The following is a 57,228-nucleotide window of genomic DNA, read 5'->3' as shown; positions in this document are numbered from 1 at the left end:
GCGGACAGCGCTGGTTCCATCTCCTCGCCGGGGAAAGGATCGGCCACAAGGATCCGCTGCACTGGACCGGGCGCTACCAGAACTGGAACCTGCAATGCGCCGAATGCCACTCGACCGGACTGCGCAAGGGCTACGATGCGGCGACCGACAGCTACCGCACGAACTGGCGCGAACTGAACGTGTCCTGCGAGGCTTGCCATGGCCCGGGATCGCGCCATGCCGAATGGGCGAAGACCGCCGGCAAGCCCTACCGGGCCGACGACGACAAGGGCTTCGCCTTTCCCACGGCCAGCCGCTGGCGCGAGGCCTGGCGCTTTCCGGAGCCCGGCGCGCGCTACGCGCGGCGTGATCGCCCGGCCGACCCGGCGGTCAACAACACCTGCGCCGCGTGCCATGCGCGCCGCGGCACCCTCGCCGAACGCGATCAGCCCGGCGCGCCGCTGGCCGACACCCATCGCCTGGCGCTGCTGAGCCCGCCGAGCTACTACGCCGACGGCCAGCAGCGCGAAGAGGTCTACGTCTGGGGTTCCTACCTGCAAAGCAGGATGTTTCAGCAGGGTGTCACCTGCATGGACTGCCACGAACCACACACCGCGAAGCCGCGGGCGGCAGGCAATGCGCTCTGCACGCGCTGCCACGATGCGGCCGCGTTCGACAGCCCACAGCACCATTTCCACAAGGCGGAGACGGCGGGCGCCCAGTGCGTGGCCTGCCACATGCCGACGACGAACTACATGGTGATCGATGCGCGGCACGACCACAGCCTGCGCGTGCCGCGCCCCGACCTGGCGCGGGAACTCGGCAGCCCCGATGCCTGCACGCAGTGCCATGCCGGCAAGAAGCCCGCTTGGGCGGCCGTCGCGCTCGACGGCTGGTACGGCAAAGGCTGGCGCCAGCGGCCGAGCATCGGCCCGGCGCTGCATGCCGGGATGACGCAGGGCGCCATGGCGGTGCCCGGCCTGCTAGCCCTCGCGCAGAGCGGCGCGCAGCCGCCGCTGGTGCGTGCGACCGCCGCCCGGATGCTGGTGCCGCACATGCGTGCGCCGCTGCTGACGACCGCGCGTGAATTGCTGCACGATGCCGACCCCGAGGTGCGCATCGCCGCGCTGGAGATGATCGAGCCGGCAGATCCCGCCAACCGCGTACGGGCCGCCGGGCCGCTGCTGGGCGATCCGGTACGGGGCGTGCGCATCGAGGCTGCGCGCGTCCTGGCGGGCATAGCCGAAGCGCAGATGCCGGAGGCTCAACGCGAGGCCTATCGCCGCGCCCTGGGCGAATACATCGAGGTGCAGCGCCAGGATGCCGACTGGCCGAACGCCAACACGAACCTCGGCAACCTCTACCTGCGCCAGGGACGCTTCGACGAGGCGGTGGCCGCGTACCGGCGGGCGCTGAAGCTCGACCCGCTGTTCGCGTCCGCCTGGGTCAATCTCGCCGACGCCTGGCGCACTCAGGGGCATGAGAAGGAAGTCGAGGCGACCTTGCGTGAAGGACTCGCCAAACTGCCGCGTTCGGCCGACCTGCTGCATGCGCTGGGCCTGGCCCAGGTGCGCAGGGGCGACAAGGCCGCGGCCTTGAAATCGCTGGCCGAGGCGGCGCGGCTTGCCCCGGAGCGGTCCCGCTATGCCTACGTCTGGGCCGTCGCGCTCCATTCGGCCGGGCGCCCGGGCGAGGCGCTGGCGGCGTTGCGCGAGGCCGACCGCCGCCACCCCTACGATGTCACCCTTCTCGGCACACTGATATCAATGGAACGCGAGACGGGGGATGCGCGCGCGGCACTCGGCCATGCACGCCAACTGGCCGAGGCCCTGCCGGACGATCCGCGGGTGCAAGCCCTGGTCGCCGAGCTATCGCGCGGGCGATGACGCAAACCCGGATCGCTTCACGTCGAGGTGCCTGGGTGCCTGCGTGCCAAGGCTCATCAGTCGAACATCTGGGTGCCGCGTTTGACGCAGATCAGAGATGGCTTCATACGGCGGGCCTAGACTTTTGCTCGGGTGCGGCGTCGAGCCGCCCGCAGGCGATGTGTCCGATCAGAGTCATCATGACGCGAATACGCTGGAAAGGGAGATGAAATGGCCCCGCAGAAAAAGAATAACGTGCCCCGGCCCCGGGAAGCCAAGGTGCTATCCGCCGACGAGCGCCGCGCACAGGGCAAGGCCTTGCGCGATGCCGTGCCGCGCGAAACGCAGGGTGGCTGGAAGCCGCCCAGGAAGCGGCGCGATCCGGTTGAAATCCTCACCGAATCGAACAAGGGACGGCTGCCCGATCTGGTGCCGATTCGTTTCGGGCGAATGTCGCAGTCGCCGTTCGCCTTCTATCGCGGCGCCGCTGCGATCATGGCGGCCGACCTGGCGGGCACGCCGAGTTCCGGGCTCAGGGTGCAGGCCTGCGGCGACGCCCATCTGATGAACTTCGGGGGCTTCGCCACGCCGGAGCGCCAGGTGATCTTCGACATCAACGACCTCGACGAGACGCTGCCCGCGCCCTGGGAGTGGGATCTCAAGCGCCTCACCGCAAGCCTGGTCATCGCCGCACGTCACCTGGAACTCAGCGAAACCGAGGCGGCACGGGTTGCGACGGCGACGGCACGGGCCTACCGCGAGCACATGGCCGACTACTCCTCGATGCGCGCCCTCGACGTCTGGTACGACCGGATCACCGCCGAACAGGTGCTTGCCGCATTTCCCAGCGAGAAAGGCCGGACGGTTGCCGCCAAGCGCCTGCAGAAGGCCCGCGAGAGCAGCGCTTCCGAAGCGATTTTTCCGAAGCTCGCCGAATACGACGGGGCCACGCCGAGGATCAAGGACAACCCGCCGCTGATCTTCCATCCGTCGGCGGAAGATGCCCCCGGGGCCGCCTCCCAGTACAGCGAGGCGTTGGCCGCCTATCGCGAGTCGCTGCCCGAGCATATCCGGGTGCTGTTCGACCGCTTCCACTTCTGCGATCTGGCGGTCAAGGTCGTCGGGGTGGGCAGCGTCGGCACCCTGTGCCTCGTCGGGCTGTTCATGGCGGCCGACAACGACCCGCTCTTCCTGCAGATAAAGGAAGCGCGGGCTTCGGTGCTCGAGCCCTATGCCGGCCGCAGCCTGCACAAGAACCATGGCCAGCGCGTCGTCGCCGGACAGCGTCTGATGCAGTCGGCGAGCGACATGTTCCTCGGCTGGACGGAGGGAAGGAACGGCCGCCATTTCTATATTCGGCAACTGCGCGATGTCAAGATCAGCGCGGTCATCGAAGGTTGGGACGTCGAACTGTTGCAGGGCTACGGCAGGCAGTGCGCCCGGGCGCTGGCCCGGGCCCATGCACGCTCCGGCGATGCGGCGCTGATGGCCGGCTACATGGGCTCGAATCCGATCTTCGACGAGGCGATCTGCGAGTTCGCCGTCGAGTATGCCGACCAGAACAAGCGGGACTACCGGGATTTCGTCAACGCCATCCGGGAAGGACGCATCGAGGCGACCATCGAGAATGCGTAGCCTTGCGGCGACTACGCGGCGCGACATCTAACCGACTATTGTTCGGAAATGTTGGCCAACGTTCGGGTGGAATCCGCGGCGGATTTCATCGGAATATTCGGCACTGGCGACCCCTGACAGGCCACGGCCGCCTGCTATGCGGCAACCCAGACGTAGGCATCCATCGCCAGTCCGCGATAGGCGAAGTTCGGCCGAAGACGGCGCGGCACGTCGTTGCCCGCCGCGCCGACGGCTGCGAATAGCGGCAGGAAATGCTCCTCGCTCGGATGCGAAGCGGCACCGTGGGGCGCCGCGCGGTAGTCGAGCAGCGCGGCCGAGTCGTGCGTGGCCAGGCGTTCCCCGACCCAGTCGGCGAAGCGTACGGCCTCGGGCCGCGGTGCGGCGTCCGGCCTGGCCGCGCGGTCGATCCAGTCGAAGTTGTGGGTGATCGCGCCGGAGGCGACGATGAGCACGCGTTCGTCGCGAAGAGGCGCCAGCGCGCGGCCGACGGCGAGGTGCGCCGCGGGCCCGCCGTCGTGGTGCAGCGACAGCTGCGTCACCGGCACGTCGGCCTCGGGAAACATCGCCGACAGCGGCACCCAGGCGCCGTGATCGAGCCCGCGGTCGGGATGCAGGCCGGCCGCGATGCCGGCACCGGCGAGGAGCGCGACGGCGCGCTCGGCCAGCGCGGGCGCGCCGGGTGCCGGATAGCGCATGCGGTAGAGGGCCGGCGGGAAGCCGTAGAAGTCGTGGATGGTCGCCGGCGCGCCCGCCAGGCTCGCCGTCGGCGTGCGCGCTTCCCAGTGGGCCGAGACGGCGAGTATCGCCGCGGGCTCGGGCAGCGAGCGGCCGATCTCGCCCCAGCATGCCACCGCGTCGTGCGCGTGCAGCAGCGCATCGGGGGAGCCGTGCGAGACAAAGATCACGGGCATGCGGGCGGCCATGGCGCGTTTCCTTACTGCCTGACGGCTTCGACGGCGATGCTCAGCGTGACTTCGTCGGAGACGTAGGGCGCGTTCTTTCCCATGTTGAAGTCGGAGCGCTTGATCTTCGTCACCGCGTTGGCGCCGATGGCGTCCTTCTTGAGCATCGGGTGCGGCATGGCCTGGAAGGAGGTCACCGTCAGCGTCACCGGCTTCGTCACGCCCTTGATCGTCAGGTCGCCGTCGATGGCGGCGGGCCTGTCACCGTCGAAACGCACGACCGTCGACTTGAAGGTGATGGTCGGATACTTGGCGGTGGCGAAATAGTCGTCGCCTTGGATGTGCTCGTTGAACAGCGCGAAACCGGTGTTGACCGACCTGGCGTCGATAGTCACGTCCACCGAGCCGGTCTTCGCCGCGCGGTCCATGACGATCTGGCCGCTGGTCTTGTCGAAACGGTGCATCTGCATCGAGTAGCCGAGGTGGCTGTACTCGAAGCGCGGCGCCGTGTGCGAGACGTCGATGGCATAGGTCTCGGGCGCGGCGGCTGCGGCGGCGGCGAGGGAGGAAAGGGAAAGGGCGAGGATCAGTTTTTTCATGGAGGCCTCCTGGTCTGTCGGGGTGGGGGTACGGCGGGGAACTACTTTCTGGCGGCCGCGGTGGCGACCAGCCGGAACTTGACTTGCACTTCGTTGGCGACGGTGCCGAAATCGGCCCACATGCCTTCGCCGATCGCGTAGTCGGCGCGCTTGAGGATGAAGCTGCCCTCGAACACGCCGTTGGCGCCGTCCTGGCGGAAGGTCGCGGGCATGACGGCGTCGAGGGCCTTGCCCTTGATGGTCATCTTTCCGGCCACCTCGTAGCGGTTGCCGCCGAGCGCCTTGACCGATGTCGAGACGAAGCGGGCAGTCGGGAAGGACTTGGTGTTGAACCAGAGCTTGCCGGCGGCCTCCTCGTTGGCCTCGCTCGACCCGGCGTCGAGGCTGGCGAGGTCGATCTCGATCTCCGCCTTGCCCGCGGCGGGCCTGGCGGGGTCGAAGCTCAGGGTTCCCTTGAAGCGCTTGAAGCTGCCGTCGATGGGCACGTTCATCTGCTTGAAGACGAAGGCGACGGCGCTCTTCTCGGGAGCGACCTGGTTGAATTCGGCTGCGTGGGCGGCCGGCGCCGCGATGGCGGCGGCAGCGGCAAGGCCGAACAATTGGTGCAGTTTGTTCATGGCGGTTCTCCGGGTGGTGGCTCAGGGCTTCCTGAGGAATGGCAGCATGCGCGACAGCACGTCGTCGCGGTCGATCAGATGGTGCTTGACGGCGGCACCGGCGTGGCCGGCGACCAGCGCGGCCATGGTGAAGTTGAGCAGCATGTGGATGCGCTGCAGCGTCTCGCCGAGCGCCGCGTCCTTCTGCAGCAGGTCGGGCAGGGGCAGCACGCCGAAGTAAACCGTCTGGAAGCCCTTGGCGGAACTCATCAGCCAGCCCGAGAGCGGAATCGCGACCATCAGGGCATAGAGCAGGAGATGCACGGCCTGGGCCGCCTTGTCCTGCCAGGCCGGCATGCCGGCCGGCGCGGCGGGCGGCCGGTGTGTCGCGCGCCAGGCCAGGCGCGCCAGAACCAGCAGGAAGATGGTGACGCCGGCCCACTTGTGCCAGGAGTAGATCTTCAGCTTCCACGGGCTCAGCGGCAGTTCGTGCATGTAGAGGCCGACCGAGAATGCCCCGACGAGCGCGATCGCCACCAGCCAGTGCAGCAGGATGGCGGTGCGGGTGTATGAGGAAGCAGGCTGGTTCATGGCGGTGCTCGCAGAAGGTCGTGCCGACCGGATGACCGAACTGTACGCAGACGCAGGAGTCTCATCTAGGAGACAATCTGGAATATATTGTTGCAATATAGGCAACAATATAGGGAGGGCAGGCGATGGACCGACTTGATGCCATGCGGATTTTCGTGCGCGTCGCCGAGATGGGCAGCTTCTCGGCCGTCGCGCAGCAGCTCGACGTCGCGCGCTCGGTGGTAACGCGGCAGGTGGCGGGACTGGAGGCACACCTCGGCACCAAGCTGATCGCGCGCAGCACGCGACGCCTCTCCCTGACCTCGGCCGGCGCAACCTATCTCGAGCAGTGCCGCGAGATTCTCAATCTGGTCGAGGCGGCCGAAGGCGGCCTGACCGACGAGGGCCAGGCGCCGCGCGGCCACATCCGCCTGACGCTGCCGTTCTCCTTCGGCATCCGCCAGCTGATGCCGTTGTTCTGCGACTTCATGGAGGCCAATCCGCAGGTTGCGCTCGAGCTGGATTTCAACGACCGCCGTGCCAACCTGATCGAGGGCGGCTACGACCTGGCGATCCGTGTTTCGGGGCGCCTCGACCCCGGCGACGTCGCGCGCAAGATCGGCGGCAGCCGCGGCGTCATCGCCGCCGCGCCCGACTACCTGCGCCGTCGCGGCCGGCCACGACATCCGCGCGAACTCGCCGGCCACGAGTGCTTCGGCTACCTGCTGGCGCCGCGCTCGAGCTGGTCCTTCGTCATCGACGGCGAGGTGCAGTCATTCCCGGTGGGCGGCAGGCTCGAAGCCAACAACGGCGATGCCCTGCTCGACGCCGCGGTGCGCGGGCTGGGCATCACCCGCGCGCCGACCTTCATCGTCGAGCAGGCGGTGCGCGCGGGCTGGCTGGAGATCCTGCTGCCGGAATTCCCGCTGCCGGAACTGGGCATCCATGCCGTTTTCCCCGGCAACCGCTACGTGCCGCACCGCGTGCGCGCGCTGGTCGATTTCCTCGCCACACGCATCGGACAGCGCCCGACCTGGGATGAAATCGCCCCGGTCGCGATGGGCAAGGGGCGAAGGCCCGGCGCCGCGGTCAGGAGCAGGCGGCCCTGATGTCCTCGGGTATCGGCACGGCCTTGATGCGCAGCGGGTCGGCCGGATCGCGGACGGCGAAGACGCGCACCTCGCGGCCCTCGACCAGGGCGGTGTCGCCGCGCCGCGCGACGTGGCGCATGACGAAGCTCTTGTTGCCCCAGCGTTCCACCGTGGACTCGATCTCGATGTCCTCGCCGTAGGTGGCCGAGGCGAGGAACCTGGCCTGCACGTCGACCACCGGGGTGCCGATGATGCCGCTTTTCCGCTCGGTATCGCGCCAGCCCGGCACGCCGCAGGCCGTGAAGAACTCGCGGCTGGCGGTGTCGAACCACCTGAAGTAGTTGGCGAAATGGACGATCTGCGCCGGGTCGCAGTCCGAGAAGGCGATGCGGTAGTGGATGGTGTGGCTGCGTGTCATGCGGATCTCCGGGCGTGCCAGCGAACGGGAATGGGAGGAACGGGTCGCGGCGGCGCACCGGCCGCGGTCAATGCCTTGTCGAATGCGACACCGCCTTCGTCGGCGAGCGCGGCATCGCGCGCCGCGCGGATCGTCTCCGGCTTGGCCGCGGCCAGGTGCTCGAGGATGTGGCGCAGGTTGTTCCTGGCACGCTCGTTGGTCGCGCCGTAGCCCTTGATCAGCCGTGCGCACAGTGCGAGTTCCAAGGCGGCCTGCCAGTCGCGCGCAGCGGCGCTTTCGACGGTGGCGAGCCATCGCTCGATCAGTGCCTGCTCCGCGGCGTATCTGCGGCCGAGGCGGCGCAGCGGCCGCAGGGCGGCGAGCAGGCGCAAGCCGAAAAAGCCGGCAAGACCGTCGGCACGCAGCTTCAACGGAATGGCCAGAGGCGCCTTGCCGTCCCGCTGGCGCCGAGTTTCCAGGGTGAGCAGGTGGTTCGCTATGGCCGGCGGCAGCAGGCCGGCCAGTTCGGCGAGGCCGGGCTTCAGGTGGTCGGCGATGCGCAGCAGGTCGCCGGGCCGGGCGCCGGCATCGGCACGCACGCGCGCGAAGCGCGCCGCGCGGCTCTTGAGGTCGGCGACGCGGATGACGTCGTCGAAGGCCATCCACAACGCGAGGAAGCGCGCGCCTTCGCGCACCAGCGCGCCGCCATGCCGTCCCTGCGGATCGCATTGTCGTTCTGCCGCGCGCAGCCGCTCGACGCGCTGCCGATAGAGTTCGCCGTAGGCGGCGTCCTGGAATTCGACGACGCGCGCGTAGCCGATTTCGACGAGGTCCGGCTCCGCCGGGAATCCAGGTGCTGGCGGGGCGCCGAGCGCCGCTGCGCAACGCTCGAAGGCCAGCGCGAAGCCCCTGAGGCTCGCCTCGACGCCACGGCCCGAGGCGCGGATCACCGCCTCGAAGGCGGCGCGCTCGAAAGGCAGCACGCTGCTGGCGGCGATGGCGCCTAACAACACCGCGCTCGGCGCGGTGCCGGCCTCGCGCGCCGTGGCATCGACGTCGAAGGCCGCGAGCTGGCGGCAGTTGGCGGCGGCGACCTCGAGGAGCCGTTCATCGTCGAAGCGGCCGTCGCCGAGCGCCATCTTCTCGAAGGTGGTCAGCGTGCGATGGGTCGAGGTCAGCAGCCGCGTGCGCTCGGTCGAGACGAAGCCGCTCTGGATCGCGCGCACCGCCTCGAGCAGCTCCGAGGCCACCATGAGGTCCACGCAGCCCGGAACGGGCGCGAGGCTCAGCACCGGCGTGCGGCCGCCGAGTTCGGCGAAGGATTGCGGATGGATCTCGACGTAATAGGTGGTGGCCCCCGTGCGCTGGGCGACGCCGGGGATCGACGTGGCCTGCGCCGGGTGGCCCGCGCGCGTGGCGAGATCGACCAGCCACTCGGCCAGCACGCCGCCGCCTTCGCCGCCGAGCGCCGCTATCAGGAGGGTGACGGGTTGCCTGGCATTCATGGCTTCTGGAACAGGCCGATCACGCCGCGCCGCAATGCGTCGAGCGCACGTTCGCCGACGCCCGGGTTCGTCACGATTTCGGCCCGGTAGAAGGAGGGGCACAGCGTCGCGGCATGCGCGTTCTCGCCGCAGAGGCCGCAACCGACGCAGCCGTCGATGACCGTGGCGACGGGATCGACCTTGAGCGGGTCGCCGCTGTCCGCGAGCGTCAGCGTCGGGCAGCCGGAGAGGCGGATGCAGGAATGGTCGCCCGAGCAGACATCTCCGTCGACGCCGTACCTGACCCGCACCACACGCTTGCCGGCCTTGAGCAGGCCGGCAAGCCAGGGCTTGACGCGGCGCTGCCGCTCGAGCTGGCATTCGCCCTCGGCGATGATCACCTTGAGACCCGCGTAGTCTGTGGTGAAGGCTTCCTCCAGCGTGCGCCGCATGGCATTCACTTCGTAGCTCGGCACGGTGCGCAGCCACGCGACGCCGATGCCGGCAAGCGTCCTTTCGATGGTCTGGTTGCGATCGACCAGGCTCAGGCGCTTGTCCGGCGCGCCCGCCTTTTCCTCCTCGTCCGGTGTGGAAATGATGTCCTGGGTGCCGGTGGCCGATGTGTAGCCGTTCTTCATGATCAGCAGCACGGCGTCGTCGTCGTTGAACAGTGCCGACTCGACCCCGGTCAGCAGGCCGTTGTGCCAGAAGCCGCCGTCGCCCATCACCGCCAGCGCGCGCCGCTTCAGCATGGGCGAGACGCCGGCGCGGCTGGCCAGGCTCATGCCGTAGCCGAGGATGGTGTGGCCGAAGCCGAAGGGCTCGAAGGTGGCAAAGGCGTGGCAGCCGATGTCGGCCGCGATATGCACGGGGCCGACGTTCTGCTGGGCGAGCTTCAGCGCCGAGAACACCGGCCGCTCGGGGCAGCCGGTGCAGAACTGCGGCGGGCGCGGCGGCAGCGGCGCGGCGAGCTGGCTGGCCACATTCTTCCGCCGCGCGGCATTGGCGGCGAGCCAGTCCTGCGCACCGGCGACCGATACGTTTGCGGCATGGCGGGCGAGGAACCGGAGCAGACCCTGGGCGATGACCTCGACGGTGTACTCGCCGGCCATCTGCAGCAGGTCCTTGCCGTGGATCGCGGTGCCGGTGTTGCCTTGGTCGAGGCGCCGCAGCGCCGTCGCGATCTCCTGCTCGATGAACTCGGGCTGGCCTTCCTCGACCACCAGCACGGCGCGCTTGCCGGCACAGAAGTCGCGAATCTGCTCGGGCACCAGCGGGTAGCTGACATTGAGCGCGAGGATCGGAAATTCTGCATCGCCGAAGGCATCGGCCAGGCCGAACTGCTGCAGTGCGCGCACCAGCGTGTTGTGCAGGCCGCCCTGGACGATGAGGCCGACGTCGTCGCGCCTGCCCGGGAAGATTTCGTTCAGCGCGTGCTCGACGATGAAGCGCCGTGCCGCCGGCAGGCGCTGTTCGAATTTGAGTTTTTCCTGGCGGAAGGTTGCGGGCGGATGCGCCAGCTTTTCATAGTCGAAGCGCGCCGGATCATCCATCAGCGCCTTGCGCGACACGGCCGGCGAGACATTGTCCCGGCACTCGAAGCTGCCGCGCACGTGGCAGGCGCGCACGCGCAGCTGCAGGATGGCCGGCGTGTTGCAGGCCTCGGACAGCGCGAAGCCCTGCTCGACCATGCGCACCATGTTCGGCAGCTGCGGCCGCGGGTCGAGCAGCAGCAGCGAGGACTTCATGGCGAAGGCGTGGGTGCGTTCCTGGATGACGCTGGCGCCTTCGCCGTAATCCTCGCCGACGACGATCAGCGCGCCACCGGTGACGCCCGGCGAGGCGAGATTGGACAGCGCGTCGGCGGCGACGTTGGTGCCGACCACCGACTTCCAGGTGACGGCACCGCGCAGGGGGTAGTGGATCGAGGCGCCGAGCATCGCCGCCGCCGAGGCCTCGTTGGAACAGGCCTCGACATGCACGCCGAGCTCGGCCATGGTGTCCCCGGCCTGGACCATGACGTCGAGCAGGTGCGACACCGGCGCGCCCTGGTAGCCGCCGACGTAGGCGACGCCCGACTGCAGCAGCGCCTTGGTGATCGCGAGTATCCCCTCGCCGTGGAAGGTCTCTCCGGCACCCTGGCGCAACTGCTGCACCTCTTTGCTGAAGGAGACTTCCATGCCTCGCCCTTGCTCAATCCGGAAACGAAGCGAGCTTACGCGGCGACCGATGAGGCATCAATGCGATATCGTCGCTAGCCGTTATTCCAAAATTGCATGGCGGGCCGGGCCCCGTTGGCCCCCGCTATACTCGTGGCCGACGCCATGGAACCGACCCTTACGGATCTATCCGCCTACCTGCGCCGCACCGGCTATGCCGGGGACATCGCGCCGACGCGCCGGGCGCTCGAGGCGCTGCACCTCGCGCATGCGACGCACATCCCCTTTGAGAACCTCGATGTCCTGCTGGGCCGCCCGATCGCGCTCGACCTGGTCGGCATCGAGGCCAAGCTGGTGGGCGCCCGTCGCGGCGGCTATTGTTTCGAGCACAACCTGCTGTTCGCGGCCGTGCTGCGCGCGTTCGGCTTCGCCGTCACCCGGCTGGCGGCGCGCGTGCGCCATCGCACCACCGCCGTGCTGCCGCGCACCCACATGCTGCTGCTGGTGGAAGCCGAGGGCGGGCGCTGGCTGGCCGACGTCGGTTTCGGCGGCGAGGGCCTGCTGCTGCCTGTTCCCTTCGGCGCGGGCGAGGAGGTCGGGCATTTCGCGTGGAGCTACCGGGTGATCGAGGAGGCCGCCACGGCGAACTGGGTGCTGCAGTCGCGGCGCGATGGCGCCTGGCGCGACCTCTACGCCTTCACGCTGGAGCCGCAACACACCGTCGATTACGCGATCGCCAACCACTACGTCTCGACCCACCCCGACTCGCCCTTCGTGCGGATGCTGACGGTGCAGCTGCCGACGCCGCAGCGGCGGTTGATCCTGCGCGACCGAGAGCTGATCGAGGATCGCGGCGATGTCGTCACGACGCGCACGCTGGCCGACGGTGCCGAACTGGCGCGCGTGCTGCAGGAGAGCTTCGGGCTGGAAATGCCGCCGGGAATCCGGCTGCCGGGCTAGTTCGGCTTCTTGTCCTTGGGCGGACGGTGCAGCTGCACGACGCGGCTGTTGGGCGGCTCGTCGGTGTAGTAGGGCTTCTCGTTGCGGTTCATCCCGGCCTCTTCGGCCAGTTCCTTCTCGCGCTCGGAGATCAGGCCGAACAGGTCGCGGATGTCGTGGATGGTGCTCTCGCTGAGCGGAGACGCTTCGCCCGGCGCCGGCGTCGCGTCCTTGACGATGTTGGCCAGCACCTTGCGCAGCACGCGCAGGATGCGCTGTTCCTTGGACAGGTTTTCGATATTCATTTTTCCGGTTCTCCTCGGTCGGGGCGACGATCATACAGGGGGCGGGCTGCTTGCGCAGCCCCGGGCGCCGTGCGGTGCAGGCTGTCGAACGCGGCCAGCAGGCGCGGAAGGTTCAGTGGCTTGGTGATGAAGTCGTCCATGCCGGCGTCGAGGCAGCGCTGCCGGTCCTCCTCGAAGGCGTTCGCGGTCAGCGCGATGATGGGCAGGTAGGCGCGGCCCTCCGCCGCCTGCCAGGCGCGGATGCGGCGGGTGGTCTCGAAGCCGTCGAGCACGGGCATCTGGCAGTCCATCAGCACGAGATCCGGCGGCGCGGCATCGCTCTGCAGCTTCGCCAGCGCGGCGGCGCCGTCCTCGGCGCTGATGACCTCGATGCCCTGCTTGCGCAGCATCAGTTCGACCACCTTGCGGTTGACGGCATTGTCCTCGGCCAGAAGAATCCGCCGGGGGCGCCAGCCTGCGGCGAGCCCCGCGTCCGCAGGCCCACGCGGCGCGGCGCGGGCCTCCACGCCGGCGGCGAGCGTCTGCGCCGGTACTTCGAACCAGAAGGTCGAGCCCGCGCCGGGCACGCTGTCGCAGCCGGCGGAACCATCCATCACCTCGGCGACGCTGCGCACGATGGACAGGCCCAGGCCGCTGCCGCCGTAGGCGCGCGCGCTGGAACTGTCGAGCTGGACGAAGGGCCGGAACAGCAGTTCCTGCTGCTCGGGGGGGATGCCGATGCCCTCGTCGCGCACCGAGAAGCGCAGGACGTCGCCGTCCGGGTGCGCGATGCGCCGGACGGCGAGATGCACCGCGCCGGCCGACGAGAACTTGATGGCGTTGCTGACATAGTTGGAAAGCATCTGCCGCAGGCGCGTCGGGTCGCCGACATAACGCCGGTCGGTGTCGCCGGCATCGACCGCGTCCACGACGAGCGCGACGCCCTTGTTCTCGGCGGCCTGGCCGAAGAGGTCGGCGACCTCTTCGAGCAACTGCCCCGGCGCGTAGGGCGCGGCAGCCAGCTCGATCCGCCCGGACTCGACCTTCGACAGGTCGAGGATGTCGTTGAGCAGGGTCAGCAGGCTATTGCCGCAGTTGAGGATGGTGCGGGCATAGTCTCGCCGCTCGCTTTCGCTGACTTCGTCCTGCAGCAGAAGCTGCGCCATGCCGAGCACGCCGGTGAGCGGCGTGCGGATCTCGTGCGACATGGTGGCGAGGAAGGCGGACTTGGCGCGCGTCGCGCCTTCGGCCGCGTCACGGGCGCGCACCAGTTCCTCCTCGGCCAGCATCCGCTCGGTGATGTTCTCCTTGACCGCGACGAAGTGGCTGATGCGGCCGCGCTCGTCGCAGACCGGACCGATATAGGCCTGCTCCCAGTAGAAGCTGCCGTCCTTGCGCTTGTTGTGCAGCACGCCGGACCAGGTCTGGCCCGAGGTAATGGTGTTCCACAATTCGACATGGCGTTCGGGCGGTGTCTGGCCCGATTGCAGGATGCGCGGATTTTTTCCCCGTACTTCGTCCAGGTCGTAGCCGGTGACGCGGCTGAAGGCGGGATTGACGTACTCGATGTTGGCGTCCATATCGGTGATGACGATCGATGCCGGCGCCTGCTCGATGGCCTGCATGAGCGTACGGCGTGCCTCCTCGCCGCGCCGCAACTCGGTGATGTCGGTGAGGCTGAACTGCACCAGGTCGCGCTCCTCCTGACGGAATTTCATCAGGCGCACTTCGGCGTCCCAGATTTCGCCGTCGGGGCGCCGGTGGCGCCAATCGAAGATCGCCAGGCCGTTGCGAACGCAGTCTGCGATGTGGCGGGTCGCGGCGGTCGCCGAATCCTCGCCGTCGGGCTGTTGCGGAGCGGACACGTCGAGCGGCGTGAGGCCGAGCACGGCGTCGCGGTCCGGCAGCCGGTAGGCGGTGATTGCCGCCGGGTTGCAGTCGATGAAGCGGCCATCGGCCGGGTTCATCACGACCAGCGGCGTGATCGAGCTGTCGAACAGCGCGCGGTAGCGGTGCTCGCTGGCGGTCAGCGCCGCGCGGGTACGCTCGTGGCCGAGGCGGTTGGCGATCAGCATGCCGATGGCGACGGTGGCCAGGGGATAGAGGGTCAGGAAGGGAAGCGCCACGCCGGCGACGGTCATGGTCGAGCTCGGGAGCATGACGGCGAACATTCCGAGCAGCACGACATGGATCGTCAGGCCGAGGGCGAGAAGCTCGCGCCAGCCGATGTTGGCCAGCGGACCGCGCCGCAGTTTGCTCCATAGGATGCCGATCGCGCCCGAGACGATGATCGACGCGACACCGACGATCGCGCCGGGACCGCCGAGGCTCAGCCGGTAGGCGGCCGCGATGACCGTGGCGATCAGAGTCGGCACGGGGCCGAAGAACAGCCCGGAGGCGCCAAAAAGCACCGAGCGCGTGTCGAAGATCAGCCCGGGGCCGGCTCTGTAGGCCGCGAGCATTGCGCCGATCGCGATCACGCCGAGGATGGCGCCGGCCAGCGGCGCGGGGAGACGGCGTGCTGTGCCGTCCGCGTCGTCGCGAGCAAGGTCGAGGATCAATACCATCGCCAGCAACAGTGCGGCATTGGATATCAGGGCGGTGAACATCGCCATGATCGGCGGGACTCCCGGAGTACCCGGCGAAATGCCGGCAAACAATTCTACGCCGGGCCTAGTGCTTGAGCCTGGCGAAGGCCGCGGCCATGGCCCCGGCCGCCTCGGGCTCGCGGCGCGGGGCGGGGCTGGCGTGGTGCTGCGGCTTGCGGTTTGCCGTCCCGCCAGCGCCGACCTTTCCACTGGTGCGCTCCTGTGCGTCGTGCGGTTTGCGCGGTGCAGCCTCGTCGGCGAGGCGCATGGTCAGCGCGATGCGCTTCCTCGCGATGTCGACCTCGAGCACCTTCACCTTGACCACGTCGCCGGCCTTGACCACCGTGTGCGGGTCCTTGACGAACTTGTCGGCGAGCGCCGAGACATGGACCAGGCCGTCCTGATGCACGCCGATATCGACGAAGGCGCCGAAGTTGGTGACGTTGGTGACCACGCCTTCGAGGCGCATGCCGGGCTCGAGGTCCTTGAGTTCCTCGACGCCGTCCTTGAACGATGCCGCCTTGAATTCCGGTCGCGGGTCGCGGCCCGGCTTTTCCAGTTCCTTGAGGATATCCTGCACCGTGGGCAGGCCGAAGCGCGCGTCGGCGTATTTCTTCGGGTCGAGCGCGCGCAAGGTGCGGCTGTCGCCGACGACCTCCCGCATGCCCTTGCCGACGTCCTTGAGGATGCGTTCGACCACGGGATAGGACTCGGGGTGCACGGCCGAGGCATCGAGCGGGTTGTCGCCGCCGGCTATGCGCAGGAAGCCTGCCGCCTGCTCGAAGGTCTTGTCGCCGAGGCGCGGCACTTCCTTGAGCTGTGCGCGTGACTTGAAGGCGCCGTGCTGGTCGCGGAAGGCGACGATGTTGGCGGCCAGCGTCGAATTGAGGCCGGAGATGCGGGTGAGCAAGGGCACGCTGGCGGTGTTGGCATCGACGCCGACGGAGTTCACGCAGTCCTCGACGACGGCATCGAGCATCCTGGCCAGTCGCGACTGGTTGACGTCGTGCTGGTACTGGCCGACGCCGATGGACTTGGGATCGATCTTCACCAGCTCGGCCAGCGGGTCCTGCAGGCGGCGGGCGATGGAGACGGCGCCGCGCAGCGTGACGTCGAGGTCGGGGAATTCCCGGGCGGCGAGTTCGGACGCCGAATAGATGGACGCGCCGGCTTCCGAGACGACGATGCGGGTCAGCTTCAGTTCGGGGTGGCGCTTCATCAGCTCGGCGGCAAGCTTGTCGGTTTCGCGGCTGGCGGTGCCGTTGCCGATGGCGATCAGCTCGGCGCCGTGTTTGCTCGCAAGATGACGCAGCGTGGCCAGCGCGCCTTCCCAGTCGCGGCGCGGCTCGTGCGGAAAGATGGCGGCGGTGTCGACGACCTTGCCGGTGGCGTCGATGACGGCGACCTTGACCCCGGTGCGGATGCCCGGGTCGAGGCCGATGGTCACGCGCGGGCCGGCCGGCGCGGCCAGCAGCAGGTCGTGCAGGTTGCGGGCGAAGACGCGGATCGCCTCTTCCTCGGCGCGCTCGCGCAGGGCGTTCATCAGCTCGAGCTCGAGATGCAGCGACAGCTTGACCATCCAGGCCCAGCGCGCGGTCTCGACCAGCCAGCGGTCGGCCGCACGGCCCTGGTCGCGGATGCCGAAATGGGTTGCCACCATGCCTTCGCAGCTCGACGCGCGCGGGGGATCTTCCAGTTCCGGCGCGGTCTTGATGGCGAGGCGCAGCATGCCCTCGTTGCGCCCGCGCAGCAGCGCCAGCGCGCGGTGCGAGGGGATGGCCCCGATGGCTTCGCGGTAGTCGAACCAGTCGCGGAACTTCGCCCCTTCGGTTTCCTTGCCCTCGACCACGGCGGAGACGATCAGCGCGTGCTCGTTGAGGTAGGCGCGCAGCTTCTCGAGCAGGGCAGCATCTTCGCTGAAGCGCTCCATCAGTATCTGCCTGGCGCCGTCGAGCGCAGCCTTGACGTCGGGGACGTGCTGCTCCGGCGGTTCGGTGGCGGTGTTGACGTATTTGGCCGCCTCGGCTTCCGGGCTTAGCGTGGGATCGTCGAACAGCGCGTCGGCCAGCGGTTCCAGCCCGGCCTCGCGCGCCATCTGCGCCTTGGTGCGGCGCCTGGGCTTGTAGGGAAGGTAGAGGTCTTCCAGGCGCTGCTTGGTGTCGGCGCCCTCGATCTCGGCCCTGAGTTCGGGCGTGAGCTTGCCCTGCTCGTCGATGGAGGCGAGCACGGCGGCACGGCGTTCTTCCAGCTCGCGCAGGTAGGTCAGGCGCTCCTCGAGATTGCGCAGCTGGGTGTCGTCGAGCTCGCCGGTGACTTCCTTGCGGTAGCGGGCGATGAAGGGGACGGAGGCACCCTCGTCGAGCAACTGCACGGTGGCGAAGACCTGCTGGGGACGGACGCCGAGTTCCTCGGCAATGCGGTGTTCGATGGGTGGCAGCATGGGGGGTGGCAGGGGGAAGCAGGAAGCGGGAAGGGGCGCACCTTACTGGCGCCCCCGTTCAAGACAAGACTTGACTTCGGGCTAGTTGAGGGTGCGCGACAGCGCGACGCGGAACTCGCGCACCAGGTCGTCGAACTGCGGCTGGGCGCCGAGCATGGTGAACAGCGTCAGCATGGTCTTGCGGCCGGCTTCCTCGTTCCACTTGCGGTCCTGGCGGACGATGGCGAGCAGCTGCTCGAAGGCGCCGCGGTAGTCGGTGGCGGCCGCCAGCGCGTTGGCCAGCTGCAGACGCGCGTCGAGGTCGGCCGGATCGGCGTCGATCCGCGCCCGCAGGGCGGCGACATCGACGCCAGCGCCGGCGGTGGCCAGCTGCAGCCGGGCGCGCAGCGACTCGACGCGGCCGGCGTCGCGCGCGCGCTCGCCGACGAGGTCGAGCACCTGGCGCGCCTCGGCGAGCGCGTCGTCCTCCTTGGCGGCGAGGCACAGCTCGACGAAGTCGAGGTAGGCGGTGTCGTAGGTGGGGTCGGTGTTGATGGCTTGGGCCATCAGCTGGCGCGCCTGGGCGAGGTCGCCGGCCGCGTAGGCGGTGAGGGCCTCCTGCCGCAACGGCTCGGCCGGCGAGGGGATCAGGCCGGCGATGAAGTCGCGCACTTGGCCCTCGGGCAGGGCACCGGTGAATTCGTCCACCATCTGCCCGCCGACGAAGGCCTTGACCGCCGGGATGCCTCGTACGCCGTAGCGGGCGGACAGTTCCTGGTTCTCGTCGGAATTGACCTTGGCCAGGATGAACTTGCCGCCGTACTCGGCCGCGAGCTTCTCGAGGATGGGCTTGAGGATCTTGCACGGCTGGCACCAAGGGGCCCAGAAATCGACGATGACGGGGACGGCCTGGGAGGCAGCCAGCACCTTCTCGTCGAAATCGGCGACCGTGACGTCGCAGGAATTATCAGCCATTGGAGTTCTCCATTAAAACTTCGCTTTAAGTGGGGGCATTCCGCCCGAACTCAAGGCAGGCGGGCGGCATCGAGATCGGCGCGGTTCTTCTCGTCGACATAGAGCCGGGCCGGCTCGGCGGCATCGACGGCGAAGCAGCTGACCACGACGTTGCTGACCGGCACGGCCTTGGCCAGGACCTCGACCGCGCAGCGGCCGTAGGCGGACTCGATGGTGGCGAGCAGGTTGCGGGCATAGTCGCTGGCGAGCCGGCCGTCGAGGATCAGGTTGGCGAGCAGGACGCCGCCGGGCTTGAGCGCGCGGCGGCTGTCGCGCCAGAACTCGCGCGTCACCAGGTGGCCCGGAATCGAGGTGCGGGCGCTGTAGACGTCGACCACGACCGCGTCGTAGCGCTTCTGCGTTTCCGCCACGTAGCGGCGCGCGTCGGCCACGACGAACTCGCCGCGGGCGGCTTCGCGCAGGAAGTCGCGTTCGGCGATGGCACGGATGGCGGGGTCGATGTCGACATAGGTGTAGCGGTTCGCCGGCTCGCGATGCGACAGGGTGAAGCCGCCGGCGCCGAGCACCAGGATGTCGCGATCCCTGAAGCCGAGGTCCTCGAGCAGGACGTGGCGCAGGTGCTCGACGTAGCGCGCGTAGGCCGGTGGGTTCGCGCTGTCCATCAGCGAGGCGGTCTGGTTATTCACGTTGAAGGCCCGCGGCGTCACCATGCCGTCGCGCTTCACTTCGAGTACGGCATAGTCGGCGTAGGCCGTGTCGGCCCGCCGGCGGTCGCCGAGGTTGGCGACCAGGGCCAGCGCCGCCACGCCGGTGAGCAGGGTGGCCGCCAGCGGGCGCGGCCGCTCGATCAGCGCCGTGCCGGCAATGAGCAGCGCCGTGCCGAGCAGCACGGCCGACCAGACGCCGAACAGCTGCATCATGCCGAGCGACAGCGTCACCGAACCGAGGAAGCTGCCCAGCGTGGACCAGTAGAGCGCGCGTCCCGCCGCCTCGCCGCTGCGCTGCGCGCGCATCAGGTTGGTCAGGATGGGCACGGTCTGGCCGAGCAGCCAGGCCAGCGGGCAGAGCACGCCGCCGATGAAGACGAGGTAGGCGAACCAGACCGGCGCGCCGGCGAAAATGGCGTCGACGCCGCTGCCGGACAGGCCGGCGCCCATCAGCGCGGCCGAGATCAGGAAGTTGCGCGCCACCACGGCACGGAAGTGCCTGGCGACGCGGCTGCCCGAGTGGTAGCCGAGGGCCAGCGCCAGCAGGAAGAAGCCGATGGTCGGGGCGGTGACGACGATGGAACTGCCGACGTGCGGAATCAGCCGGCGCAGGGCGATGACCTCCGCGCCGAGGGAACAGTAGCCCTCGACGAAGACGATGACGAACAGCAGGCGTGGCGACATGGCGAAACGGGAGTGCGGGTGGGGCACTTTACCGCAGGGGCGGCGGATATAATTTCGTCCTGCCTCCCTCCTGCCAGCCATCCCCGTCATGTCCCAGATTCTCAAGCTTCGCGGCACGGCCGCCTTTTCCGTTTCCCGTCTCGCCCGCCTGCAGGAACAGGCAGGCAGCGCCCTGACGGCCGAGCACTGGTATTTCGTCGAGACCGACGGCACCTTGACGGGCGAGGAACTGGCGCGGCTCAAGGAACTGCTCGGCATTCCCGCGACGCTGCCGGCGGAAGCCGCGGGGAAGCTGATCCTGGTCACGCCGCGGCTCGGCACCATCTCGCCCTGGGCCTCGAAGGCGACCGACATCGCCCACAACTGCGGCTTCGCCGCGATCAAGCGCATCGAGCGCGGCGTCGCCTATCGCGCGGCCGGCAAGGTCGATCTGGCGCGACTCCACGACCGCATGACCGAGTCGGTGCTCGACTCGATCGCCGCCGCCGAGCAACTCTTCCACCACGTCGCCCCCCAGCCGCTGACCGCGGTCGACATCCTGGCCGGCGGCCGTGCTGCGCTGGTCAAGGCCAACTCCGAGCTCGGCCTGGCGCTGTCCGAGGACGAGATCGACTACCTGGTCGATAACTTCACGAAAGTCGGCCGCAATCCGACCGACGTCGAGCTGATGATGTTCGCCCAGGCCAATTCCGAGCACTGCCGCCACAAGATCTTCAACGCCTCGTGGACCGTCGACGGCCTGGATCAGCCGCTGTCGCTGTTCGGCATGATCCGCGAGTCGCACAAGGTGCATCCGCAGGGCACGGTCGTGGCCTACTCCGACAACGCCTCTGTCATCGAGGGTGCGCAAATCAGGCGCTTCTACCCGCAGGCCGATGGCAGCTATGCCTACGTCGAGGATGCGACCCACATCCTCGCCAAGGTCGAGACCCACAACCACCCGACCGCGATTTCGCCTTTCCCCGGCGCGGCCACCGGCTCGGGTGGCGAGATCCGCGACGAGGGTGCCACCGGCCGCGGTTCCAAACCCAAGGCGGGCCTTTCGGGCTTCTCGGTCTCCGACCTGAAGATCCCCGGCTACGCGCAGCCGTGGGAGTCGAACTACGGCAAGCCCGAGCGCATCGCCTCGGCGCTGGATATCATGATCGAAGGTCCGATCGGGGCGGCCGCCTTCAACAACGAGTTCGGGAGGCCGAATCTGGCGGGCTACTTCCGCACCTTCGAACAGGTTTTCGACGGCGAGATGCGCGGCTACCACAAGCCGATCATGATCGCCGGCGGCGTCGGCAACATTTCCGACCGCCATGCCTTCAAGCAAGCTTTCCCCGCCGGCACCAGGCTGATCCAGCTCGGCGGCCCCGGCATGCTGATCGGCCTGGGCGGCGGCGCGGCATCGTCGATGACAACCGGCACCAATGCCGCCGACCTCGACTTCGCCTCGGTGCAGCGCGGCAACCCGGAGATGCAGCGGCGTGCGCAGGAGGTCATCGACCGCTGCTGGCAGATGGGCGACGACAATCCCATCCTCGCCATCCACGACGTCGGCGCCGGCGGCATATCAAACGCCATGCCCGAGCTGGCCAACGATGCCGGCCGCGGCGCGCTGTTCGACCTGCGCGCCGTGCCCAACGAGGAACCCGGCATGGCGCCGCGCGAGATCTGGTGCAACGAGGCGCAGGAGCGCTACGTGCTGGCGATTTCGCCCGAACGCCTGGCCGAGTTCGAGGCGCTGTGCGAGCGCGAGCGTTGCCCCTACGCGGTGATCGGCGAGGCGACCGAGGAACGGCAATTGATCGTCAAGGACGACCACTTCGGCAACAAGCCCGTGGACATGCCGATGGACGTGCTGCTCGGCAAGCCGCCGCGCATGCACCGCAAGGCCGAGCGCAGGACGGTGACGATGCCCGCGCTCGACCTCGGCGGGATCGACCTCAAGCAGGCCGCTTTCGACGTCATGCGGCTCCCTGCGGTCGCGAGCAAGAGCTTCCTCATCACCATCGGCGACCGCACCGTCGGCGGCTTCACCGCGCGCGACCAGTTCGTCGGTCCGTGGCAGGTGCCGGTGGCGGACGCCGCCGTGACGGCGATGGGTTACGACACGAATCTCGGCGAGTGCTTCGCCATGGGCGAACGCACGCCGCTCGCGCTGCTCGACGCGCCGGCCTCGGGCCGCATGGCCGTGGGCGAGGCGATCACCAACCTCGCCGCGGCGCAGATCGACGACCTGGGCAAGGTCAAGCTCTCCGCCAACTGGATGGCGGCGGCCGGCCACGGCTTTGAAGACGCAGCGCTGTTCGACACCGTCAAGGCGGTCGGGCTCGAGTTCTGTCCGCAATTGGGCGTGTCGATCCCGGTCGGCAAGGATTCGCTGTCGATGCGCACCAAGTGGCAGGACGGCGGCAAGGACAAGATGGTCACGGCCCCCCTGTCCCTGATCGCCACGGCCTTCGCGCCTTGTGCCGACATCCGTAACACCCTGACGCCGCAGTTACAGTCGGACGAGCAGGGCGAGACCGAACTGATCCTCATCGACCTCGGCCAGGGCAGGAACCGCCTCGGCGGCTCGGCGCTGGCCCAGGTGCATGGCGTCTCCGGCGACGTGCCGCCCGACGCCGACGCCGCGCTGCTCAAGGCCTTCTTCGCCGCGATCCAGAAGCTGCGGCCGCAGATCCTCGCCTACCACGACCGCGCCGACGGCGGCCTCTTCGCCACCGTCTGCGAGATGAGCTTCGCCAGCCATCTCGGCGTCTCGCTCAATCTCGACGCGCTCTGCTACGACCCGCTGATGAACGACGTCGACGGCATCGAGCGCGTGCCGGAGCTGCTCGACGGCCGCATGCGCGACCGCATGGTCGCCGCGCTGTTCAACGAGGAACTCGGCGCCGTGATCCAGGTGCGCCGCGCCGACCGCGCCGCCGTGATGCAGACGCTGCGCGACGCGGGGCTCGGCGCCTGTTCGCACATCGTCGGCACTCTCAACGACGCCGACGAGATCCGCGTCTGGCGCAACGCCAAGCCGGCGTTCGCGGTCAAGCGCGTCGAGCTGCAGCGTGCCTGGGGCGAGGTCAGCTTCCAGGTCGCGCGGCTGCGCGACGACCCGGGCTGCGCGCAGGAGGAGTTCGATGCCGTCCTCGACGCGGCCGATCCCGGCCTATCGGTGCAACTCACCTTCGATCCGGCCGCGCCGTTCGTTGTTGCCGGCGCGCGGCCCAGAATGGCGATTCTCAGGGAGCAGGGCGTCAACGGCGAGGTCGAGATGGCCGCCGCCTTCGATCGCGCCGGCTTCGAGGCCGTCGATGTGCACATGTCCGACCTGATGGCCGGCCGCGTGCATCTGGCCGACTTCAAGGGGCTCGCCGCCTGCGGCGGCTTTTCCTACGGCGACGTGCTCGGCGCGGGGCAGGGCTGGGCGAAATCCATCCTGTTCCATCCGAAGCTCAAGGACGAGTTCGCCGCCTTCTTCCAGCGCGCCGACTCCTTCGCATTGGGCGTCTGCAACGGCTGCCAGATGATGAGCAACCTCGCGTCCATCATTCCCGGTGCGAGCGCCTGGCCGACCTTCCACCGCAATCGCAGCGAGCAGTTCGAGGCGCGCTTCGCCATGGTCGAAATTCCCAAGTCGCCCTCGATCTTCTTCAGCGGCATGGCCGGCTCGAAGCTGCCGGTGGTGGTCTCCCATGGCGAGGGCCGTGCGGTGTTCGGCGCGACTTCATGCCCCGAGGTCGCGCTGCGCTACGTCGACAACCGCGGCGTGCCGGCGACCCGCTACCCGTTCAATCCCAACGGCTCACCCGAGGGCGTCACCGGCGTGACCACGCAGGACGGCCGCTTCACCATCATGATGCCGCACCCCGAGCGCGTCTTCCGCTCGGTGCAGATGTCCTGGCATCCGGCAGGGCTGGGGGAATACAGCCCGTGGATGGCCATGTTCCGCAACGCGCGGAACTGGGTCGGCTGACCAGGCGGTGCTCCGGGGCTTTCGCCACGGCGGCGCTGCGGCGGAAATCCTAGACGATCTTGCGGAGTGTCTCGATGGCGAGGACGAGGGCGACGCCGTACGCCGAGATTCTCGCGAGCAACTTCAGGACCACGCCCTCGTTCGCCGCGGCTGCGACCGGCACCTCGCGCGGCATGAACTGGTAACTCATCTTCACGAACTCGGCGGAGTCGTCGAAGCCCGGAAATTCCGCATCGTGGTGTTGAAGCACCAGGATGATTTCCTTGGCGACGTCGGGCGGCAACCCCTGCCGTTTGCCGTCGCGACTGTCGGAAATCAACTCGAGCAGGAAGTTGCGGCACTCCTTGGTGCCCCAAAGCGACTCGATTCGGTGGGTGATGTGTGGATAACTGTCCAGGTGCATTGATTCACCGATCGGTTTCGGGCTTTTGACGGGGGAAGTCGTTTAAATCTGAACGAATATTGTCTTGGATTCGTGGCGGGCGGTCAAGAACCGCCGGCCGCTGAAACCTTCGTCGGTGCGACGCGGCCCAATGCCGACTCGGTCAAGCTCCATCCGGCGCCTTCGAACTCCTGGCGGGCGCGGGCGCTCGCCTTGCCGGAAATGAGCAGCGTTCGCTGCGCCGCCAGGAGGTCCGGCCGGCCGGCAAGCTCGGCCGCGGCGGGGTTCCAGGACAGATAGTCCGCGCTGATCGCAGCGACCAGTTTGCCTTCGGCGATGTGGCCTACGGCGACATGGTTCTGGAAGCGCAGATGCCTGATCGGTTCGGCCGACTGATGATGACCGGCCAGCAGGTTCAGGGTCTCGATCAGGCCGCGCAGGCGCGCTTCGCCCGGCAGTCTCGTGGCCAGGTCGACCGCGTCGGCACGGCCCGTCGCGCCTTCCAGCTTTTCCAGCGCGGCCACTAGGGCAGTCTGCAGCGTCGGCGTGAGCCAGGGGTTGCGGAAGAGATCGCGGACCAGGCGCCCTTCGATCCCCATGGCGGCGAGCCGCTTTTCGAGCCGTGCCTGGATGTCTTCGGGCGACAGGTCCCAGACGGCGTCGCGGCTGTCGGTGTCGAAGCCGACGGCGAATTTCACCGGTGCGACCACCAGTCCAAGGGCGGTATCCACCGCGAAGCTGCCGGCGAAGGAGGCCGTCGCCGCTTCATCGAGGAGCCGCTGCAGCACCGGGTTGCTGCTGTAGGGATCGACGCCGACGGTTTTCGCCCAGGAACGGCGGGCCTTGCTGTAACCGAAGGGATCGCTGGTGAACGACGGCGGCTTGCTCTCGTCGCTCGTCTCGACCGTCGACTCCCTGGCGGTGGCGATGTCGCTGACGCCGTCGCCGACCCGCTCCAGCGTCGAGCGGATGGTGATGCCCAGCCTATCCAGCAGGGTTCCGGCACCTGCCGCGACATTGCCCGCCGTCGCGTCGGGCGCATTGACCGCGTTGGTCAGGAAGTCCAGAGGGGCCTTCGCGGCCTTGGCCAGCGAGTCCGTGAACACCTGGCTATGTTCGATGCGGCTTAGCGCGTCGACCGCCGGCAGTTCCGCGATGCGCAGGTAGGCGAGTTCCCGGCCCGGGACGCGGAATTCGCCATGGCCGGTCTTCAGGTCGAACATCGCGCGAAAGCCTTCGATCCGCACCGGTTCGGCCAGCGTGTGCCGCTCGCTCCTGACCAGGTCGGCCGGCAGCAGTTCGGCGGCGCTCAGGGCGGGCGCTTCCTCGAAGCCGCCCTGGCTCGGTTGGGCGTGTGCGGCGGCCTGGCTCAGCGCCAAAAGCAGGAAGGCGAATGCATGGGTGATGCGTCGTGTCACGGGCGCTGCTCCTCTAGGATTGGGCCGACCTCGGCCGACGGGTGGAATTCAGCGATCTTCGCCGGTCTTGGCGGCAGGCGAATGGCTGGCGTCGACGACTTCGGCGAGACGCTTGCCGAGAATTCCGCTGATGTTGAAATTGAGCTTGGACATGATGTGCGGGAACAGCGCGAGGTCTTTCTTCAGGCGTTCATGGTCTATGCACAATACCGACACCGCACCCAGGGCGCGCACGTCGGCGGTGCGGTAGGTCTCGTGGACGAAGCCGATCTCGCCGAAGACGTCGCCGGGGCCGAGCAGGGCGAGGCGGATTTCGCGCGGACCGTCGCGGCGCACCACCTCGAGCTGGCCGCCGACCACGATGTACATGCTGCGGCCCATGGTGCCCTGTTCGATGAGGCAATCGCCGTCGCGATACTCGCGCAGTTCGGAAAGCAGGATGGTCTTGCGGATCTGGTAGGGGGTCATGTCGTGGAACAGCGGGCTGTGCTCCAGCGCCTGGCGCTGCATCGACATGGCGAGGATTTCGTAGAGGCCGACCAGGCGGATGCGCGACATGACCAGGGGCGTGATCAGCAGATTGACGACGATCGAGGCCAGCATGGCGACGGCGGCGAGCACGCCGAACTGCGCGATCAGGGCGAACTCGGACACCGCCAGAACGCCGAAGCCGGCGGCCACCGCGAGGCTGACCGCAACCATCGCCGCGGCCTCGGTCTTCACCGTCGCGACGACCGCCTCGTCGTAGCTGGTGGCGCCGCGACACAATTCGCTGTAGCGCGAGAACAGTCGAACCGTTCCCTCGAGGGCGATGACGATGGCGACGATGGCGACCAGCGCGGTACCGGCGTTGAGCGGAATGGCCAGGACCCGCATGATGCCGAGAATCATGAGGACCGGGAGCACGCTCGGCACCAGGGCGACGATGCCGCCCTTGACGGAGGTGAACATCAGCGAAGTGATGATGAACACGACGATGAGGAGTGCGGCCAGCGCCATGGCCTGTCCCGTGAGGAGCCTGTCGGCGGAGCCGTTGATCAGCAAATTCTCGCCGACGAGCGCCGTCGCCATGCCGGGTCCGGCGTAGCTGGTGACGGCCTGCTGCAACTCGCGGACGTGACGGTTCAGCGTCGACGAGTCGCTCACGCTGAGGCGCACGACGATGTTGGCGCGCCGGAAATCGTGGCTGACATACGGCGCGAGGGCATGGGGCGGGTAGAGCAGCAGATACTGGGCGGCCAGCTTGCGCGACGGCGGCACGCGGTAGGCGTCGGGGCGGCCATTGGCGGAGGCCTGGTTCGCCTGCGCCACCATGTCGGCGAGCGAGAGGCTGCGGTCGAAGATCTGCTGCTTGGCGATGAAGGCCTGTATGTCGGCGAGACGCTGCAGGTTGGCCGGATCGCGAAAGGCCCCTTCCGCATTGCCGTCCAGCGTGATGTAGAAGGTGCCGACGCCGGCGAGGTCGTCGTGCATGACGGCGGCGGCCCGCACGAGCGGGCGATCGGCACTGAAGAAGGACAGCGGTTCGTTGCTGATCTGCAGGCTCGGGGCCAGCTGCACGGCTGCCGCGCACAGGGCCGTGACGATCCCCAGTGCCCACAAGGCGGGACGGTGTCGCAGCCAGGCCAGCGCGCGAAGGGCCAGGGTGGCGGCGCCGCCCGTCGCCAGATGTCGCCGCGGCGCCAGGCGCTGGCCGAGCGCCGCATGGAGCATGGGAACCAGCAGCACCGTGATGAGTCCGTTGGCGAGGACGGCGAAGGTCGCTGCCAGGGCGAAATCGCGGATGATCCCGATGCCGGAAAAGGCATTGCTGGCGAAGCCGAGCGCGGTGATCAACAGGGTCAGCACGGCCGGCTTGCCGAGGCTGCGCGCCATGGACCCGGCGGCGCTGGCCCCGCTGGCCGCCTCGTCCGCCGTCGTGACCGCCTGGGGGCCCTGGTCGCCGACGGACGCCATGCGGACGATTTCGGTGGCGGCGATCGCCACCACCAGGGCAGGCAGCATCGCCGACAGGATGCTCAGCGGGATGCCGGCATGGCCCATCAGGCCGAAGGTCCACAGCAGGCTCAGCGAGCCGACGAAAAGCGAGGCGAGGGCGGCGAAAACGCTGCGGCAGAAGGCGAACACGCCGAGGACCAGAAGCAGGATCGCGGCCGGCACGAGCAGGCTGAGGTCGCGCACGATGCCCTGGCGGATTTCGGCCTCGACACGCGGCGGTCCCACCTGGGCCACCGTCGCGAACTGCGTGCGGGCGGGAGCCAGCAGACGCTCCAGCGCTTCGTTGATCTCGCTGCCGGCGGCCCCTTCGTGGCGCTCGCGCACGGCGACGCCGATGGCGATGGCCTTGCCGTCGGCACTGACGATGTTGCGCAGCGCGGTCGGGGTTTCGAGCGCGGTACGCCGGGCCCGCTCCGCCCCCTCGGCATCCTCCGGTGCGCCGGCGAGCAGGGCCTGCGCCTGCAACTGGCCATCGATGCTGCGCACGCCGTGCGCCGTGAACAGGTCGTCGATGCGCTCGACGAAGGGCAGCTGCTGCAGCTCGCGGTGCAGCTGTTCCAGCGCCTGCAGCTTCGCCGGCGACCACAGCTGCTCGTCGCGCAGGTAGATGAAGGTCCGGTTGTCGGAGCCGAACTCGCGCGCGACATGGAGGTAGGCTTCGCGGGCAGGGTCCGTCGCCGGGCCGAGGCGCTCGAATCCGGCATCGATGGTCATGCGCGACAGCCCCAGGGCGGCCACCAGGCTCACGGCCAGCAGGAAGATCAGGCTCGGCACCCGGTAGGCGATGCCGATCCGCAGGAAGCGCTGCAGCAGTGTCGGCGACTCGGCATTCATGGCTTGGCCTGCCATCCGGCGAAGACGTCGGCGGGAACGTAATCCGGCGAATGCGCCCGGCGCTCGGTCTTGAGCAGGCTGCGCCGGCCATCCACCAGATCCTCCATGAGGATCATGTTGGCGCGCCAGGCGCCGGATTCCTCCGGCCGCGGATCGCGAAAGGTCTGGCGCCTGGCCAGCCGTCCCTGCCTGTCCCGGTACTCGATGCGCGTGATGTACAGGTTGTCCTTGCGCAGGTAGAGGCGCCGCTCGCGATAGTTGGTCGCGCTGGCGACGGCTTCGCTGGCGGGAACGGCGCGCAGCGCATGATGCGGCACGCGGTCGAGGTCGTGGTCGGCTTCGCGCTTGTAGTGGAAATCCTGCACCTGCTCTTCCTCCAGATCGGCCACGGAGAAATTCGAACCGAACACCGGGGCGGACGGTGCGGCGCCGCGGCGCTTGCCATCCGCGGCGTCGCGGCCGACGTAGATGGCGTTGCCCTTCGATTCCGCCGGCGTCTCGATCACCCGCAGGCTCTGGCTGCCGGCCGCGTCACGCCGCGCGTAGTAGCGCATGGTTCGCACGCCGAGCTGGCCCTGGCGATCGCTGAGAACGAGGGCCTGCTCTTCGTAGACATAGGGCGGCGGCGCGTGGCGCCGCAGCGATTCCTCCATCAGCGCGCGGCCGTCCTGCGCCCTGGCTCCTCCGACGAGGCAGGCCAGCGGCAACAGCAGCGCGGCGCTGACCCATCTCTCGAGAAACACGAAGGGCCGCCCCGAGTGTTTCTTGCCCCATGAGGGGGGAACCGAGCGCAGCGAAGGCTTGCGGGGTGGGTTCATTGGCCGGCGGCCTCCCGCGGCGGCAGGCTGCGCGCGATGGCCTGCGCGAGTTCGCCATACACCGCGCTCATCGACTGAACCAGGGCGTCGATGGAACTGTCGCCGATGGCGCTGCCCGCGAACGAGGCCGCGGGGCTGGCCAGCGGCGCGAGGTCGGCGCTGCGCGTGAGCCACCAGCGCGCGATGAGCTGGACGCGGCCGTCGGCGTCGCGCTCGAAACGCTGCACTTCGAGGGCGAGGCGGTAGTCGGGCTGCAGGGGCACGGGGTGGGGGGCCGCGATCACGCGATCGCCCGGCAGCAGCCGCCCGAGGTTTTCGGCGAGGATGCGGATCATCTCGTCGCGCAGGTTGCCGCCCCAGTGCTCGTATTCGGCGAAGCGCAGGCGCTGGTCGCTGCCGCGGGTGACGATCTGGGGACGGTCGAGATACTGCGGCAGTCGCACGTCGGTGACGACGATGGTCAGCGGCTTCGCCACGCGCGCGGCGGACTCCTGCGGCCCGGCGGACGGCGAGGCGACGACGGGATCGAGCGTGTAGAAGCGCGTGGCCGGGGCCGAGGAACACCCGCCGAGCAGGGCGGCAAGGGCGGCGAACGTGGCGATGGCGGCGAGGCGAGCGTTCATCACGGTTCCTTCGGTGGCGTCTTGCCGAGCAGCAGGGCTTGCGGGTTGCGCTCCAGCATTTCGACCAGGCTGCGCAGCGAGCGGGAGGTCTGCACCAGTTCCTGCGCCAGCCGTATCGCCTGGAAGTGCAGCGGCGCTTCGGGGGCGATTACGCCATCGACCAGCGTCAGCGTCGCCTTGGATTTCTCCATGGCCTCGCGCGCCGCGACCAGCGCCTGTTCGAGGTTGGCGGCGATCGGCTCGGCGCGGCCGTCGACGGCGCTCAGAACCTTGCGCAGGCTCTTCAGCGATGCGGCGAGGTCGGCGAGCGAGCTTTGCAGCTGCGGCCCGTTGACCACCGAATTGACGCCCTGCAGCGTGCCCTGGAGGTCGGCGCCGAGGGCGACGAAATCCACCCGGTCGATCTTCTCCATGATGCTCGCCGCCGAGGTCATGACCTGTTCGAGGCTGACGCCGCGCACGGTCGGCAACTCCGGCTCGGTGCGGCCTGCGTTGGCGAGCCGCAGCGGCGCCTTCGGTTGCATGTCGAGGTCGACGTACAGTTGTCCCGTCACCAGGTTGCCCATTTGCAGCCGCGCGCGCAGGCCACGCTTGACCAGCGCCTGGAAGGCTTCCTGCGGTGCGCGCTTCATGAGTTCGCTGCGGCCGACGATGCGCTCGGGCTCGATGTCGACGAGCACCGGGATGCGGAAGGCGGCACTGCGTTCGTCGTGCTCCAGGCGCACATCGACGACCGAGCCGACCTTGATGCCCTTGAACTCCACGGGGGCGCCGATGGCAAGGCCGCGCACGGAGTCCTCGAAGAACGCCACGAACCTGACCTTGCTTGCGTAGGAATTCTCCTTGATCGACTTGAGGTCGTCGTGCAGCGTGAATACCAGGCCGTCGATGTTCTCGTCGCCGGCTTCCTGGATATCGGGGGTGTCGAAGGCGATGCCGCCGAACAACAGGGCCTGCACCGATTCCGTCTTCAGGCGCAAGCCGTCCGAATTCAGGGAGAGGTCGATGCCGCTGCTGCCCCAGAAGCGGGTGTTGCTGCGCAGCAGCGCGTCGTACGGCGCCTTGACGAAGGCGTGGATCAACACCTTGCGGTAGTCGTTGGCCATTTCGTAGCCGAGCACCTCGCCGGCGATGATGCCCTGGTAGTGCAGCGGCGAGCCGCGGTCTATGGAACCGAGCTGGCTCGCCAGCAAGGTGATGCGCTTGCCGGCCATTTCCGAGTTGACCACCGGCGGCGTCTCCTGGCCGACGAACAGGGACTGCGGCGCGCCCTGGCCGGGTTCGATCTCGATGTAGGTTCCGGACAGCAGCGTGCCGAGGCCGGAGATGCCGCGCGCGCTGAGGGTCGGCCGCACCACCCAGAAACGCGTGTCGCGGCGCAGGAAGTGGGCCGCCTCCTTGTTGAGCCGGGCGCGCACTTCCACCCGTGAAAAGTCCGGGCTGAAACGCACGCCTTCGACCTGGCCGATGCTCAGGCTCTTGTACTTGACGCGTGTCTTGTCGACTTCGATGCCATCGGCCGTGCGGAAGGTGATGGTCACCAGCGGGCCGCGGTCGGTCAGGGTGTTGAAGACCAGCCAGGCGCCGAGCACGGCGGTGAGGATCGGTATCAGCCAGATCAGCGAGGGTCCGCTGCGTTCCTTCACCACGGGTTCCCTGATGTCGGGCTGGCTCATGTCGCCGCTCCCGGCGCGCCGGCGGCGGCACGTTCGCCAGGGTCCGCTGTGTCCCAGATCAGCCGCGGATCGAAGGCGTGGGCGGCCAGCATCGTCAGCACCACGGCCGCGCCGAAGAAGGTGGCGCCGCTGCCGGGATAGACCGTCGCCAGCCCGTCCATCCGCACCAGCGCCACCAGGATGCCGACCAGGAAGATGTCGACCATCGACCAGGCGCCGACCACTTCCGTGATGCGATAGATGAGGGTGCGGTCGCGCCGGCGCCAGTTCGATCCGCGCTGGATGGTGACGAGAAGGAAGACCAGGCTCGCGATCTTGCTGAGCGGCACGACGAAGCTGGCGAACAGGACGAGCAGCCCCAATGGCCAGGCGCCATCCTGGATGAGGTGCACGACGCCGGCCAGAATGGTGCTCGGCTCGCCCTGGCCGAAGCGGATAACGGTCATCACCGGCAGGAGGTTCGCCGGCACGAGAAGCAGCGTTGCCGCCGCCAGCAGGGCCCAGGTGCGGTTGATGCTGTCCGGGTGGCGCGTGCCGTGCACGGCGCTGCCGCAGCGCGGACAGGCCCAATGGTCGCCGGCGGCGGGGTGTCGTACCAGCAGGTCGCAGGTGTGGCATGTGGCGTAGCCCATCGCCGCCGCGGTGTCCGCGGCACCATGCGGGAGGCCCTGTTCCGCTACCGGTCCCATGCGCTTCCAGAGCACGGCCGGGTCGAAACTGGCGACCGCGGACGTCGACACCACCAGCAGGCCGACGAAGGCATAGAAGGCGACGCCGGGCACGATCACCGCCAGGTCCTGCAGTTTCACCACCGAGACGAGCAGGCCGAGCATGAATACGCCGATGAGGCTCCAGGGCGTCAGCGCCCTGACCACGACCCAGACGCGCGTCTTCCAGCGCGGGCGGATGCCGAAGCGCAGCGCCAGCAACAGATACAGCATGCCGAGCAGGGTGAGGAAGGGAAACACCACGCTGGTCAGCAACACGAGAAAGCCGATTTCGCCCATGCCCGCCTGAAACAGGGCGAGACCTCCGGATATCAGCCGGCTGTGCTCGATGCGGTCGCCGTACTGGAGCGCGACGAAGGGGAAGGTGTTGGCGAGCAGGAACAGGATCATCGCCGCGAGGTAGAGCGCGGCCGAATGGTCGAGGCTCTTCGGCATGTTGCGGTAGAGGATGGCGCCGCAGCGCCGGCACAGCGCCTTGCCTTTCGGCGGCACGGGCACGATGCGGTGCACGCAGTCGCAGGCGTGGCAGGCGACGAGCCCGTCGGCCGCGTATCCCGGCAACTCGTCCTGCGCGCGTTCTATCGCCACCGGAATGTCAGCCTTTCCTGATGCACGGAAGACATTCGGCGGCGGTCGCGTTGGACGATGTTCGCTTGCGGCGCGGTTGCATCCATCGGGCTCCCGGTAGAGACGTTCTTGTTGTTCGGAATTACCGTGAGGATAGCAAGTGCCGGATGCCTGTGGGAAGCGGGCTGGGCTCCTTGTAGAATGATCCGGCCGTCGCGGTGGCCGCGCGGCAAACACCAGCCCAAGGCCTATCCTCATTCCCTCATGGTTTCCGTCGTCCATTCCCTGCCCGAATCCGGTGTCGACGATGCCGTCTTCCGCCAGCTCGCCGCCGACCTCGGCGAAGACGCGGTCGGCCGTCTGACCGGGGCCTTCCGCCTGGCCGAGGAGGTCTATGCCGGCCGCACGCTCGGCACCGGCGAGGATTGCCTCGACCACGCCGTCGGCATGGGGCTGATCGTCGCCTCGCTGCGCCTCGATGCCGACACGCGCATCGCGGCCCTGCTGTTCGCGGCGCACGACTTCCTCCCCGATGCCGGCGAGAAACTGGCGGCGGACTTCGGCGCTCCCGTCGCGGCGCTGGTCGGCAGCCTGCACCGGCTCAAGGGCTTGCGGCCGCTGACCCAGGCGGCCGCCAATGCCACGAATGCCGGCGCGGCCGAGGTCAGGGCGCAGGCCGAGGTTCTGCGCAAGATGCTGCTGGCGATGGCCGAGGACATCCGCGTCGTGCTGCTGCGGCTGGCCTCGCGCACGCAGACGCTGCGCTGGTTCACCGACAAGCCGGGGCCCGCACGCGACGAGGCCGCGCGCGAGACCCTCGAGCTCTACGCGCCGCTGGCCAACCGGCTCGGCGTCTGGCAGACCAAGTGGGAACTCGAGGACCTGTCCTTCCGCTTCCTCGAGCCCGAGACCTACAAGCGCATCGCCAAACAGCTCGACGAAAAGCGCGCCGAGCGCGAGGGCTTCATCGCCGCCGCGGTGCAGCGGCTCAAGGACGAGCTGGCGAAGTCGGGCATCACCGACGCAGAGGTCTACGGCCGGCCCAAGCACATCTACAGCATCTGGAGCAAGATGCGCGGCAAGGACATCGACTTCTCCGAGGTCTACGACGTGCGCGCGCTGCGCATCGTCGTCGACTCGGTCCGCGACTGCTACACGGCGCTGGGCATCGTGCATGCGCTGTGGCAGCCGATCCACGGCGAGTTCGACGACTACATCTCGCATCCCAAGGGCAACTACTACCGTTCGTTGCACACCGCGGTGATGGCCGAGGACGGCCGTGCGGTCGAGGTGCAGATCCGCACCCACGAGATGCATCACCACGCCGAGCTCGGCGTCGCCGCCCACTGGCGCTACAAGGAGGCCGGCGCGCCGGCGAAAGCCGACGGCGCCTACGACGACAAGATCGCCTGGCTGCGCCAGCTGCTGTCGTGGCGCGACGAGGTCACCGATTCCGCCGCCTGGGTCGAGCAGTTCAAGCGCGCCGCGCTCGACGACACCATCTACGTGATGACGCCGCAGGGACGCGTGATCGACCTCGCCGCCGGCGCCACGCCGGTCGACTTCGCCTACCGCGTCCATACCGACCTCGGCCACCGCTGCCGCGGCGCCAAGGTCGACGGCCACCTGGTACCGCTCAATACGCCCCTGCAGAGCGGGCAGCGGGTCGAGATCGTCACCGCCAAGAGCGGCGGCCCCTCGCGCGACTGGGTCAATCCGGCGCAGGGCTACCTCGCCACCGCGCGCGCGCGGGCCAAGGTCAAGGCGTGGTTCGCCGCGCTCGAGTCCGAGGAAATGCTGGCGCAGGGCCGCGCCACCATCGCGCGCGAGTTGCAGCGCGAGGGGCAGACACAGGCCAATATCGAGGAGCTGTCGCACAAGCTCGGCTACAAGCATGCCGACGATCTCTACCTGGCCAGCGCGCGAGGCGACGTCACCAGCCGCGACATCCAGGTGGCCTTCCGCGGCGAGGTCGTGCCGGCCGCGGTCGAGGAGGGCATCCAGACCAAGCGCAGCAAGGTCGGCGGCGACTCCAGGATCCTGATCGTCGGCGTCGACAAGCTGCTGACGCAGCTCGGCCGCTGCTGCAAGCCGGCGCCGCCCGACGCCATCGCCGGTTTCGTCACGCGCGGCAGGGGCGTGTCCATCCACCGCACGGAGTGCGCCAACTTCCGCAACATGATCGCGCGCAACCCCGAGCGTGTGATCGACGCCGATTGGGGCGGCGGGGCCCAACAGGACCTGCTCTACGCCGTCGACATCGAGGTCGAGGCCAGCGACCGCCAGGGCCTGCTGCGCGACATCTCCGAAGTGCTGTCGCGCGAGAAGGTCAATGTCACGGCGGTGAAGACGCAGTCGAAGGCCGGCGCCGCGCGCATGGGCTTCACCGTCGAGCTTGGCGGCCTGACCCAGCTGCAGCGGGTGCTGGCGCTGATCGGCGAAGTGCCGGGCGTCGTCTCGGCGCGGCGCGGCTAGCCGCCGCCGCGCTGCATCGCCCGGTCCATCCGGGCCAGCATCGCTTCCTGCTGTTCGCGCGATCCTGTCGTAAAGCGGATCCGCACCTTCATGTTCGGCAGCCGCAGCAGCGCGATGGTGCGGTCGGGCAGGGGGGTCAGCGCGATCTCCATCGCCGCCGCGCCGTCGTCGACGCGCAGCAAGCCGCCGCTCTCCTCGACGCGCCCCGGAAACGCCAGCCCCAGGCCGTGCAGGAATTCGCCGCGGCTCGCCGACATCTCGCGCTCGAGGGTTATCATCGGTCCATGCCCTTCATCAACCGATTCTGACACGCGAGCGCCGACGATGGCTGCCGCGAATCCCGACCGCACGCGTCCCATCTGGCGCCGCTGGCTCAACGTGCTGCTGCGCGGCCTGCATCTCGTCGCGGTGATCCTCCTCGGCGCCGGCCTGCTCGGCGCGCCGCTGGCGACGGGCAATGCGGCGGCCGCCGTCGCCGCCAGCGGGCTGGCGATGTTCGCGCTCGACACCTGGAACAAGCCCGGCCATTTGCGCGAGGTCTCCGGCCTCGCGATGATCGCCAAACTCGTGCTCGTCGCCTGGATGGCCCTCGATGCCTCGGCGCGCTTCGCGCTGTTCTGGCTCATCGTCGCCGGCTCGGCGGTCTTCGCCCATGCGCCCTCGCGCTTCCGCCACGCGGTGATCCTCGGCCGCCGGCCCTGAAGTCGCGGCAATCCCCATGGCTCTTATGGGGTCATCGATTCGATTGATACATGCGTCGCCTATATGCTATGTTTTGCATATGCTGGCGCCGGACGGCGACGGCCGAAAAAGATCAACGAGGAGGGGCTATGCAGAAATCGCTGCACATAGACGCCAACAAATGCACCGGCTGCCTGCAGTGCGAAATGGCGTGTTCCTACGAGAACTACGGCGTGTTCAATCCCGCCAAGTCGCGCATCAAGATCTTCAACTTCGAGCATGAGGGACGCAAGGTGCCCTACACCTGCACCCAGTGCGCCGAAGCCTGGTGCCTCAACGCCTGCCCCGTCGATGCCATCCGCGTCGATGTCGCCACCGGCGCCAAGGTGGTGAACGAATCGACCTGCGTCGGTTGCAAGGTGTGCACCATCGCCTGCCCCTTCGGCACCGTCAATTACGTCGCCGATACCGGCAAGGTGCAGAAGTGCGACCTCTGCGGCGGCGACCCCGCCTGCGCCACCGCCTGCCCGACGGGTGCCATCACCTACGTGGACGCCGATTGGACCGGACTCGACAAGATGCGCGCCTGGGCCGGAAAAACAGATAACGCAACGCGCGCCAGCGCCTGATCGAAGGAGACACACCATGGCATGGACCCGCAAAGTTCTGCGCGTTGACCTGACCAACGGCACCTGCAAGCCCGAACCCCTCAACATGGAGTGGGCGCAGCAATACCTCGGCCAGCGCGGCCTCGCGACCAAGTACTTCGTAGCCGAAGTCGATCCCAAGGTCGATCCGCTGTCGCCCGCCAACAAGCTCATCATGACCACCGGCCCGCTCACCGGCACGCCGGCTTCGACCGGCGGCCGCTACTCGGTGGTGACCAAGGGCGCGCTCACCGGCGCCATCGCCTGCTCCAACTCGGGCGGCTACTTCGGCGCCGAACTCAAATTTGCCGGCTGGGACATGATCATCTTCGAGGGCAAGAGCCCGAAGCCCGTCTACCTCTCGATCGAGAACGACAAGGCCGAGCTCAAGGACGCTTCGCACCTCTGGGGCAAGACCACCTGGCAGACCGAGGAAGGCATCAAGAAGGCGCACCAGGACCCGCAGGTCCGCATCTGCAGCATCGGCCGCGCCGGCGAGAACGGCGTCATGTACGCCTGCATCGTCAACGACCTGCACCGCGCCGCCGGCCGCTCGGGCGTCGGCACCGTGATGGGCTCGAAGAACCTCAAGGCCGTCGCCGTGCGCGGCACGCTCGGCGTCTCCGGCCTCAAGGACGCGAAGGCCTTCATAGCCGCCGCCGCCGCCGGCAAGAAAGTGCTGGCCGAGAATGCCGTCACCGGCCAGGGCCTGCCCACCTACGGCACCCAGGTGCTGATGAACGTCATCAACGAGATGGGCGCGCTGCCCACGCGCAACCACCGCGACGTGCAGTTCGAGGAGGCGCGCAAGATATCGGCCGAGGCCATGGCCGAGAAGCGACCCACCGACGGCAAGAGCCACCTCGTCACCAACGCCGCCTGCTTCGGCTGCACCATCGCCTGCGGCCGCATCTCCAAGATCGACGAGACCCACTTCAGCGTGGTCAACAAGCCCGAGTACTGGGGCGCCTCCGGCGGCCTCGAGTACGAAGCGGCCTGGGCGCTCGGCGCCGCCAACGGCGTCGGCGACCTCGAGGCGCTGCAGTACGCCAACCTGATCTGCAACGAGGACGGCTTCGACCCGATTTCCTTCGGCGCCACGGTCGGCGCGGCAATGGAGCTCTACGAGCTGGGCATCCTCAAGAAGGAAGACATCGGCATGGATGCGCCCTTCGGCTCGGCCAAGGCCCTGTGCGAGCTGGCGCAGATGACGGCGAAGGGCGAGGGCTTCGGCAAGATCCTCGGCCTGGGTTCGGCGCGCATGTGCGAGAAATACGGCAAGCCCGAGCTGTCGATGTCGGTGAAGAAGCAGGAGTTCCCGGCCTACGACTCGCGCGGCATCCAGGGCATGGGCCTCACCTATGCCACCTCCAACCGCGGCGCCTGCCACCTGCGCAGCTACACCGTCGCCTCCGAGGTGCTGGGCATTCCGGTCAAGACCGACCCGCTGGTCACCGAGGGCAAGGCCGAGCTGGTCAAGGCCTTCCAGGACGCGACCGCGGTGTTCGATTCCGCCGGCCTGTGCATCTTCACGTCGTTTGCCTGGTCGCTGGCCGACATCCAGCCGCAGATCGACGCGGCCTGCGAGGGCGGCTGGACCATGGAGAAGCTCGGCGAGGTGGGCGAGCGCATCTACAACATGGAGCGCCTGTTCAACAACGCCGCCGGCTTCACCGCCAAGGACGACGACCTGCCGCCGCGTCTCAAGACCGAGCCGGCCAAGACCGGCCCCGCCAAGGGCCTGGTCAACGGCATCGACAAGATGCGTCCCGAGTACTACCAGGTCCGTGGCTGGGACGCCAACGGCGTGCCGACCAAGGACACGCTCGGTCGCCTCAAGCTGTAAGCAGGCACCATCGCGGGGCCGGCGCTGCCGGCCCCGCAGCCATCCGGAGAAACCATGAAGCACATCATCATCGGCAACGGCCCGACCGGCCTGGTCGCCGCGGAAACCCTGCGTCGCCTGCAGCCCGACGCCGAGATCGCCCTGATCGGCGACGAGGCCGAGCCGCCCTATTCGCGCATGGCGATTCCCTATTTCCTCCACGGCGGCATCGCGGCCGAGGGCACCCACCTGCGCAAGGAGCACGACCACTACGCCAGGCACGGCATCCACCTGATCCGCGGCCGCGTCGTCAAGATCGACCGGGCCGCGAAGCAGATCGAGTTCGACGGCGGCGAGCGCCTGCCCTACGACCGGCTGCTCATTGCCACGGGCTCGCACCCGGTGCGCCCGCCCGTGCCGGGCATGGACCTGCCCAACGTGCACACCTGCTGGACCCTCGACGACGCCCGCGCCATCGCCGCCAAGGCCAGGCCCGGCGCCCGCGTGCTGCAGCTCGGCGCCGGATTCATCGGCTGCATCATCATGGAGTCGCTCGCCGCCCGCGGCGTGAAGCTCACCGTGGTCGAGATGGGCGACCGCATGGTGCCGCGCATGATGACCGCCAAGGCCGGCGCCATGATCAAGCAGTGGGTCGAGAAGAAGGGCGTGGCGGTGCATGTCAATTCGGCGATCACCGCCATCGAGCAGAAGGGCGGCGAGCTGGCCGTGAAGCTCGACACCGGCGCCACGCTGGCCGCCGACCTCGTCATCTGCGCCGCCGGCGTGCGTCCCAACATCGGCTTCCTCGCCGGCAGCGGCATCGAGATCGGGCGCGGCATCCACGTCGACAGCCACATGCACACCAGCGTGCCGGACATCTACGCGGCCGGCGATGTCACCGAGGCCCCCGGCTTCCACTCCGGCCAACCCGAGCTCAACGCCATCCAGCCCAACGCCGCCGACCAGGCGCGCATCGCCGCGCACAACATGGCCGGCGAGGCGTCGGTGTCGCAGGGCAGCCTCGCCATCAACGTGCTCGACACCCTGGGCCTGATCTCCACCTCCTTCGGCCACTGGCCGGGCCTGCCGAAGGACGAGGGCGGCAGCGGCGTCGAGCTCTTCGACGAAGCCGCCAACCGCTACCTCTCGTTGCAGTTCAAGCACGACGTGCTGATCGGCGCCACCAGCATCGGCTGGACCGACCACGTCGGCGCGTTGCGCGGCCTGATCCAGACCCGCGCCAGCCTGGGCGCCTGGAAGGACCGCCTGCTCGACGATCCGACGTCGTTCATGACCGCCTACCTGGCGACGGCGCAGAAGGCCGCCTAGCGAGTCGCCATGCGCGTGACCTTCAAGCTCTTCGCCATGCTGCAGGACTACCTGCCGCTCGAAGCGCGAATGAACAACGCGCTGGCGCTCGACCTGCCGGAGGGCACCACCATCCAGCAGGTGATCGAGCGCTTCGCCCTGCCGCAGAAGTCCTGCCACCTCGTGCTCATCGACGGCAACTTCGTCCCGCCGGCCGAGCGAGATGGGCGGCGCCTCAAGGACGGCGAGACGCTGGCGATCTGGCCGCCGATCGCGGGAGGGTAGCTCCGTTGCAACGGTGACATAATCGCCGCGGGCCTTCACCCAAAAATAAGACAAGCAACCCACAACAGAGGAGCCATCAATGGATCAGCAACGTCGCGACCTGCTCAAGGCAGGCGCTACAGCCGCACTGGGAAGCCTGCTCGCCGCCGCGCCGGGCGCGCATGCCGAGGAGGCGAAGGCGGGGGCGCAGATTTCCCGGATCCCGCCGCTCGCGGGCCGGACCGGGCTGCGGCTCGTCACCTTCGCCGCGAAGGCCGGAGCGGCCCACCGCATCGGCATCGTGCTCGACGACGGGCGCGTGCTCGACGTCGGCGCGGAGGCGAAGCAGCGCAAGGTCAAGCTCGTCTTCGACGCCGGCTCGATGCTCTCGCTGGTCGCCAGCGGCGACCAGGGCCTCGCCCAGGTCCGCGCGCTCGCCGAAAAGGCCGCGGGCGCCAAGGGCCTGCCCGACGTCAACGACGTGAAGCTGCTTTCGCCCATCCCACGGCCGCAGAGCAACATCTACGCCGTGGGCTGGAACTACCTCGAACACTTCGAGGAAGGCAAGGACGTCCGCGCGGACAAGAACGTCGCCAAGCTGCCCGACAACCCGGTGTTCTTCACCAAGGGCGTCCACACCATGAACGGCCCCTTCGACTCCATCCCCTACGACGCCAGCAACTCCACCATGTGCGACTGGGAGGCCGAACTGTGCCTGGTGATCGGCCGCAAGGGGCGCAACATCCCGGAAGACAAGGCGATGGATTACGTCTTCGGCTATGCCGCCTACAACGACACCACCGTCCGCGACGTCCAGCAAAAGCGCCATGGCGGGCAATGGTTCAAGGGCAAGAGCCTCGACGGCCACGGCCCGATGGGGCCGTGGCTGCTCACCGCCGGCGGCCTCGACCTCGACGCCGCGCGCATCATCTGCCGCGTGAATGGCGTGGAGAAGCAGAACGGCAGCTACAAGCAGATGTATTTCAAGATCCCGCGGGTCATCGCCGAGCTGTCGCGCGGCCTGACGCTCGAGCCGGGCGACGTCATCACCACCGGCACGCCGCCCGGCGTCGGCTACAGCCGCAAGCCGCCGGAATTCCTCAAGCCCGGCGACGTCATGGAAACCGAGATCACCGGCCTGGGCATCATCCGCAACACCATCAAGGCCGAAGCCTGACCCGGCCTACGCGGCCGGCTGCGGGCCGGCCGCGTACTTCTGCACGATCACGCTGGTGACCATGTCGCCCTCGACGTTCACCGCCGTGCGCACGGTGTCGAGGATGCGGTCGATCGGCAGCAGGATCGCGATGGCCGCGGTCGGCAGGCCGACCGATTCGAGCACCAGCACCATGCTCAGCATGCCCACGCTCGGGATGCCCGGCGCGCCGATGGCGCCGAGCATGGCCACGAAGAACACCACTGCCTGGTGCGCGAAGTCCAGCTCGATGCCCGCCAGCCGCGCCACGAACAGCGCCGCCGCGCCCTCGTAGAGCGCCGTGCCGTCCATGTTCACCGTCGCGCCCAGCGGCACGACGAAGCTGGCGATGTCCTTCTTCACGTGCAGGTGCTGCTCGGTGCAGCGCAGGGTGATCGGCAGCGTGGCCGCGCTGGAACTGGTGGCGAAGGCCGTGATCAGCGCCTCGCGCGCGCCCTTGAAAAAGCGCAGCGGCGACATCCCCGTCATCGCCCACAGGATGCCCGGCAGCACGATTACGCCATGGAACAGCGTCGAGCCGATGACGACGGCGATGAACTGCCCCAGGCTCGCCAGCAGGCTCGTCTGTTGCGTCGCCACCAGCTGCAGCAGCAGGGCGGCGATGCCGAAGGGCGCGAGGTGCATGATCCAGCCCACCACCATCAGGCACAGCTCCTGCAGCTCCGAGAGCAGCGCGCGGATGTTGCGGTAGCGCTCGCCGCCCACCACCAGCGCGATGCCGAGGAAGAGCGCGACGATCACCACCGCGAGGATGTCGCCCTGCGCCAGCGCCTTGAACGGATTCTGGAACAGGCCGCGCAGGAACTGGGCGACATACTCGTCCACCGGCATCTGCCGCGCCTGGTAGTTCCTCGTCGCGTCGGCGAACATCTCCAGCTGCATGCCCTCGCCGGGGCGGAAAAGGTGAGCGGCGCCGAAGCCGATCAGGATCGCCAGCCCCATGGTGAAGAGGAAGAACGCCAGCGTGATCGTCCACACCCGGTGCATCTGGTTGTGCTGGCGCAGGTTGGCGACGCCGACGACGATGGACGCGAACACCAGCGGAATCAGCACCAGCCGCAGCAGGTCGAGGAACAGGTTGCCGACCAGCTTCGCCCCGTACAGCGTGTTCTGCGCCAGCGGCGTCTGCCCGGCGCCGGCCAGCCAGAGGCCCGCGGCGATGCCGAGGGCGGAAGCGATGAGAATGCGGGTATTGAGGGATGTGGGCTTCATGGCCGATTCAGGCTGCCGGTCCGGGGACGCAAGTGTGACACAGCCATTTGTGGCGGGGTATCGGCCGACCGTCGAACCATGTCTAGGTCAGTGTCAGTATGCAGATTCGGAGTACAGGCCTGCAGGAGGCATTCGTCAAGTTAGCCAGGAGCGTCCGCTCCTCGGCCAGACCTTCCGTTGGCAGCGATCCGACCGAATGACCGTTGACGTCTCGCTTGCTGGCACTCGCAAGCTGCTTTAGGAGGCCCGGCGACGGTGGCCGACGTTATCCGTCTACCCCGGCGTGTCAGGCAAAGACCACGGAGACCGTGCCGCCAGTTTGCCGCTTTCTGGCTTTGGGCCGAACGACTATTTCGACGTCCATGCCGAGTTTGGTCAGGAATCCGATCAGCCGCTCCTGCGAATAACCCTTGAAGTGACCCCGCAGGAGGGAGGACACCTTGGGCTGATCGATCCCCAGCAGTTCGGCCGCCTGAACCTGGGTCATTTTCCGGGCTTGGATGATGCGGCCGATCTGGGCAACAATGCGCGCCTTGGCGAGCATTTCCGCCGCATCGGCGAACCCGAGATCGGCATAGACGTTTCCCGTACTGACTTCGTAGTCGATGTCTTGGGTGGCTTTACGTGTCATGTTCATGCTCTTTCTGCGAGTCGTCGCGCATCGTCCAGTCGCTTGCGGATCAGTTCCATATCCGGTTTGGGGGTTTCGCTGCCCTTGGTGGATTTTTTCTTGAAGCAATGCAGGACAAACACCGCTTCGGAAAAACGTACTGTATAGACCGCCCGATAGGTGTCCGTCGCAAAATCCTCGACAACTTCAAGCACACCGGCCGAGCCGAATCCTTTCAGCACCTTGGCACCCGGATGCCGGGTGCCAATTTGAGCGAGGTGCAGTGCGAAGCCAAATTCCCGCTGCACCGCTTTCGGCATGGCGAGCAGATCCTTTCGCGCACTGCCAATCCAGAACAGGGGTTTCGCATCTGCGTTCATTGCTGACTAATTTATGCCATTAATGGCATATTGTCCAGTGGGTTGATAACCACGACTGCTGTACTCAGAGGCCTACCGTTGGGTTGGCCAAATGAATGACGGCAATCCGCCACATTACTGACGTACTATCAGAGGCGTCACACCAGCAGCTAAGGCCGATTACCGGAAGCTCACTGCCCGGTTGGCGAGCCTCATGTCCGAGCCATCCGCCGCCGTCCAGCCAGCGCCGACATTTCCTACCACAGTCGTTGCAGCAGGGCATCCGTCCCCGGATACCCGTCCCGCGAAATTGCAGACTTCCGCGCGCATCCGCTGCGTTTCTCGCCGGACTTGAGCGTCTCGACGAAGGCCGGCCCGTCGGTAATCCAGCTCCCGCCGAGCAGCGTCACCCCCCGCGCGAACAGCGCATCCGGAAGACACCCTGCGCTCGGCCCGACCATCGCGAACCAGCGCGCGTTGCGGCAGCTTTCCAGCATGCGGTCGAGGGTGTCGTTGAGCAGCAGCGTGCCGGTGGCGACCACCTTGGTGCAGTCGAGCAGCGAATCGGCGTCGAGCGTGACGACGTAGCCGTCGGCGGCGCCGGCCAGTTCCTCTTTCAGTTCGACCACCGTGAGCCGCGCGCCGCTGGCGAGGATGCGGCCGAGCAGGGGCTTGAACAGGCCGATCATGCCGATGTGGTCGCCCGGCTGCGGGGCTATGCCGCCGATGGAGTCACCGGCCTCGGGCGGCACGTAGCCCGCGCGGTCGAAGAGGCAGCGCGTCAGCGCGTTGGCGGCGGCGAAGCCGAGGGTCTTGCGGATGCCGTGGCCACCATCGTTGTAGAGGTAGCCGCGCGCGACTTCCAGCGGGTCGGCACCGGCGAGGCCGAAGCTGTCGGCACCTTCGCGCAGCTGCGCCAGGGTGTCGTCGAGCAGCACGTAGGAAAGGCCGAGCGAGCCGTCGTCGAGTTCGAGCGCGCAGAACTCGCCCTTGTTGTCTTCGGCAGACGGCTCGGGCGGCAGGTGCAGCGCCCGCACACGCGGCAGCGGGCCGATGGCGGCGAAGGCTTCGAGCTGGGCCAGGTATTCGGCGGCGAAGGTCACAATTTTCTGCCCTCGCGCACGGCCGCGGCGGCGGCCTCGGGGCTCACCGTGGCGTCGCGGTTCTCCTGGCTGCGCAGGGCGCCGGGGAAGTACATGGCGGTCAGCCGGTGCGAATGGATCGGCGATGCCGCGCCGCCTTCGGCGCCGAAGCGGCGCCAGTCGCGCACAGGCAAGATGGCGTCGGCGATCTCGAGGAAGCCCACGGTCTCGCGGTCGCCGATCAGCACGCCCTGCATGCGCAGGCCCGCCTCGCGCTTGGCCGCGTCGAGGCGCGCGACGATGTCGGGCGTGGCGCCGAACTCGCCGTCGGAGGCGACCAGCAGGTCGGCGAGCTGCCAGCGCTCTTCCTCGATCTTGGCTACCACCTTTTCGAGCGGGCCGCAGATGTCGGTGCCGCCGCGGAAGGCCTGGCCGAGGAAGTGCGTGAGGCCGGCGATGCCGTTCGCGTCGAGCGAAAGCTCCATGTCGATCAGCTCGTCGGGGCCGCCGAAGGCGAAGACGTGGCAGGCGCGCCGCTGGGCGTGGGCCGCGCGCATGGCTTCGAGGCAGGTGGCCTTGGCCACGGCCTCGGCGCCGCCCTGCATGGAGCCGGAGGTATCGACGCAGACGAGGATCGGCCCCATCTTGCGCTTCTTCGTCGGCAGCAGGCCGGGGCGCGGCACGGTGACGCGCGCGGGCTGCAGGCGGGTTTCCCTGAGCCGGTCGTCGTCTTCGTAGCTGAGCAGGGTGCGCTCGGCGCGGCGCGCGTGCCACACCAGGCGCAGGCGCGGATGGCCGAGCAGCATGGCCTCGGCCGGCAGCATGCGCGCGATGCGGTCCGAGCGGCGCACGCCGCGCGTCTCGCCCGGCATGTCGGGCACGCGCACGTCGCGGCTCGCCGGCTGCGGCGCGGTGGTTTCCTCGATGAGCTGGACGACGGTGAGGGCGGCGGCATCGTCCTCATCGGTCTCGCGGCTGCGGCCGAGGCCGGCGATCAGCTTGGCCAGCTCCGGCAGGCGCTCGAGCAGGCGGCGGATGCGCAGCACCTCCTGCCAGCCCGAGGAGCGCAGCAGCCCGCGAAGCTGGTCCCAGTTCGTGTTCTTGCCGTCCTCGGGCAGCAGGCCGAAGACGTCGACCAGCTCGTCGATCTGGCCGCAACGCTCGCGCCAGTCGTCGGCAAAGGCGTCGATGGCCATGCGCAGGGCCTCGGTTTCACTGGCGCCGCGGTCGCGGTAATCGACGATGAAGTCGAGGTGGAACAGCACGCTCATCAGCACGGTGTCGGCCAGCTCCTGCCGCCCGGCGCAATAGCGCGGCAGGTTCAGCGCCAGCATGGCCTCGTGCAGGGCCGCGGCGATGGTTGCCTCGGGCCAGGGCCAGGAAGTCGGCGCCGGCAGGACGCCAATGAGGAGGCTGCGGCGCAACTCGGCCAGCGTTGCGAGGCGCGGCTCGAGGCTGCCCTGCGAGTTGGTGAGACCGCCGAGCCAGTGCTTGCGCGAGAGTTCGTCGAGCGCCGCGAGGCGCGATTCCGGGCCGGCGAAAAGAAGCGAGGCCGGGAGTGAGGCGTTCATGCCGCCGCGAGGTTCTCGTGGGCGACGGGCTCGGGCATGCGGCCGTCGTCGGCGTCGAGCCGCGGCAGGGCGAGGAAGCTTTCGCGCGCGGCCTGCATGCGCGCGGCCAGGCCGGCGATCGTGGCGGCGGTGCCGCGCAGGTTCGCGGCGACGCGATCGAGCAGGGCTTCGTCGAGCCAGAGGTTGCGCGCGCGGTAGGCGGCGAGCTCGCTTTCGCGCTCTGCGATCTCGGCGGCGTAGGTCGCGATGCGGGTGAGCGCGTCGTCGATCTGGCGCACGCGGGCCTCGATGTGCGTGGCGCCGTAGCGGCGCTGCCGGCTGTAGGTCATGCGCAGCGCTGCCGCGCCGCCCTTGGCGTCGCCGATGCTGCCGGCGATGTCATTGGCCAAACTCGCGGCGAGTTCCGTCGAGGAGAACTTGAGCCGGCCGGATTCGTCGTAGTCGAGGTCGTTGGCTTTCGTTTCGAGGTCGCGCTGCGCCTCGAAGGCCTCGACCACGCGCGTGAGCCGCGCCGGCGAGACCGCATCCCGCACGCCGAGCCGCGCGGCGAGCCACCCGGCCACGGCCTCCTGGCGCGCGGCGTCCGGCGCCGTGCAGAAGGGCAGGAGCAGCAGGTCCCACGCGGATATGGACTTGCGGCCGGCGGCCGCGGCGGCGACGCGCAGCAGCCGGACGATCTTCACCCAGCGGCGGTCGGAAACGGGGAGTTGCTCGTCCGCGCAATGGCTTCGCAGCTCGGCGAGGAGGGCGGCGGCGGTGTCGGGCAGTTCGACGGCGGCTGCTTGCGCCGCGAGCGCAGCGAGGTCGTCGCGCGTGAGGGCGAGGGCGTTGGCGGCGCCGGCGCGGGTGAGGGTGTCCGGCGTGCGCAGCAGCGCGTCGAAGCCCTCGCGGCTTACCTGCTCGACCGGCAGGCGCAGCAGGAAGCGGTCGAAGAAGGCCTCGGCCACCTCGTCCTCGGGCACGGCGTTGGTGGCGCCGATGGCGCTGATCAGGGGGCAGGGCTGGCGGCCGGCGCCGTTGTCGAACTCGCGCTCGTTGAGCAGGGTGAGCAGGGCGTTGAGGATCGCGCTGTTGGCCTTGAACACCTCGTCGATGAAGGCGATGGCGGCGTCGGGCAGGAAGCCGGCGGTGTGGCGCTCGTAGCGGTCTTCTTCGAGCGCGCGGATCGACAGCGGGCCGAACAGCTCCTCGGGCACCGAGAAGCGCGTCAGCAGGCGCTCGAAGTAGGCGGCGTCGCGGAAGGCGGTGTGCAGGCGCCGCGCCAGCTCGCTCTTGGCGGTGCCGGGCGGGCCGACCAGCAGCGTGTGCTCGCCGGCCAGCGCGGCGAGCAGCGCGAGGCGCACGTGGCGGCGGCGCTCGACGAGGCCGGTTTCGAGGGCCGCGCTCAGCGCGGTCAGACGCTCGAAGGTGTCCATGGGCGAATGATAGTCCGCCGCGCCGCAGCGGCCTTGACGGGGAGCAACCGCGCCGGCCGGCGATCAGGCCGGCAGCACCGTGACCTCGGTGGCGCCGCGGGCGGTGTTGATGGCGATGCAGCCGGCCTCGGCCGTGGCGATCATTTCCCGCAGCGCGGCCGGGTCGGCGTTGCCGCCGTGCACCCGCAGCGCGATGTTCGTGAAGCGGGGCGGGGAGGTCTCGAGCGTCGCGCCGACGTCCACCGATGCGCCCGACAGGTCCAGCCCGCGCTCGAGCGCGGCGGCCAGCAGGTTGCTCATGAAGCAGCCGCCGATGCCCATGAGCATCAGCTCGCCGCCCATGGGGCCGCGGTTGGCGCCGCCCTTGGCCTCTGGCCGGTCGATCAGGCACGCGTGGTTGCGCGCCGTCGCTTCCGAGGTGCTCTTGCCGATCTGCCTTACCGTTGCACTGACCTGAACGCCCATGGGCGGCCTCCTTGCGGGTGGAAAGCGCGCCTGTCAGCGGCGCGCGAGCAGGTGTTTCAGGGGGCCATTGTGCAGCCAGACGAAGCCGCAAAGGAAATAGAGGCAGGACGAGGCGTAGAAGTTCGCCTCGCGCATGTCCAGCGCCTCCGGGTTCACCGCACTCCAGTAGAGCCAGTAACAGCCGTCCACCGTGAAGTAGTAGAAGAACAGGCCGAGCGGGACCATGCGCCAGCGGCGCGCCATGAAGACCCGCACGGTCCATGGCGCCGTGAGGTAGGTGAGGATCGCCATGATGAAGCTGATGCGATAGTCCCAGTCGGGCGCATGGTAGTAGTCGGCGCCGACGAGCAGCAGCGCCAGGCCGATGGCCAGCGTGGCGAGCTTCCACGGCCTGAGGTATTCGCGCAGTGCGTCCATGGCTTAATCATAGGCGATCATCGTTCGCGCTTGATTCAGATCAAGACGCGGAACGACGGGAAGATCAGATTTGGCAGCAGCCATGAACGGCAGGAGGAAAGGCAATGAACCCGCAGGAAATCATCGACGTCACCGAACAGAAGCGCCTGAACGAAGCGCGCGAGGCGGGAATCCCGTGGAAGAAGTGGGGACCCTACCTGAGCGAGCGGCAGTGGGGCACGGTCCGCGAGGACTACAGCGACAACGGCGACGCGTGGAACTACTTCACCCATGACCAGTCGCGTTCGCGCGCCTACAAGTGGGGCGAGGACGGCATGGGGGGATCTGCGACGACAAGCAGCGGCTGTGCTTCGCGCTGGCCCTGTGGAACGAGCGCGACCCGATCCTGAAGGAGCGCATGTTCGGCCTCACCAACAGCGAGGCGAACCACGGCGAGGACGTCAAGGAGTACTACTTCTACATCGACAGCACGCCGACGCACTCGTACATGAAGTATCTGTACAAGTATCCGCAGTGCGAGTTTCCCTACCGCGACCTCATCGAGACCAACCGCGGGCGCACGCGGGAGGAGTTCGAGTACGAGCTGCTCGATACCGGCGCCTTCGCCGAGGACCGCTACTTCGACGTCTTCGTCGAGTACGCCAAGAGCGGGCCGGAAGACGTGTGCGTGCTGATCACCGTGCACAATCGCGGGCCGGAAGCCGCCCGGCTGCGGGTCCTGCCGACGCTGTGGTTCCGCAATACCTGGTCGTGGGGCGTGGACGAGCGCAAGCCTTCCCTGCGCGCAGCGGGATCCGGCGCCATCCAGGCCACGCACCATGACCTGGGCGAGTATTGGCTGCATTGCGATGGCGAGCCGGAGCTGCTGTTCACCGAAAACGAGAGCAACGCGCAGCGCCTCTGGGGCCAGCCCAACGCGACGCCCTACGTCAAGGATGCGTTCCACTCCTACGTCGTCGAAGGGCAGGGCGGGGCGGTCAATCCCGCGCGGACGGGGACAAAGGCCGCGGCACACTATGTGCTCGACGTGCCCGCCGTTGGCAGCCGGACCGTTCGGCTGCGGCTGGCGGCGACAAGGCTCGACCAGCCCTTCGAGGGTTTCCAGAAGGTGTTCAAGGGGCGGCTCGGCGACGCCGACGAGTTCTACGAGCGGATTACGCCGAGCTCGCTGACCGAGGATCAGCGCCGGGTGCATCGCCAGGCACTGGCCGGCATGCTGTGGGGCAAGCAGTTCTACTACTTCGATCTCGAGCACTGGCTGCGCGAGCACAAGAGCCACCCGCTGATCGAGGCGGCCCGCCACGACGTGCGCAACACGGAATGGTTCCACATGCTCAACGCCGACGTGATCTCCATGCCGGACAAGTGGGAGTACCCGTGGTACGCGGCCTGGGACCTGGCCTTCCACACCATCTCCCTGTCGCTGGTGGATTTCGACTTCGCCAAGGAGCAGCTGTCGCTGATGCTGCGCAATCTCTACCTCCACCCGAGCGGACAGATTCCGGCCTACGAGTGGAACTTCAGCGACGTCAATCCGCCGGTGCATGCCTTCGCCACGCTCTGGCTGTACAAGTACGAGAAGCAGCTGGGCCGGGCGGACCTGCGCTTCCTCGAGCGCTCCTTCCAGGGTTTGATGCTGAACTTCAACTGGTGGGTCAATCGCAAGGACCCGGCGGGGCGCAACGTCTTCGCCGGCGGCTTCCTCGGGCTGGACAACATCGGCATCTTCGACCGCAGCGCGCCGCTGCCCACGGGCGGCACGCTGGAGCAGGCGGACGGCACCGCCTGGATGGCCTTCTACTGCCAGAACATGCTGGAGATGGCCATCATCCTGACCGAGTACGACCCGATCTACGAGGAGATCGCCTTCAAGTTCGTCCAGCATTTCATGTGGATCGCCTATGCGATGGACCGTATCGGCGAACATCACGACGAGATGTGGGACGAGGAGGACGGCTTCTTCTACGACCTGCTGCGGCTGCCCGACGGGCAGGCGATGCGCCTGAAGGTGCGCTCGCTGGTGGGGCTGTTGCCGCTGTGCGCCTCGACGGTGTTCGAGCCGACCGCGCTCATGCGCAATCCGAAGTTGCTGGAGCTGATCGCGCTGTTCCGCCAGCGCCACCCCGAACTGGTCGCCCAGGTGGCGCCGACCGACGCCGGCTTCACCGGCTACAAGGACCGGCGGCTGCTGGCTATCCTCAACAAGAAGAAGCTCGAGCGCGTGCTTGGCTACATGCTCGACGAGAACGAGTTCCTCGGGCCGCACGGCATCCGCTCGCTCTCGCGCCATCACCTCGAGCACCCGTTCGTGTTCCACGTCGGCGGGCAGGAGTACAAGGTGCAATACCTGCCGGCGGAATCGAATACCGGCATGTTCGGCGGCAACTCCAACTGGCGCGGGCCGGTATGGATGCCGGTCAATGCCCTGATCGTCCGGGCGCTCACGAATCTCTACGCCTTCTACGGCGACGAATTCAAGGTGCAGTGTCCGACGGGTTCCGGCAATTACATGACGCTGTTCGAGGTCGCGCAGGAGCTCGTGCGCCGCCTGACCGGCACCTTCCTGCGCGATGCCGACGGGCAGCGGCCGGTCTACGGCGCCACGCGCAAGTTCCAGGACGATCCGCACTGGCGCGACCTGATCCTGTTCTACGAGTATTTCCATGGCGACAACGGCGCGGGCCTCGGCGCCAGCCACCAGACGGGGTGGACGGCGCTGGTCGCCCCCCTGCTGGACCTGTTCGCGCGCGTCGACGCCAAGACCATGCTGGAGACCGAAAGCGGAAAGATCCTGGCCAAGGTCATCCGGGAACAAGTGGGTGGCGAGCAGGCGGGCAAACTCTGAGGGAGGGAACATGCCCGATCCGCGCTATCCCTCGCTCTACCAGATCAACACACGCGTCTGGCTGACCGGGCTGTCCCGCGCGCTGGGCAGGCGCGCGACGCTGGACGACATTCCCGATGCCGAACTGGGTCGCCTGGCGGAAAAGGGTTTCGACTGGGTCTGGCTGCTGAGCGTGTGGCAGACCGGCCCGGCGGCGCAGGCGATCTCGCGCGCGAATCCCGGATGGCGGCGCGAGTTCGAGGAAACGCTGCCGGACCTCGAGGACGAGGACATCGCCGGCTCCGGCTTCGCCATCCAGGGCTACGCGGTGCATCGCGACCTGGGCGGCGCCGCCGCGCTGGCACGCCTGCGGCAGCGACTGCAGCAACACGGGCTGAAGCTGATGCTCGACTTCGTGCCGAACCACATGGCGCCGGATCACCCGTGGATCGACGAACATCCGGACTACTTCGTCGCCGGCAGCGAGGACGATCTGGCGCGCTCGCCGCAGAACTGGTGCCGGCTGCAGACGAAGAGCGGGCCGCGGGTGCTGGCCTACGGCCGCGACCCCTACTTCGACGGCTGGCCCGACACGCTGCAGCTCGACTACGGCAGGCCGGAACTGCAGCAGGCGATGATCGCCGAACTGGAGCGCATCGCCGGGCAATGCGATGGGGTGCGCTGCGACATGGCCATGCTGGTCCTGCCCGACGTGTTCGAGCGCACCTGGGGCATCCGCGCCGATCTTTTCTGGCCCAAGGCGACCGAGGCCGTGCGGCGCACGCATCCCGAGTTTCGCTTCATGGCCGAGGTGTATTGGGACCTCGAATGGACCCTGCTGCTGCAGGGCTTCGACTACGCCTACGACAAGCGGCTCTACGATCGCCTGCGCGAAGGCCACGCACGGCCGGTGCGCGAGCATTTCTGCGCGGGACCGGATTACCAGGAGAAGATGGCCCGCTTCCTCGAGAACCACGACGAACCGCGTGCGGCGGCGACCTTCGCCGCGGAAATGCACGAGGCCGCGGCGCTCATCACCTTCCTCTCGCCGGGTCTGCGCTTCTTCCACCAGGGCCAGTTCGAGGGGCGCAGGAAGCGCATTTCGCCCCATCTGGTGCGCACTCCGGCCGAAGCCGTCGACGCTCGGCTGCAACGGTTCTACGACCGCCTGCTGGCCGTGTTGCGCCGGCCGGCGGTGCGCGACGGCCAATGGCAGTTGCTCGAATGCGTTCCCGCTTGGGACGGCAACGGCTCCTGGGACTGCTTTGTCGCCTTCGCCTTCGAAGGCCAGGCCGGCGAGCGGCTGCTGGTGGCGGTGAACTATGCGCCCCACCGGAGCCAGTGCTACCTGCGGCTGCCGTTCGCCGATCTCGGCGATGGCCCGTGGCGGCTAAAGGACCTGATCGGCGATGCCGCGTACGAGCGGGAGGGCAGTGAGTTGCAGGCGCGCGGTCTCTATCTGGACGAGCCGCCGTGGCGGGCGCAGGTGTTCTCGCTGACGCGGCGCGAGGGGTGAATCGCCGCGGTACCCGAATCGCGGAAAATGGCCTAAATTGCCTGCTCCGCCGCCATTCACAGACCATCGCGCCATGACCTCGCTGCTCAAGAGCTTTTCCTGCATCGACGACTACGATCCCGAGTCCCTGTCCGTCGATGCCGCCCGCCGCATCGTCCTCGATACGCTGCAGGCGGTCGCCGGCCACGAGCGCTTGTTCATCCGCCAGGCGCTCGGCCGCGTGCTGGCCGCGGACGTGATCTCGCCGGTCGACGTGCCGGCTCACGACAACTCGGCCATGGACGGCTGGGCGGTGCGCCACGCCGACCTCGCCGCCGTGGGCGAGACCCGCCTGAAGAGTATCGGCACCGCCTTCGCCGGCCGTGCCTTCGAAGGAAAACTCGGCGCCGGCGAGACGGTGCGCATCATGACCGGCGCCGTCATGCCGCAGGGCGCGGACACGGTGGTGATCCAGGAGGTCGCGAAAGTGGAGGAGGGCGCGGTGGTCGTTCCCGCCGGCCAGCGCCTCGGGCAGAATGCCCGCCGCGCCGGCGAGGACCTGAAGGCCGGCGCGGCCGCCATCGCCGCCGGCAAGCTGCTGCGGCCGGCGGAGCTGGGCATCATCGCCTCGCTGGGCATCGCCGAAGTGTCGGTGCGCCGCCGCGTGCGCGTCGCACTTTTTTCCACGGGCGACGAGCTCTGTTCCATCGGCACGCCGCTGTTCCCCGGCGCCGTCTACGACAGCAACCGTTACACGCTGTGGGGCATGCTCACGCGGCTCGGCTGCGAGGTCATCGACATGGGCGTGGTGAAGGACGATCCGGCCGCGCTCGAAGCCGCGTTCCGCGAGGCGGCCAGCTGCGCCGACGCCATTGTCACCAGCGGCGGCGTCTCGGTCGGCGAGGCGGATTTCATCAAGCAGCTGATGGAGCAGCTCGGCGAGGTCGCGTTCTGGAAGATCGCGATGAAACCCGGCCGGCCGATGGCCTTCGGCCGAATTGGTGGCGAGGGCAAGGAAGACGACGGCGCCTGGCTCTTCGGCCTGCCCGGCAACCCGGTCGCGGTGATGGTGACCTTCTACCAGTTCGTGCGGCCGGCGCTGCTGAAGCTCATGGGCATGGACCCGGTGCCCGAGTTCCCGGCCTTCCCCGCGCGCTGCGTCGAGCCGATGAAGAAGGGCCGGGGCCGCACGGAGTTCCAGCGCGGCGTGCTGTTCCTGGAGAACGGCGAATGGTGCGTGCGGCCTACGGGCCACCAGGGCTCGGGAATACTCAGTTCGATGGCCAGGGCCGACTGCTTCATCGTGCTCGAGCCCGAGCGGGGAAAAGTCGAAAAGGGAAGTGATGAGGGCGACACGGTGATGGTGCAGCTCATGACCGGCATGGTGTGATGGAATGACCGCGCCGAAGAACCGCTACGACCTCGCCGAGCTGGCCGGCGCCTTCGGCGACCTCGGCACGCTGATCCCCTTCGTCGCCGCCTACATTTCGGTGGTGAAAATGGACCCGGCCGGCATCCTGCTGGCCTTCGGCTCGATGATGGTCATCGTGGGCCTCGTCTATCGCACGCCCTTCCCGGTGCAGCCGATGAAGGCCATCGGCGCGGCGGCGATCACCCAGACGGGCGCGCTGGCATCGCTGACCGCCGCGACGGTGATGGGCGCCGGCATCGTCACCGGGCTGATCTGGCTGCTGCTCGCGGCGACGGGCATGGCGCGGCGGCTGACGCGCTGGGTGCCGAAGGCGGCGCTGCTCGGCGTGGTCATGGGCCTCGGTTTCAGCTTCATGCTCGAAGGCACCCGCATGATGGCCCAATCGCCCTGGCTCGGCGCCGCGCTGCTGGCGGCGACGCTGGTGCTGCTGGCGCGCTCGCGTATCCCGGCGATGCTGGTTCTGCTGGTCGTCGGCGGGCTCGTCGCCGTGCTCGAACAGCCGGCGCTGCTGTCCGAGCTGTCCGCGATCCGCGTCGCGCCGCGCCTGCCGTCCTTCGCCTGGCCGGGGCTGACGCTGGACGACCTGTGGATCGGCGCGATCTTCCTCGCGCTGCCGCAGCTGCCCTTGACCTTCGGCAACGCGCTGATCGCCATCACCGAGGAGAACAACCGCCTGTTTCCCGACCGCCCGGTGACCGAGCGACGCGTAGCGTTCTCCACGGGACTGATGAACCTGTGGTCGAGCGCCATCGGCGGCATCCCCATGTGCCACGGCGCCGGCGGCATGGCCGGCCACGTGCAGTTCGGCGCGCGCACGGGCGGCGCCACGGTGATGCTCGGCGCGCTGCTGCTGGCGATGGGCCTGCTGCTCGCCGATTCGGTCGCGCTGATCTTCCGCCTCTTCCCGCCCGCGGTGCTCGGCGTGATCCTGTTCCTCGCCGGGGTGCAGCTCGCGCTGGCGAGCAAGGATGTCGGGGGCGAGAAGATCGAGCGCTTCGTGGTGCTGGCGACCGCGGCGCTCGCCGTGTGGAACGTCGGCATCGCGGTAGTGTTCGGCATCCTCGCCTTCCATGCCGCGAAGCGCGGCTGGATCGGCGTCTAGGCGCGGTCTGCCTTCAGCCGTTCCAGCTGTTTCTTGAGGCTCCGGGCCGCCAGCGCGTAGCCGCCGTCGCTGCCGTCCACGAAGTGGATGTGGTTGCCGCTGTGTGATTGCACCAGGCAGGTGACCAGCGCTTCGCGCGACTTGAACATGCCGTAGGCGAGGCGGCCCGCGCGATATTCGGCTTCCAGGTAGCGCTCGAGTTCGGCCGCCTGGGCGTCGCTGCCGTCGATCACCATGCGCAGCATGCCGTCGAACTTCCTGAAATCGGTGTTATCGACGAGTTCCTCGCGGTAGTGCGACCAGCGTATGGCTTTCGTGTCGATGTTCGCGGCGAACATGACCATTCCGGCGAGGTTCAGGAACAGCAGCCGGGCGAAGTGGCGCAAACGCCGCCAAGGGCCGTCGCCCACGGTGTGAACTTTCCATTCGGCGACGAGCGTGGCGGGGTTCAGCGACATGTGCAAGCGCGCCGGCCGCAAGGGGTGGTAATCGGCGACTTCGCCGTAGATCGCCTGGATCCGGCTGGCGACGGCCTGGTAGGTCTTCAGGTTGGCATGCGGGTCGTCCGACATCGCCGCCACCAGCAGGGACAGTTTGTGCCCGTTGAAATGCGGCACCGCCTTCCAGCGGCATTCGAAGCCTTCGAAACTTGCATCGGCGGGGCCGTCGTCTTCGCGGATCCGCACGACGTCGCGGCCATCCATGGCCTTGACCCGCCGTTCCGCCTCGTTCCAGCCGCGCCCGGAGAAGGTCGCCTGGGTCAGGTGCGGCGAAAGGCGCACCTTGGCGACATTGACCCAGAAATCCTGCCGCTTCAGGTCGCCGACTTTCACCAGGCCGACGCGCAGTTCCAGTCCGAAGGCGGCGCGGGCGAGTTCCTGCGTTCCCCGCAGCGCCGGCTTGACGCGTTCGACGAGACCGTCCGGCACAGCGAGGGTCGCGCCGTCGCCGCCGAAGACGAAAGGCATGTCGATGGCCCGGTCGACGTTCAATACGGCGGCGATGCAGGCCACCCCGACGGTGTTGACGCTTTTGTAATTGCCCGCCGCAATGGCCTGCGTGGAGCCGACAACGTCGGCGATCACGATCCACCAGTCTTCGGGCAGCGGCGTGTGCTGCAGGATTTCCACCGCTGCGGCGAACGATGCGAGGGCGGGAAGCTCCCGATAGAAGTGACGGTTGTCGGCCAAGTCTGCGCAAGCGAAGCTGTCTCGTTAAGGTTCGGCCAGTTTGCCATATTGTCGTCTGGCCGCCGGCCACCGCCGGCTGAAATCGGCCTGCTCGCGAACGGCGCGCGCTGAACAGGGGGCATAATCCATCCGCCGCGGTCTCCCTGTTCGCAGCGGATCATCGGACCGGGTGTCGAACGAGTCGATGGAAGCGATGGATCAATCCAAGATGAGGATGCACGCCCCAGGAATGAGCCGGAGGAGGTTCGGCGACTTGTTCCTGTTCGCCTTCACGGCGGTGGAACTGGTTCTGCTCGTTTTCCTGACGCCCACCTTCGCGATCCAGGACTGGATTTACGTCTCGGGCCATCTGCTGGTCCTGTGGATCGCCTTCACGCGGCGCCCGCCGGAGGCGCTGGATCGCTCGTTTCTTTCCGGTATCGCGGTGCTTGTGGCATACGCCTACCCCTATGCCCAGGTGATGTATCTCCGGTGGGAGCCCGGCAACGAGGCGTGGCCCGATGTCGGGCTGGCGCTCGTCGTGCTCGGGGCGTGTCTGAGCTTCGCCAGCCTCCTCAGCCTGGGCAGGTGGTTCGGGGTCTGGCCTGCCTTGCGGGGCCTGGAGACACGGGGCCCCTACCGGCTCGTGCGCCACCCGATGTATCTGGGCTACCTGTTCGCGGACGTCGGTTACAACCTCCTCGAATACAACGTCGTGACATTGCTTCTGGTGGTTGCGGGCTGGGCATCCCTGTTCTTCCGCATCCGTGCCGAAGAGCGGATG

At 68.3% G+C, this 57,228-nt stretch carries 47 protein-coding genes (2 of these 47 cut by a window edge); 18 read left to right on the top strand and 29 right to left on the bottom strand.

Annotated elements, in window-relative coordinates; all coding sequences use genetic code 11:
• Nucleotides 1–1,865: the 3' portion of a tetratricopeptide repeat protein gene (locus tag EJE94_RS12300; protein WP_207855958.1), read on the top strand. Its footprint begins 460 nt before the window's first position; the window shows 1,865 of its 2,325 coding nt (coding positions 461–2,325); its start codon lies off the left edge, out of view; it ends in the stop codon at nt 1,863–1,865.
• A 210-nt stretch (nt 1,866–2,075) separates the two neighbouring features.
• On the top strand, nt 2,076–3,479 hold the full coding sequence (locus EJE94_RS12295; protein WP_121241907.1) for a DUF2252 domain-containing protein: 1,404 nt from the start codon (nt 2,076–2,078) through the stop codon (nt 3,477–3,479).
• 134 nt (nt 3,480–3,613) lie between these two features.
• Here the strand turns inward: EJE94_RS12295 and EJE94_RS12290 are convergent, their stop codons facing one another.
• Genes EJE94_RS12290 through EJE94_RS12275 form a run of 4 tightly spaced genes read right to left on the bottom strand, consistent with a single transcriptional unit; the run spans nt 3,614 to nt 6,167 of the window.
• Nucleotides 3,614–4,402: a DODA-type extradiol aromatic ring-opening family dioxygenase gene (locus EJE94_RS12290; RefSeq protein ID WP_243642608.1), complete on the bottom strand. Its 789-nt coding sequence runs from the start codon at nt 4,400–4,402 to the stop codon at nt 3,614–3,616.
• Nucleotides 4,403–4,413: 11 nt separating this feature from the next.
• Nucleotides 4,414–4,980, bottom strand: coding sequence for a YceI family protein (locus EJE94_RS12285; RefSeq protein ID WP_121241903.1), 567 nt, complete (start codon nt 4,978–4,980; stop codon nt 4,414–4,416).
• A gap of 41 nt (nt 4,981–5,021) precedes the next feature.
• The gene (locus tag EJE94_RS12280) at nt 5,022–5,597 is read right to left on the bottom strand and encodes a YceI family protein (protein ID WP_121241901.1); all 576 of its coding nucleotides are present in this window, start codon (nt 5,595–5,597) and stop codon (nt 5,022–5,024) included.
• Between the two features lie 21 nt (nt 5,598–5,618).
• Nucleotides 5,619–6,167, bottom strand: a complete 549-nt coding sequence (locus tag EJE94_RS12275; protein WP_121241899.1) for a cytochrome b — start codon at nt 6,165–6,167, stop codon at nt 5,619–5,621.
• Nucleotides 6,168–6,292: 125 nt separating this feature from the next.
• Here EJE94_RS12275 and EJE94_RS12270 point away from each other — a divergent pair, with 125 nt between their 5' ends.
• The gene (locus EJE94_RS12270) at nt 6,293–7,255 is read left to right on the top strand and encodes a LysR family transcriptional regulator (RefSeq protein WP_121241897.1); all 963 of its coding nucleotides are present in this window, start codon (nt 6,293–6,295) and stop codon (nt 7,253–7,255) included.
• On the opposite strand, the gene EJE94_RS12265 is transcribed toward EJE94_RS12270, so the two are convergent.
• From EJE94_RS12265 to EJE94_RS12255, 3 genes are read right to left on the bottom strand one after another with little or no spacing between them, the layout of a single operon-like run.
• Nucleotides 7,236–7,655 carry an acyl-CoA thioesterase gene (locus EJE94_RS12265; RefSeq protein ID WP_121241895.1) on the bottom strand — a complete coding sequence of 140 codons (420 nt, stop codon included), beginning with the start codon at nt 7,653–7,655 and terminating at the stop codon, nt 7,236–7,238. The two genes, EJE94_RS12270 and EJE94_RS12265, sit on opposite strands and share 20 nt — an antisense overlap.
• Complete coding sequence (locus tag EJE94_RS12260) at nt 7,652–9,139, bottom strand: DUF6537 domain-containing protein (RefSeq protein ID WP_121241893.1); 1,488 nt, start codon at nt 9,137–9,139, stop codon at nt 7,652–7,654. The genes EJE94_RS12265 and EJE94_RS12260 overlap by 4 nt, the downstream gene beginning before the upstream one ends.
• A complete protein-coding gene (locus EJE94_RS12255) occupies nt 9,136–11,298 on the bottom strand; it encodes a thiamine pyrophosphate-dependent enzyme (protein WP_121241891.1) in 2,163 nt (720 codons plus the stop codon). The genes EJE94_RS12260 and EJE94_RS12255 overlap by 4 nt, the downstream gene beginning before the upstream one ends.
• Before the next feature lie 144 nt (nt 11,299–11,442).
• Here EJE94_RS12255 and EJE94_RS12250 point away from each other — a divergent pair, with 144 nt between their 5' ends.
• Complete coding sequence (locus EJE94_RS12250) at nt 11,443–12,237, top strand: arylamine N-acetyltransferase family protein (RefSeq protein WP_121242242.1); 795 nt, start codon at nt 11,443–11,445, stop codon at nt 12,235–12,237.
• Here the strand turns inward: EJE94_RS12250 and EJE94_RS12245 are convergent.
• The 5 genes from EJE94_RS12245 to EJE94_RS12225 form a co-directional block, all read right to left on the bottom strand.
• Complete coding sequence (locus tag EJE94_RS12245; RefSeq protein ID WP_121241889.1) at nt 12,234–12,521, bottom strand: segregation and condensation protein A; 288 nt, start codon at nt 12,519–12,521, stop codon at nt 12,234–12,236. The two genes, EJE94_RS12250 and EJE94_RS12245, sit on opposite strands and share 4 nt — an antisense overlap.
• Nucleotides 12,518–15,115, bottom strand: coding sequence for a PAS domain S-box protein (locus EJE94_RS12240; RefSeq protein ID WP_121241887.1), 2,598 nt, complete (start codon nt 15,113–15,115; stop codon nt 12,518–12,520). Before EJE94_RS12240 ends, EJE94_RS12245 begins: the two co-directional genes overlap by 4 nt.
• Before the next feature lie 58 nt (nt 15,116–15,173).
• Complete coding sequence (locus EJE94_RS12235; RefSeq protein WP_121241885.1) at nt 15,174–17,528, bottom strand: Tex family protein; 2,355 nt, start codon at nt 17,526–17,528, stop codon at nt 15,174–15,176.
• An 81-nt stretch (nt 17,529–17,609) separates the two neighbouring features.
• Complete coding sequence (locus EJE94_RS12230) at nt 17,610–18,482, bottom strand: tetratricopeptide repeat protein (RefSeq protein WP_121241883.1); 873 nt, start codon at nt 18,480–18,482, stop codon at nt 17,610–17,612.
• A 50-nt stretch (nt 18,483–18,532) separates the two neighbouring features.
• Complete coding sequence (locus tag EJE94_RS12225; RefSeq protein ID WP_121241880.1) at nt 18,533–19,873, bottom strand: fused MFS/spermidine synthase; 1,341 nt, start codon at nt 19,871–19,873, stop codon at nt 18,533–18,535.
• Nucleotides 19,874–19,961: 88 nt separating this feature from the next.
• Between EJE94_RS12225 and purL the strand changes: the two genes are divergently transcribed.
• Nucleotides 19,962–23,831 (top strand): phosphoribosylformylglycinamidine synthase, encoded by a 3,870-nt coding sequence (gene purL, locus EJE94_RS12220; protein ID WP_121241878.1) that lies wholly within the window; start codon nt 19,962–19,964, stop codon nt 23,829–23,831.
• A 49-nt stretch (nt 23,832–23,880) separates the two neighbouring features.
• On the opposite strand, the gene EJE94_RS12215 is transcribed toward purL, so the two are convergent.
• From EJE94_RS12215 to EJE94_RS12185, 7 genes are all read right to left on the bottom strand, one after another.
• Complete coding sequence (locus tag EJE94_RS12215) at nt 23,881–24,234, bottom strand: hypothetical protein (protein WP_121241876.1); 354 nt, start codon at nt 24,232–24,234, stop codon at nt 23,881–23,883.
• 83 nt (nt 24,235–24,317) lie between these two features.
• Nucleotides 24,318–25,631, bottom strand: a complete 1,314-nt coding sequence (locus EJE94_RS12210; RefSeq protein WP_121241874.1) for a hypothetical protein — start codon at nt 25,629–25,631, stop codon at nt 24,318–24,320.
• 48 nt (nt 25,632–25,679) lie between these two features.
• The gene (locus tag EJE94_RS12205; protein WP_165904829.1) at nt 25,680–28,463 is read right to left on the bottom strand and encodes an MMPL family transporter; all 2,784 of its coding nucleotides are present in this window, start codon (nt 28,461–28,463) and stop codon (nt 25,680–25,682) included.
• The gene (locus tag EJE94_RS14770; protein ID WP_170155464.1) at nt 28,460–29,281 is read right to left on the bottom strand and encodes an outer membrane lipoprotein-sorting protein; all 822 of its coding nucleotides are present in this window, start codon (nt 29,279–29,281) and stop codon (nt 28,460–28,462) included. Before EJE94_RS14770 ends, EJE94_RS12205 begins: the two co-directional genes overlap by 4 nt.
• Nucleotides 29,278–29,904 carry a PqiC family protein gene (locus EJE94_RS12195; RefSeq protein ID WP_121241871.1) on the bottom strand — a complete coding sequence of 209 codons (627 nt, stop codon included), beginning with the start codon at nt 29,902–29,904 and terminating at the stop codon, nt 29,278–29,280. Before EJE94_RS12195 ends, EJE94_RS14770 begins: the two co-directional genes overlap by 4 nt.
• Nucleotides 29,904–31,580: a PqiB family protein gene (locus tag EJE94_RS12190; protein WP_121241869.1), complete on the bottom strand. Its 1,677-nt coding sequence runs from the start codon at nt 31,578–31,580 to the stop codon at nt 29,904–29,906. Before EJE94_RS12190 ends, EJE94_RS12195 begins: the two co-directional genes overlap by 1 nt.
• A complete protein-coding gene (locus tag EJE94_RS12185) occupies nt 31,577–32,896 on the bottom strand; it encodes a paraquat-inducible protein A (protein ID WP_207855956.1) in 1,320 nt (439 codons plus the stop codon). Before EJE94_RS12185 ends, EJE94_RS12190 begins: the two co-directional genes overlap by 4 nt.
• A 243-nt stretch (nt 32,897–33,139) precedes the next feature.
• Between EJE94_RS12185 and EJE94_RS12180 the strand changes: the two genes are divergently transcribed.
• Nucleotides 33,140–35,350, top strand: coding sequence for a RelA/SpoT family protein (locus EJE94_RS12180; protein WP_121241865.1), 2,211 nt, complete (start codon nt 33,140–33,142; stop codon nt 35,348–35,350).
• On the opposite strand, the gene EJE94_RS12175 is transcribed toward EJE94_RS12180, so the two are convergent.
• A complete protein-coding gene (locus EJE94_RS12175) occupies nt 35,347–35,628 on the bottom strand; it encodes a hypothetical protein (RefSeq protein ID WP_121241863.1) in 282 nt (93 codons plus the stop codon). The two genes, EJE94_RS12180 and EJE94_RS12175, sit on opposite strands and share 4 nt — an antisense overlap.
• Nucleotides 35,629–35,674: 46 nt before the next feature.
• Here EJE94_RS12175 and EJE94_RS12170 point away from each other — a divergent pair, with 46 nt between their 5' ends.
• The 6 genes from EJE94_RS12170 (at nt 35,675) to EJE94_RS12145 (ending at nt 41,252) form a co-directional block, all read left to right on the top strand.
• Complete coding sequence (locus EJE94_RS12170) at nt 35,675–36,052, top strand: hypothetical protein (RefSeq protein WP_121241861.1); 378 nt, start codon at nt 35,675–35,677, stop codon at nt 36,050–36,052.
• A gap of 128 nt (nt 36,053–36,180) precedes the next feature.
• Nucleotides 36,181–36,660 carry a 4Fe-4S dicluster domain-containing protein gene (locus EJE94_RS12165; protein ID WP_121241859.1) on the top strand — a complete coding sequence of 160 codons (480 nt, stop codon included), beginning with the start codon at nt 36,181–36,183 and terminating at the stop codon, nt 36,658–36,660.
• Between the two features lie 16 nt (nt 36,661–36,676).
• Nucleotides 36,677–38,524 (top strand): aldehyde ferredoxin oxidoreductase family protein, encoded by a 1,848-nt coding sequence (locus EJE94_RS12160; RefSeq protein ID WP_121241857.1) that lies wholly within the window; start codon nt 36,677–36,679, stop codon nt 38,522–38,524.
• 54 nt (nt 38,525–38,578) lie between these two features.
• On the top strand, nt 38,579–39,832 hold the full coding sequence (locus tag EJE94_RS12155; RefSeq protein WP_121241855.1) for an NAD(P)/FAD-dependent oxidoreductase: 1,254 nt from the start codon (nt 38,579–38,581) through the stop codon (nt 39,830–39,832).
• 9 nt (nt 39,833–39,841) lie between these two features.
• On the top strand, nt 39,842–40,096 hold the full coding sequence (gene thiS / locus EJE94_RS12150) for a sulfur carrier protein ThiS (RefSeq protein ID WP_121241854.1): 255 nt from the start codon (nt 39,842–39,844) through the stop codon (nt 40,094–40,096).
• 79 nt (nt 40,097–40,175) lie between these two features.
• The gene (locus EJE94_RS12145; RefSeq protein ID WP_121241852.1) at nt 40,176–41,252 is read left to right on the top strand and encodes a fumarylacetoacetate hydrolase family protein; all 1,077 of its coding nucleotides are present in this window, start codon (nt 40,176–40,178) and stop codon (nt 41,250–41,252) included.
• Between the two features lie 6 nt (nt 41,253–41,258).
• Here EJE94_RS12145 and EJE94_RS12140 read toward each other — a convergent pair whose 3' ends face one another.
• The 8 genes from EJE94_RS12140 to EJE94_RS12105 form a co-directional block, all read right to left on the bottom strand.
• The gene (locus tag EJE94_RS12140; RefSeq protein WP_121241850.1) at nt 41,259–42,503 is read right to left on the bottom strand and encodes a dicarboxylate/amino acid:cation symporter; all 1,245 of its coding nucleotides are present in this window, start codon (nt 42,501–42,503) and stop codon (nt 41,259–41,261) included.
• A gap of 286 nt (nt 42,504–42,789) precedes the next feature.
• Nucleotides 42,790–43,140 (bottom strand): helix-turn-helix domain-containing protein, encoded by a 351-nt coding sequence (locus tag EJE94_RS12135; protein ID WP_243642607.1) that lies wholly within the window; start codon nt 43,138–43,140, stop codon nt 42,790–42,792.
• Complete coding sequence (locus tag EJE94_RS12130) at nt 43,137–43,493, bottom strand: type II toxin-antitoxin system RelE/ParE family toxin (protein WP_121241846.1); 357 nt, start codon at nt 43,491–43,493, stop codon at nt 43,137–43,139. Before EJE94_RS12130 ends, EJE94_RS12135 begins: the two co-directional genes overlap by 4 nt.
• Before the next feature lie 236 nt (nt 43,494–43,729).
• The gene (locus EJE94_RS12125) at nt 43,730–44,575 is read right to left on the bottom strand and encodes a Rossmann-like domain-containing protein (protein ID WP_121241844.1); all 846 of its coding nucleotides are present in this window, start codon (nt 44,573–44,575) and stop codon (nt 43,730–43,732) included.
• A complete protein-coding gene (locus EJE94_RS12120; protein ID WP_121241842.1) occupies nt 44,572–46,125 on the bottom strand; it encodes a VWA domain-containing protein in 1,554 nt (517 codons plus the stop codon). The genes EJE94_RS12125 and EJE94_RS12120 overlap by 4 nt, the downstream gene beginning before the upstream one ends.
• Nucleotides 46,122–47,540: an AAA family ATPase gene (locus EJE94_RS12115; protein ID WP_121241840.1), complete on the bottom strand. Its 1,419-nt coding sequence runs from the start codon at nt 47,538–47,540 to the stop codon at nt 46,122–46,124. The genes EJE94_RS12120 and EJE94_RS12115 overlap by 4 nt, the downstream gene beginning before the upstream one ends.
• Before the next feature lie 63 nt (nt 47,541–47,603).
• Nucleotides 47,604–48,005, bottom strand: coding sequence for an OsmC family protein (locus EJE94_RS12110; RefSeq protein ID WP_121241838.1), 402 nt, complete (start codon nt 48,003–48,005; stop codon nt 47,604–47,606).
• Nucleotides 48,006–48,038: 33 nt separating this feature from the next.
• Nucleotides 48,039–48,422 carry a hypothetical protein gene (locus EJE94_RS12105; protein WP_121241836.1) on the bottom strand — a complete coding sequence of 128 codons (384 nt, stop codon included), beginning with the start codon at nt 48,420–48,422 and terminating at the stop codon, nt 48,039–48,041.
• 104 nt (nt 48,423–48,526) lie between these two features.
• Here EJE94_RS12105 and EJE94_RS14765 point away from each other — a divergent pair, with 104 nt between their 5' ends.
• From EJE94_RS14765 to EJE94_RS12085, 5 genes are all read left to right on the top strand, one after another.
• A complete protein-coding gene (locus tag EJE94_RS14765) occupies nt 48,527–48,811 on the top strand; it encodes a hypothetical protein (protein ID WP_207855954.1) in 285 nt (94 codons plus the stop codon).
• A gap of 8 nt (nt 48,812–48,819) precedes the next feature.
• Complete coding sequence (locus EJE94_RS12100; RefSeq protein ID WP_207855953.1) at nt 48,820–51,267, top strand: MGH1-like glycoside hydrolase domain-containing protein; 2,448 nt, start codon at nt 48,820–48,822, stop codon at nt 51,265–51,267.
• Nucleotides 51,268–51,277: 10 nt separating this feature from the next.
• Nucleotides 51,278–52,762, top strand: coding sequence for an alpha-amylase family glycosyl hydrolase (locus tag EJE94_RS12095; protein ID WP_121241832.1), 1,485 nt, complete (start codon nt 51,278–51,280; stop codon nt 52,760–52,762).
• Nucleotides 52,763–52,835: 73 nt separating this feature from the next.
• Nucleotides 52,836–54,131, top strand: coding sequence for a molybdopterin molybdotransferase MoeA (gene moeA / locus EJE94_RS12090; RefSeq protein ID WP_121241830.1), 1,296 nt, complete (start codon nt 52,836–52,838; stop codon nt 54,129–54,131).
• 4 nt (nt 54,132–54,135) lie between these two features.
• Entirely contained in the window at nt 54,136–55,275 is a 1,140-nt protein-coding gene (locus EJE94_RS12085) for a putative sulfate/molybdate transporter (protein ID WP_121241828.1), read from the top strand.
• Here the strand turns inward: EJE94_RS12085 and EJE94_RS12080 are convergent.
• Nucleotides 55,272–56,465, bottom strand: a complete 1,194-nt coding sequence (locus EJE94_RS12080) for a DUF3095 domain-containing protein (RefSeq protein WP_121241826.1) — start codon at nt 56,463–56,465, stop codon at nt 55,272–55,274. The genes EJE94_RS12085 and EJE94_RS12080 overlap by 4 nt on opposite strands.
• 253 nt (nt 56,466–56,718) lie before the next feature.
• Between EJE94_RS12080 and EJE94_RS12075 the strand changes: the two genes are divergently transcribed.
• Nucleotides 56,719–57,228: the 5' portion of a methyltransferase family protein gene (locus tag EJE94_RS12075; protein ID WP_165904828.1), read on the top strand. 72 nt of this gene lie beyond the right edge of the window; the window shows 510 of its 582 coding nt (coding positions 1–510); the start codon lies at nt 56,719–56,721; its stop codon lies off the right edge, out of view.

The sequence above is a fragment of the Sulfurisoma sediminicola genome (assembly GCF_003865015.1).
Lineage (GTDB): Bacteria > Pseudomonadota > Gammaproteobacteria > Burkholderiales > Rhodocyclaceae > Sulfurisoma > Sulfurisoma sediminicola.
The sequence above is the reverse complement of the archived record's forward strand: the minus strand, read 5'-3'. Positions and strand labels throughout refer to the sequence as shown.

Excerpts from the sequence above, each read along its gene's own strand:
- EJE94_RS12085 (WP_121241828.1), top strand. The coding sequence starts at position 54,136 with ATGACCGCGCCGAAGAACCGCTACGACCTCGCCGAGCTGGCCGGCGCC.
- EJE94_RS12280 (WP_121241901.1), bottom strand. The coding sequence starts at position 5,597 with ATGAACAAACTGCACCAATTGTTCGGCCTTGCCGCTGCCGCCGCCATC.
- EJE94_RS12190 (WP_121241869.1), bottom strand. The coding sequence starts at position 31,580 with ATGAGCCAGCCCGACATCAGGGAACCCGTGGTGAAGGAACGCAGCGGA.
- EJE94_RS12260 (WP_121241893.1), bottom strand. The coding sequence starts at position 9,139 with ATGAATGCCAGGCAACCCGTCACCCTCCTGATAGCGGCGCTCGGCGGC.
- EJE94_RS12135 (WP_243642607.1), bottom strand. The coding sequence starts at position 43,140 with ATGAACATGACACGTAAAGCCACCCAAGACATCGACTACGAAGTCAGT.
- EJE94_RS12155 (WP_121241855.1), top strand. The coding sequence starts at position 38,579 with ATGAAGCACATCATCATCGGCAACGGCCCGACCGGCCTGGTCGCCGCG.
- EJE94_RS12230 (WP_121241883.1), bottom strand. The coding sequence starts at position 18,482 with ATGGCTGATAATTCCTGCGACGTCACGGTCGCCGATTTCGACGAGAAG.
- EJE94_RS12205 (WP_165904829.1), bottom strand. The coding sequence starts at position 28,463 with ATGAATGCCGAGTCGCCGACACTGCTGCAGCGCTTCCTGCGGATCGGC.
- thiS (WP_121241854.1), top strand. The coding sequence starts at position 39,842 with ATGCGCGTGACCTTCAAGCTCTTCGCCATGCTGCAGGACTACCTGCCG.
- EJE94_RS12235 (WP_121241885.1), bottom strand. The coding sequence starts at position 17,528 with ATGCTGCCACCCATCGAACACCGCATTGCCGAGGAACTCGGCGTCCGT.
- EJE94_RS14765 (WP_207855954.1), top strand. The coding sequence starts at position 48,527 with ATGAACCCGCAGGAAATCATCGACGTCACCGAACAGAAGCGCCTGAAC.
- EJE94_RS14770 (WP_170155464.1), bottom strand. The coding sequence starts at position 29,281 with ATGAACCCACCCCGCAAGCCTTCGCTGCGCTCGGTTCCCCCCTCATGG.
- EJE94_RS12130 (WP_121241846.1), bottom strand. The coding sequence starts at position 43,493 with ATGAACGCAGATGCGAAACCCCTGTTCTGGATTGGCAGTGCGCGAAAG.
- EJE94_RS12095 (WP_121241832.1), top strand. The coding sequence starts at position 51,278 with ATGCCCGATCCGCGCTATCCCTCGCTCTACCAGATCAACACACGCGTC.
- EJE94_RS12225 (WP_121241880.1), bottom strand. The coding sequence starts at position 19,873 with ATGTCGCCACGCCTGCTGTTCGTCATCGTCTTCGTCGAGGGCTACTGT.
- EJE94_RS12245 (WP_121241889.1), bottom strand. The coding sequence starts at position 12,521 with ATGAATATCGAAAACCTGTCCAAGGAACAGCGCATCCTGCGCGTGCTG.
- EJE94_RS12240 (WP_121241887.1), bottom strand. The coding sequence starts at position 15,115 with ATGGCGATGTTCACCGCCCTGATATCCAATGCCGCACTGTTGCTGGCG.
- EJE94_RS12110 (WP_121241838.1), bottom strand. The coding sequence starts at position 48,005 with ATGGGCGTTCAGGTCAGTGCAACGGTAAGGCAGATCGGCAAGAGCACC.
- EJE94_RS12295 (WP_121241907.1), top strand. The coding sequence starts at position 2,076 with ATGGCCCCGCAGAAAAAGAATAACGTGCCCCGGCCCCGGGAAGCCAAG.
- EJE94_RS12170 (WP_121241861.1), top strand. The coding sequence starts at position 35,675 with ATGGCTGCCGCGAATCCCGACCGCACGCGTCCCATCTGGCGCCGCTGG.
- EJE94_RS12195 (WP_121241871.1), bottom strand. The coding sequence starts at position 29,904 with ATGAACGCTCGCCTCGCCGCCATCGCCACGTTCGCCGCCCTTGCCGCC.
- EJE94_RS12120 (WP_121241842.1), bottom strand. The coding sequence starts at position 46,125 with ATGAACGCCTCACTCCCGGCCTCGCTTCTTTTCGCCGGCCCGGAATCG.
- purL (WP_121241878.1), top strand. The coding sequence starts at position 19,962 with ATGTCCCAGATTCTCAAGCTTCGCGGCACGGCCGCCTTTTCCGTTTCC.
- EJE94_RS12255 (WP_121241891.1), bottom strand. The coding sequence starts at position 11,298 with ATGGAAGTCTCCTTCAGCAAAGAGGTGCAGCAGTTGCGCCAGGGTGCC.
- EJE94_RS12105 (WP_121241836.1), bottom strand. The coding sequence starts at position 48,422 with ATGGACGCACTGCGCGAATACCTCAGGCCGTGGAAGCTCGCCACGCTG.
- EJE94_RS12250 (WP_121242242.1), top strand. The coding sequence starts at position 11,443 with ATGGAACCGACCCTTACGGATCTATCCGCCTACCTGCGCCGCACCGGC.
- EJE94_RS12165 (WP_121241859.1), top strand. The coding sequence starts at position 36,181 with ATGCAGAAATCGCTGCACATAGACGCCAACAAATGCACCGGCTGCCTG.
- moeA (WP_121241830.1), top strand. The coding sequence starts at position 52,836 with ATGACCTCGCTGCTCAAGAGCTTTTCCTGCATCGACGACTACGATCCC.
- EJE94_RS12270 (WP_121241897.1), top strand. The coding sequence starts at position 6,293 with ATGGACCGACTTGATGCCATGCGGATTTTCGTGCGCGTCGCCGAGATG.
- EJE94_RS12100 (WP_207855953.1), top strand. The coding sequence starts at position 48,820 with ATGTTCGGCCTCACCAACAGCGAGGCGAACCACGGCGAGGACGTCAAG.
- EJE94_RS12160 (WP_121241857.1), top strand. The coding sequence starts at position 36,677 with ATGGCATGGACCCGCAAAGTTCTGCGCGTTGACCTGACCAACGGCACC.
- EJE94_RS12290 (WP_243642608.1), bottom strand. The coding sequence starts at position 4,402 with ATGGCCGCCCGCATGCCCGTGATCTTTGTCTCGCACGGCTCCCCCGAT.
- EJE94_RS12175 (WP_121241863.1), bottom strand. The coding sequence starts at position 35,628 with ATGATAACCCTCGAGCGCGAGATGTCGGCGAGCCGCGGCGAATTCCTG.
- EJE94_RS12180 (WP_121241865.1), top strand. The coding sequence starts at position 33,140 with ATGGTTTCCGTCGTCCATTCCCTGCCCGAATCCGGTGTCGACGATGCC.
- EJE94_RS12275 (WP_121241899.1), bottom strand. The coding sequence starts at position 6,167 with ATGAACCAGCCTGCTTCCTCATACACCCGCACCGCCATCCTGCTGCAC.
- EJE94_RS12215 (WP_121241876.1), bottom strand. The coding sequence starts at position 24,234 with ATGCACCTGGACAGTTATCCACACATCACCCACCGAATCGAGTCGCTT.
- EJE94_RS12285 (WP_121241903.1), bottom strand. The coding sequence starts at position 4,980 with ATGAAAAAACTGATCCTCGCCCTTTCCCTTTCCTCCCTCGCCGCCGCC.
- EJE94_RS12115 (WP_121241840.1), bottom strand. The coding sequence starts at position 47,540 with ATGGACACCTTCGAGCGTCTGACCGCGCTGAGCGCGGCCCTCGAAACC.
- EJE94_RS12140 (WP_121241850.1), bottom strand. The coding sequence starts at position 42,503 with ATGAAGCCCACATCCCTCAATACCCGCATTCTCATCGCTTCCGCCCTC.
- EJE94_RS12145 (WP_121241852.1), top strand. The coding sequence starts at position 40,176 with ATGGATCAGCAACGTCGCGACCTGCTCAAGGCAGGCGCTACAGCCGCA.
- EJE94_RS12265 (WP_121241895.1), bottom strand. The coding sequence starts at position 7,655 with ATGACACGCAGCCACACCATCCACTACCGCATCGCCTTCTCGGACTGC.